Raw genomic sequence first — 44,385 nt, forward strand, 5'->3', positions numbered from 1 at the left:
GAGAATTCAAATTCATGAATTCTCTTCTTTCTTTTTATCCGATTGTATCAAATTTATTTTGATACAGCCCCTTTTTATTAAATTCCTAGTGGAATTCCAAATGTAAAGAATACTATTAATAAGATTGTCCAAGAAATTAAGAATGCCACTGAATATGGGAACATTAACTTAATCATATCTCCTAAAGTATATTCAGGCTTATACTTCTTCATGAATACAAGGATAATACCTGCATATGACATAAGTGGTGATATTACATTAGTTGATGAATCTGCAATTCTATATGCAGCTGATACCATATCAGGAGTTAGCGCTCCATTAACTTGGTATAACATTGGTATAAATATTGGTCCAAGTAACATCCATTTTGAAGTTAATCCACCAACGAATAAGTTGATTATAGCAGTAACTATAATGAATCCTATTAATAATAAGATTGGTGAATCAGATAATCCTAATGATTGTAATCCTGTTGCACCTAAGTAAGTTATATATGTACCTAAGTTTGAGTAGCTTAATAACGCTAAGAAGTTGTAACAGAAGAATGTTAATACTAATATAGATCCCATTCCACTCATTTGCTTTGACATAGCTTGAACTACATCCATAGCATTATTGAACTTCTTTAATTTCTTTCCATATAATAAACCTGGAACAAAGAATACAAATGTAATAATAAGAATTATGTTATCCATAAATGGCTTAACTGTTGCACCCTTATCATCTACATATGTAGCAAGTGGTCCAAAGTAAAGTACTGCTGCAATAGCTAAGGCAATTAATAATCCTAATCCTGCCCATTTTAAAGCTTTATTTTCTTCTTCTTTAACTGTAAAGTCAGCCATATTCATATCTTCAGGAACAATGTATGTTTCTTTTTCTAATCTTGGCTTAATGAACTTAGCAGTAACAAAGTAACCAACAACTGATAATAACACTGTTGAAGCAACTATAAATATGTAGTGCATTGTTGCAGGAGTAATAGCTTGTCCTGCTGCTGTAACAAAAGGTATTCCTTGACTTTCAGCAAACACCTTTGCGTTGTTACCAACGATAACATCTATAGGTGTACCTGGTATTAAGTTAGCACTAAATCCAGCTGATACCCCAGCAAAAGCTGCTGCCATACCTATAAGTGGATTTTTCTTTAATCCAACATATAACATACCAGCTAATGGTATTAATATTATATATCCTGCATCAGTAGCTATACTACTCATAATTCCTAAGAATACTAAAACTACTGGTAAAAACTTATCTGAAACTTTTAATCCTACTTTTTTAATTAAAACTGATAGTAGACCAGATTCTTCAGCTAGTCCAACTCCAAGCATAACGATTAATATTGTTCCAAGAACTCCTCCACCGTATGCTAACCAGTTATTTAATAATGCATTTCCAAAAATCCATCTAAAGTTTTCAGCTGCAAACATGTTCTTAATTTCATAAGATATTGTTCCCCCATCAGCTGCTAATGTTTCGAACTCCATTCCACCCATGAATATACTTGCTATCATAACGATTGCATATAATATCATAAATATAATTACTGGATCCGGTATTTTTTTACCTACTTTTTCTATAAAAGACATTTTTGTTTTATCTTTTTTGCTCATTGGTAGTCCCCCTTTTTCGTCATTTTTTTATTTTTTCGATTTAATACGTTAAATTAATTATAAGCATTTTTATAATAATTATCAACAAATATTAAAATTATTATCATTCTATCAGATATTTAAGTTATTTTTATTCATTTTATTACTTTTTATAATTTTATTCAACATTTAATTTATAAACTGTAAATTTGTTCCGTGTATATCCGTAGATAATTATTTTGATTGTTCCGTCGCAAGCTCCAAGTCACATCAAAATAACTATCTACTCCACTCCTACTTATTGATTGATAATTATTTTGATTGTTCCGTCTCAAGCTCCAAGTCACATTAAAACAAATATCCACTCCACTCCCACTTATTGAATGATAGTTATTAGGTTACAGCTTTCCTAAAGAATAAAAAAAGAAGCTACTTTTAATAGCTCCTTTAAATACTAATTATGTTTTTCTAATAAATTTTCAAATTCTTCTCTATCTATTGGTTTACTTATAAAGTATCCTTGAATTTTGTCACAGTTTAAACTCTTAAGCAGTTCTAACTGATCCTGCATCTCTACCCCCTCTGCTATTACATCTAACTCAAGGGTATGGGCAAGCTTTATTAATGTTTCAATTATAGCTACTGTTTTTCTATCATTTTCAATTTTTGATAATAAACTTCTATCTATTTTTATAGTATCAATCGGAAGAATTTTTATATAGCTAAAGGATGAATATCCCACTCCAAAATCGTCTAAAGCAATCAATACTCCTAAAGCCTTAATTTCCTTTAATAACTCTACAATTCGTTTTGCATCATCTAAAACTTCATCTTCTGTAATTTCAAGCTTTAAGCCATCTGGTTCTAGCCCTACTTCCTCTAATACATTTTTTAATTTATCAATAAATTTATGTTGTTTTAAGAATCTATAAGATGCATTTACTGATACCTGAAAATCCTTAAATCCTTCTTTTCTTTTTTCTTTGCAGAAAATACAAGCTTCCCTTAACACATAATTGTCTATTTCGTAAATATCTCCTGTTCTTTTGGCAATATGAATAAATTTATCAGGATATATTACTCTTCCATCCCTTACCCATCTTACTAAAGCTTCTGCTCCAATTATTTTTTTCTTATTTACGCTATAAATAGGTTGAAAGTTAACTACAAATTCTTTATTATCTATAGCCTTTTTTAACAACCCTTCTATTAATATGTCCTCTAACATCTCTTCATTAAATACTTCTATATTATTTCCACCTGAATTTTTGCTCTTATACATAGCAATATCTGCATATCTAATTAATGTTTCTATATCGGTTGTATGATTAGGGAAGGAACTTGCCCCAATACTTGCTTTTAACTCATAATTGAAGTTTTTATACTCAAAAGTCTTATTAAGTTTTCTTAAAATCTTATTACCTAAGTTCTCTGCATCTGTTTTAGAAAGTTCTCCTTTTTTAACTAACAGGAATTCATCTCCCCCTAGTCTTCCCACTTCAATATCTTGTCCTAAATTTTGCAAGGTAAATGCAGCTTGGCATAACACTTCATCTCCACTATTATGTCCTAAGGAATCATTTAAAGACTTAAAGTTATCTAAATCTATAAAGAATATGCTAAACACTTCCCCATCTTCCTTAAGTTGTGCCATATAATTGTATAAGCTATATCTATTTTGAAGACCAGTTAATACATCATAGTTTCCTAAATATCTCATTTCATCTTCATTTCTTCTATTTTCAGTTATATCTGTAAGCAACATAGCAAAATGATGATTTTCAATTGGATATACAGCTATTGATGCCCAGTTGTTATTTCCTAGCGCTATACAATTTTTGCTTAATGTCTCTCCATCTCTTTTACCTGATGATAATATATCTCTTATGAATTCTTCATCATTAATTTTATCAAAGAAAATTTCTTTAAATGTCATTCTATATAGATTCTTTTTAGGAATATTTAAAATTCTTGACATGGATGCATTCACATCAAGGAGATTTGCATCAACAACATTTCCTTCTTCATCCATAATCTCTCCAAAATAAGCATATCCATTATCTAAACCTTCTAAAAGCTTAATACTTTTTTCTTCATTCTCCATAAATAAATTATTTGACGTCTCTAAAGCATCAAACATTTCATTTATATCACTAGTTAATTTGCTAATTTCATCGCTACTATTATCTAATTCAAGCCTCTCTTTCAAATCTTTATGTTCTTTTATCCTGTTTATTCCCTCACTTATTCTCTCCACTCTTTTTACAACTATATTTTTCATTAAAACTATTAAAATCAAGTTAATAATAATATTAATAGATATGAAAATAACAGATATAATAAACATATTAAGTTTGTGACTCTCTTTTACTACTAATGGCTCTGAAACTTTAATATAATAATTTTCTCCATCTACGCACTCTATTTTATAGTAAGCATTTACATCGGTTTCATTTGTTACTAACTTAATGTTTTCTCCACTATTTAGTTTAGAATCCTCCACCTCACCAGTAGCATCTATTTCTTTTAATAATGCAACATTTTTATTCATATCTTTAGAAACATTTTCTATAAATCCATCATCAAAACTATCTATAATTACCACATAATCAGATGAATTGTACTTTTTATTGTATGAAAAAATATATAACCCTTCTTTTCCTGTTATATATCCCTTTTTAACATCCTTTTTTTCTTTTATTATTGTTTTTATCTTATTTAGTAAAATTGAGTATTCACTTTTACTTCTATCACTTAAATCCTTAGATTCAAACTTCTCTTTTTCATTAAAATTTGAGTCTAACACAACTTTAAAATCAATATTGTCATTTCTAAATTTATTTATAATCCCTAATGCCTCTAAAGCATTAGTTTCATTTAATTTCTCATTATATGTATCAGCTGACGATAACAAGCTCGTATAGTCATTTCCTTTTCCTATTACTTTTGATACTTCTCCATTTACCCTATTTATACATCCAGATGCTATTCCGCTTATTCTAGTCACTTCACCACTATATAAATACTTTGATACAAAGCCCATAGATATCATATATAAAGTTACTGTAACCAAAGATATAGTCATAAATAATATGACAATTTTTTTGATAACTTCATATCCTACTCTCCCCTATACGTTTTATAATTAATTTTTAACATTTGTGCCCTATGTACAATTATATCTTATTGTAAAAAAAAGATAAATATATATCATTTAGTAATATGAAGTATATTTCTCTGTAACTTAAAAAAAAGGGAGATATTACTGTCTCCTCTTTTTAGCTATTATTCTACTGGCATAGTAGTTATATTAGTAAATCCATTTACTATTATATATTTACTTTCACCTACATTTATATATTTTATTTCTACTTTATCTCCAACCTTAGTTAAAGCTATTTCTCTTGAAGTTTCTGTTGAGACTGAATAAATTTTATCACTATCTTTTAGCTTAATGTCATAGATGCTAGATCCATCCTTAACAACAAGTCCAATTCTCTCAACTTCGCCTTGAATAACCTCTTCTTTGTTAGAACCTTCAAGTGAAATATTTGTATTAGTTAATCCTTCTAAATATTTATTTAATGTAGATTGAAGGTTATCTCCAACCCCTACTGTATTGTAATTCTTAACATTAACCATTGCATACTGTTTAACTAAACCATTAGAATCTTTTAATGTTGTAAAGTAAGTTGGTTCCCCTTGAATATTAATTAAATATGGGAATGTAGCTTTATATCCATATTGTTGAACCTTACCTTCTGCAGATCTAATAGCAGCTTCTTCAGTGGCTCCAGCTGTCTTATACATTGTAGTTTTACCAGTTCTTGTATTTGTTAATGTAAATCCAACTAATCCCTCATCATTACCTACAGATGTTATTCCTGTATAATAGAAACACTCATCTTTATTGAATATTAAGTTCATTCCTGTAGTTGTTTTTAACTTATCCTTATCATTAAAGTTAAATACACCATGAACCAATTCTCCCCACTTATTAATGTAGTTATTAATAAATCTTGAAGGTTGAATTCTATCTATCCAATTAGGCATGTTATCTATATCATATACTTCAGATTCTCCTGTTTGAGCATCAATAACTAATGCTCCAATAGCCTTTGCCTCTGTAATTCCAATAGCATTGTCATATCTAGTAACAACCCAATATGGTCTTCCATTATCATCTAATTCAAAAGTAAAGTCTGTATGAGCTGACTTCATATCTCTTAAAAAGGCTGCTCTATGAAGGTCACTTAAAAGATATGATGATTCTAAATATTTAATTTTTAAAGGCTTTCCATCTAATTCTGTAACCAATTGAACATCATTTTGATTTGTTGCACTTACTTTTATATAACCACTTGTACCTTTCCTATTTGTAATCCACTTAATTAATGAGGAATGTTCAAGTGGAGCTACATAGTAAAGTTGTCCATCAATACTTTGTAAATGTAATTCTCCAATTGTCACCTGACTTCCAAGAGAAGGAATTTCTCCAAGCTTCTTATCTGCAAGCTTTGCAGCAAGTTCTGTATCTATTGTTGGTAACTGTTTTAAATCAATATGTTCAATTTCATTTGAAAATTCAATTTCATCAACAGTTCCTACTAAATCTCTATGGGCTTTATAATTTAGTATAGGACTACATAAAAATAAAACTACTGCATACAATATTGCCACAACTATACCAACTATAGGTAGCTTTTTCATAGAATGAGTTATCCCATATAATACTGATACCACCACAAAAGGGGCAACTATATAGAATATACTTAAAGATACATCAAGTATTAAATCAGATGCAAAAAACTTTGTTATAGCAATTGCAATATAAGCTAATGCTAGCCACTTTAAAAATCCTCCAAATGATCCCCTCTTTTTAGGACCTCCGCCATTATTAAACCCTTTAAATTTTTTCCCAAAATGAGAAAAAATTTGTCCAAAAATATCTCCGTTAAAATCTCCAAAATTACCTTGTTCCATCATTTCCTCCATAATTTACACTGTTACTATCTTTTGTTGTGATAATTATAACATAATAAGTTATGAAATACCATATATTTTATAATTTTTTTGCATTTTCATAAATTAAATTTCTATCTTCGTCATTTATAACCCTACTAATTATCTCTGCAACCAATATAATTCCTATCATCTCTACCACAAGTCTTACAATAGTAAACTTAGCTCCTAGTGAAGATACCTCTATAAGTAACATGGGTACCTTACAAGCAGCCCAAGTTCCAGTAAAGATCATTACATTTTTTATTGAGGCACCCTTTCTAAGCAACATTGCTCCTATAGGAAAGGCTGCATATAATGGTCCTGCTGCAAATGCTCCCATAATAAATGCCAATAAAATCCCTATAAAATTAGAACTTTCACCCATATACTTTATCATTTTTTCTTTAGGAACCCATACATCCATAAGACCTAATAAAACAAATACTGGAGGTACAAGCTTTACTAGCTCCCATATATTTTCTATAGTTCCCTCTATGGCTACTCTTCCAATCTCTCTATTTACTAAGTACATTATTATTAAAATAATTAAACATATTATTGAACTTCTATATCTTTTTAATATCTTCATAATATCACCCCTAATGCTACTGCAACCATAAATGAAACCACTATTCCTAATACATTTCTTAATATAGTAGTTTTCAGTCCCCAATATTTCTTCTCAAGAGGAATTGTCAAAAATCCCACTAACATTAATGCAGATATAAAGGCTCCAACCTGTGACACCCCAGCTCCCCTAGCTATTAAGGTGGCCCCTAAAGGAAAGGCTATAAAACCTGCCATCATAGTTATTGATCCGATAAGTATGGCTATTATTATTCCTAAAACTCCAGAACCTGGACCAATAACCTTAGCTATCACTTTTTCATCTATTACACTTAAAGAAATCCCCACCACTGCCATTACACAAAGAACTGTTGGTAGTATAGCTTCAAAAGAAGTCCATCCCTTCTTTAACGCTTCTTTTGTTTTATCCTTATCTTTATAAAAAGAAACTATTGTTAAAAGGATAGCTAGAATATAAAGTATTTTTTGCACCATTTTTTTCACCTCTAATAACTTTTATAGAATTATATTATGCTATAAAATTCATATGGTATAATTTTACTTGAGTAATTTTTTAGGGGGCTTTTAAATGATTGAAACAATACATACTGAAAAGGAAGAAAACAAACTATCTAGAGACGATGTAATATATGGAGTAAAAATGGCTATCCCTATATGTATTGGATACATACCTCTTGGAATAGCATCAGGGATTTTATCTCAAAAAGCAGGATTATCTCCAATTGAAATTGGGCTTCTTTCTTTATGCGTATTTGCAGGAAGTGGACAATTTATAACATCATCTATGCTTATAGCTCAGTCTTCAATGTTTTCTATAATATTTACAACTTTTATAGTTAATTTAAGACATATTTTAATGAGTTCAACTCTTTCACAGTACTTTAGTAAATGTAATAAAAAGTTTTTATTGTTTTTTTCTCATGAAATAACAGATGAAACTTTTGCTATTAATTTAATGAAGTTCAAAGAAGGTGTGTGGAATCCACGTAGGGCTATTATACTTAATTTAGTTTCTCATTCTACATGGATATTATCTAACATTTTAGGTGGGGTTACAGGTTCAATATTTAACTTTAATGACACTATAATTAATTTTGTTCTAACTTCTATGTTTATATGTCTTTTGTGTCTTCAACTTAAAGGAGGAATATACATTTTATGTGCTGTTATTTCTGGATTTACAGCTATTAATCTTTCTTTAATTATGGACAACAATTTATATGTAATTATAGCTACCTTGCTATCAGCAACCCTTTGTTTCTTTATAGAAAAATTCATTAAACTTAGAAAGGGTGTTGAAAATGGAAATTAATACAGTTAATGTACTTTTACTTATACTAGGAATATCTGTCTTTACCTATATTCCTCGTAGTTTACCTATGGTATATCTATCAGGAAAAGAGCTTCCAAAGTGGCTTACTGAATGGATGAAGTTTATCCCTGCAGGAATTTTTGCTGCATTAATATGCCCTGGAATTTTCACTGATAATGGTAGGCTAAACTTAAGTTTTTCTAACATAGAACTTATGGCATCTATTATTGTTTTATTAATATCACTTAAGAAAAAGTCTTTAGGACTTTCAATTGTAGTAGGAGTAGTTACAATCACTATTCTAATGACAATAATATAAAAGGAGCTCAAAAGAGCTCCTTTTTAATTAAAATCTTCTATTCTTATCATATTATTAATTTCTTTTACAGATTCCATATCTTTCACTTCATTAATTGCGCCCTGTAACTGTTCTTCCTTAGTATAATGAGTTACTAAAACTAATCCTACTTCTTCTTCATTTTTAATTCTTCCTCTTTGAATTACAGAACGTAAACTTACTCCATGTCTACCAAATATAGCTGTAATTTCACCAAGTACACCCGGTCTGTCTGTTACTGTTGTTCTAATGTAATACCTACTAGTTATATCATTAATTTCCCCAATTTCTTTATGCCACAAATTATTCTTTTCTACTGGAAGTCTATTTTCAGTATCTACATCACTTCTTAAAATTGATACTATATCTGCTACCACAGCACTTCCTGTAGGTAAGTCACCAGCACCTCTTCCATAGAACATTAAATCATCTACTGCATTCCCTTTAATAAACACTGCATTAAAGGAATCATGTACATTTGCTAAAGGATGAGTATCTGGTATCATTGTTGGATGTACCCTTAATTGAAGCTTTCCATCAATTTCTTTTGCTATAGCTAATAGCTTAATTACTAAACCAAAATCTTTAGCATATCTAATATCCTTTGAAGTTATTTTAGTGATTCCTTCCCTGTAAACATCATCTATCTTAACTTTAGTTCCAAAAGCTAAAGAAGATAAAATTGCAAGCTTATATTGAGCATCAAAGCCCTCAATATCAGATGTAGGATCTGCTTCTGCATACCCCTTTTCTTGTGCTTCTTTTAATACATCATCAAAGTCACTACCTTCAAGCTCCATCTTACTTAGAATGAAGTTTGTTGTACCATTAATTATTCCATATAGATTTTCAATTTTATTTGCTGTTAAGCTTTCATTAATAGCTTGAATTATAGGTATACCACCTGCTACACTTGCTTCATAGTTAAGCATAACCTCTTCTTCATCTGCTTTTTTAAATAACTCATCACCATATGTAGCTAAAAGCATTTTATTAGCTGTTACTATATGCTTCTTTTTACCTAATGACTTTAGAATAAACTCTTTAGCTGGCTCTATGCCACCCATTACTTCAACTATTATTTTAATAGAATCATCATTTAAAATTTCATCAAAGTCAGTTGTTATTAACTCTTCTGGGACCTTAACTGCTCTAGCTTTACTAGGATCTCTTACAAGGATTTTTGCAACTTCAACTTGGCACCCTGAACGCTTCATGATTTCTTCACCATTCATTTGTAGAATATTCCACACTCCACGTCCAACATTACCTAAACCAAGCAATGCTATTTTTACTTTTTTCAATTGATCTTCCCCCTTTTTAGTATATTTTTAATCCCCAATTTTACATGTTTAAATCCATTATATTATTATTCTGGTAAAAATTCCATACTTTATGTTGTTTTGTTAGGGGTTATTATATCATATAGGATAAATGCTCCTAAGAAATAGAACATTCCTACAAATCCTACTGGAGTTATAATTAAGAATAATGCAATTATTATTACTAATGGATTTAACCCTAGGAAGGTAGACATTAATTGTTGCTGTAAGAACTGTCTTATTACAACACATCCAATATACCCCAAAATAATAATTAGTGTCCCCTTATAGTTTTGCCCTAACAAAGCTGTTATTCCAACAATTCCATAAACTAAACCTGCACCAAATATAGGAAGTGCATCCAACACCCCTGTAATAATTGCTATTACTACTGCATACTTTACTCCTGCAAATTTGTATATTACAGATGTGTAAATTATTACTGCTATCATAATAAGTGCAAATGCCTTCAGATAACCACCAAATATTTCGTTTTTCTTTTTTCTTAACCTTCTAATTAGCTCAATTCCCTTTTCAGAAAAGGCCCCTTTTAACTTTACTTGTATTACATCTATATCTTTAGTAAAGAAGAAAGTTGCTATAATTGTTATTATTACCATTATAAATGCAGTTGGAATTGATACTAGTATATTTAATAAGTTTTGAACAAATGTAGCTGCAAGTGATGTTCCAATGGATATTAGTTTAGGTATCAACTCATTTACCTTTTCTAAAATCCCTGAATCTATGTCATTAACATTCTTTAGAAGGTTATTTATTTCTAAAGAAGTTGTATTCATGATATTATTTAATGTATTTTTATCTGTTATGTATGTATAAAAGTTATTTAATTGCTCAGCTATTTTAAACCCGATTATAAATAGTAAAAAAGCTGTTACTGCAACAATGGTTATTGTTAAAACCATAGAAACAAATCCATCAGTAAGCTTAAACCTTTTTAATCTTTTATTTATGCATAGGATTCTATTTTTTATTGGTCTTAAACTCATTGCAATAAGAAGTGCTATTACAAAAGGAATTGCATATTTTAATCCCATTGCAAGTAATATAAAAAGCACAGTATATATTAGTAGAAACTTAGCTATTCTTTTGCAACTATTTATTAACTCTGGTGAAAAGTACTGAGTAATGCTATCCAAAAAGTTCTTCATTCTACTTTCCTTTCTTATGTTTTTCTATATTTTATAAAGCATTATAGTTTAATTTTTCTAAATTTACAATAGCGTTATATAAAGTTGGAATTTTTATAGATATTTTAAATAAATTTAATAAGGTAGATGAGAAATTTTTAGGAGTTGTATTATGTTTGATAGCCAATCAATGATTTCATTATTATTATCATTACTAGCAGGATTGTCTACAGTTATAGGTGCATTTATAGTTTTCTTTTCAAAGTCTTCAAACAAGAAGCTAATCACCTTTGCTCTTGCTTTCTCTGCTGGCGTTATGATTACAATATCTTTTACAGATTTATATCCTTCTGCTCAGGAAACCTTAGTTAAGCAGGAAGGGCACTTAATAGGAGTACTGTTATCCTTATTATTTATGATTATAGGAGTGCTTATAGCCTTCCTAATAGACCACTTTATTCCTGAAGGAGATAAAAAAGGCGGTGACCTTTATAGAGTAGGCTTTGTCTCTATGATTGCAATTATGCTACATAATTTCCCTGAAGGTATTGCAACCTTTGTATCAGGTTATCAAAGCACTACTTTGGGTATTTACATTGCAATGGCAATAGCCCTTCATAATATTCCAGAGGGAATCTCTATAGCTATGCCAATATACTATTCTACAAACAGTAAAAGTAAAGCCTTTAAGTACACTTTTATATCAGGAATTGCTGAACCTGTAGGCGCTTTTTTAGCCTTCTTATTCTTAAAACCATTTATTAATGAAATAATTTTAGCTGTTATTTTTGCGCTAGTTGCTGGAATTATGCTTTATATAGCATTCCAAGAACTTATTCCAGAGGCTAGAGTCTATGGCTATAATAAACTATATATTTTTTCATTAATTTTAGGAATTTGTATTATACCAATAAGTCATATCTTCCTTACATGATGATACTTTAGGCTGTATAAAATATCCTCTAAATATTTTTAAGTTAATTGTTGTTACTTTTATACGGCCTTTAGATTTTTTATTTGATTTTCTTTTATATAAGAGTCATAGATATTCAATGAATATATAAGATCCAGAGATGATATTTCAAAAGTTATTACAAAAATATTTACTAAATATAAATAATGTACTAAATATTTTGTTGCCACTCCTCTAAAACCTTTCAAAAAGTCTCTGAAGGTTTTATTATAGTTTTTCAACACTTCTGATAGCTCTATATTTATCCTATTTTTATCACTTCCATTATGATTCCTAGCTATTGCACCTAAGTATCTATCTAGATAAGCATTTATATAGGCATCCTTATCAATTTTCTCATAAAATAATTTATTGAAATTATCAATATTCCATATACCAATAGATATTGGCCTGGATATTATATTTTCTCCTGAATCCATTGCTATAACATTCCAAACATTCTTTCTTTCCTTATTCCTTATTTGCCTCTCACCTTTAAAATTCTCTTTAATTAATATCTTAGATATGTGTATATTATTTTCTAATTTTTCAGCTTCTTTAACTTTTGATAATGAAAATAATATTTTATGTCTCCAATAAAATGCTGTTGGCAAACTTATCCCAAGCTCTTTAGAACATTCATTTAACGTTTTTCTTTGTAGCATAAGCTCAATATATTTCACCCAAGTTTCTGAATTTTTCTTAGAATAGTAAAACGATGTGTTTGTTTTATTAGAAAAAGTTTTTCCACATTCTTTACATCTATATCTCTGCACATTTTTATAGGAGCCAAACTTTATTATATTTTTACACTTACAATGTGGACATTCTGTAATCTTTATATTTTTATATAAATCTATATCAAAAAGTTTATTTAAGTGGACCTCTAAATTTTTCAAGTTTAAATCGTATTTTATCATTCTATATCACCCACTCTAATTCTTAACACCTTTTACACTTTATAAACTTAACAACATTTATCTTTAAAAGAAGTCCATGGTTATATTTTATGTATTAACTCCAAATACTTTAGAATAAATAAAACCTCTCAGGGAAAAATAATTACGTATCAATCAACATAAGGAGGATTTTTTAAATGACTCAAAAAGAATTACTTTATTTAGAGGATTTACTGGGTGCCGAAGACCAAGCTAATAAAATATGTTCTGATTTTGCCCAAAAAGCTCAAGATCAACAATTTAAAGATCACTTTACTGCATTAGCTGCATATCACAAACAAAATGTAGCAAAATTATATGCAATGCTAAAATAGGAGGTGTAATTAATGAATGTATTAACTGATAAAGAACTTATCACTGAAGTTCTTACAACAGAAAAAAACTTGGCTAATCTATACAATACAGCTGTAGAAGAATCCTCTACAGAGCCATTACACACAGATTTAAATGGCCAATTAAATCAAGCATTAACAAAGCAAAATGAAACTTTTAAATTAATGCAACAAAAAGGATTATATCAATTAGAACAAGTTCAACAACCTGCAATTGATAAGGTTAAGAATAAATTTGCTCAAGCTGCAGGACAATAATAGTATTAACCTTTAAATTATTACTTTTGCCAAAAAAGAGGTATGCATCATCCTCTCGCATACCTCTTTTTTCTTATATTCTAACTAATATTTCATTAATCTCTTCACTAACTTTAAGTCTTTCATCATAAATCCATTGAACATCAAACTCTAAGTTAAATCCCTTACAGAAAGAATAATACATATTTATTTTCTGATAATAAATCTCTAGTTCATCTAAGGTTCCACCTAAAATAGTTGGCCTTGATATAACATCATTTTCAGCTACAAATAATTCATCAACATAGAACAAGAATTGCTCCATTAACTCATCTGAAGTTACATCAAAAGGTACCTTTAAAAGACTCCACTCTATTGTTTCTCTAAGTCTATATTTCTTAAGTCTATCTAAAACAATAATATAATCACTAATATCCATCTTTCTATAATAAGGTAAAGCCTCTTTCCTTGTACTCCATAACGCTAACTTTTCAATTAAAGGTAGAGTCTTTATCCTTAAAATAGCATCTGAAGGACCTATTACTGCTTCAGTAATAATTTTGTCTTCTCTTACAAGCTTATCCTTAATAACTTCAACATTGTTACCAACTGAAGCCACATAACCAACGTCATAAATGCCTTGACGTCCTGCTCTACCTGCTATCTGCTTAACTTCTTGCGATGTTAAAAACCTAACCTCTTCTCCATCAAATTTTTTAACAGATAAAAATATTATTCTTCTAATTGGAAGATTAACTCCCATGCCTATAGCATCAGTTGTAATTAATATCTTTGTTTCTTTATTTACAAATTGCTCGTACTGCTTCCTTCTAACCTCAGGTGGTAAATCACCATATATTAAACTAGCCTTTATTCCCTTTGATGAATATTCTTCAGCTAATTCTAAAACTCTCTTTTTAGAAAATACTACAATGGCATCTCCCTCTTCTACTTCATTATAATTAAAGGCCTTATCTTGAACCTCAAGAGGTATTCTTCTTTTATACTCTATAATTTCATATGGATCTCCACAATCATTTATAATCTCTTCTAAAATTTCTCTAGAATTTGATGCTCCACAGACATGAATTTCCTTAGCTCTCACACCAAGAAGTGCCCTACTCCATGCTGCTCCTCTTTGAGAATCATCAATCATTTGGATTTCATCAATTACTGCCACGTCATATTGTCTTTTTAAATCAAGCTTTTCAATAGTACAAGATACATGAGTAGCCCCCTCTGTTATTAACTCTTCCTCTCCTGTTTGAAGGTCGCATAACACTCCCTCATTATTTAACCTTTCATAATTCTCAAGGGCAAGAATTCTAAGAGGTGATAAATACACACCTTTATCACATTCCTTAAGCCTTTGAATAGCATTATAAGTTTTACCTGTATTAGTGTCTCCAAGGTGAATTACAAACTTTCTTCTCATTCCACGTGCTTCCCTATATTCATCCTTAGGATTCTTAGGGAAGTTTTCTTCAAACTCTTCTGAAACCATCTTTGGAATATGCTGTTTAGTTAAAACAGTCATTATACCTGAGTTCAAAAGACTATTATAGTTTCCTCTCACAACTTGATAATAATCAAAATCACAATTGTTTTTCTTATTATAGTTTTCCAGTATTTTTTTAGCTATGTATTCTAATAATTCTTCATATCTTTCTAATAAATCCTTATACTCTTTAAATCCCTCATTCTTCATACCCATAAGAAGAAGTATTTTCTTTCTAACTGTAGATTCATGCTCCATTAATGCTCCACCCTTTGAATGGTGAGCTATTTCTTCTATTTGATTAATTTGACTTTTTAGCTTTTTAAATTCTCTTTGAGATGCATTCTTCTTCATGCCTTGCCTCCTACTTATTAACCTATTACATAATTATACAATACTTCCTCTATTATTTTAATTTATATCCTATATATTTATATTTTTAAAGCCTAATACCTGCCTTTTTATTTTTCTCCCTAATATGTTTACCAAAAAAATACCGCATATTCGTTGAATAATACGGTATTTTAATAGTTAATTTTATTTTTAATTTACTCTAATATTCTCTCTTCTTTTCCCATACTTTATAACTCCACCCAAAGCAACTAGTAATGAAAGTAAAGTATATAACAATGAACTTGAATCACCTGTTTTAGGTAAGTTATTATTAGAATTATTTCCAACACTATTATCTTGACTACCATTTGGTTTATTATTTTCTTGGCTACCACCTGGCTTATTACTCTCTTCATCATTAGAAGGCTTATCTTCTATTATCTTAAGATTATCTATTGCATTTTGTAATGTTTTTACAGTATCTAAAACTATATTGTAGTTTATATTTTTATCTATTAGTATAGCTTTAGCTTTATATACAGCTTCCTCTAAAGCATTGAAACTTTCATAAGTATATTTATCTTTATTTAAAGATTCTGCTTTTTCCACTAATGATTTTAATTCTTCTAAGCTTTTATTTATTAAGTCTGATTTCTCCATTCCAGCAAATCTTTCTGTAAAGTTAATATTAAGCTCACTATAATTTCCATCACCAGTTAAATAATTTACATCAAAGAAAGTTCTTTCATCTTCACTTAAAGTTGCTGCGTATGGTGAAAAAGTTGAAAGATAAATCTTATTTTCATTTTCATCAAACTCTGCAAATTTAAATAAAGCATTTCCACCATTATATGCAAATTGATAATCAGCTAATACATTAAATACTTCATTACCAAAGTCATTAATTAAAATTTCATCCCCTGACCCATGACTATGTCCACCAATCATCATAAATACCTGATTGTACTTCTTTACTACATTCCAAACTTCTTTTCCTTTTTCACTTAACTTAATATCACTAGGCGCAGTATCTGAACAGTTTTGTAAATCATGGCTTGTAACAATCGTAGGTATATTAGTATTTGATAAAACCTCTTCAACCCATGATAAATCAGTATCAAAACTATGATAATCAATGGCCAAAGTCATATATTTATAAGATCCACCATCATTCACCATATAACTACTACGTCCTGAAGGGGATGTTCTAACAACATAATCTTTAGTTAACTTACCATATTCACTGTCACCACCAAAATACTTATCAAAATATTCTGGCCAATCATGATTACCTGGTTGCATAAGTAAATTAATACCAGCTGATGGTAACTTATTAAATAATAGAGCATTATTCCATTGCTCTTCATTATTACCATTTTCAACTATATCACCCAAATTAGCTACAGATATAATATTAGCTTTATTTTTATTTTCAATTATCCAATCCATTGCAGTATCCATAACATTCTTTCTAAATTTAATAGTATTTTGAGTGTCTGGTAAAAATACCATATTATAATTACTTTCACCATTTAAAGAGAACTCATCATTATTTCCATACTCACCAACATACTCTTCTGGATTAGTAACTAACCACTGTGATTTATCTAAAGCCCCCTCAGATATTCTAATTTCTTGATAATTCCCCCTAGCAAACTTATCTAAAAGTTGATTTCCCTCTTTCCACCAACTAGATCCAACTCTAAAATGCCCGTCATTAGGATCTGCATATAAACCAACCATATCACCACTAACATAATCTCTAAATGCTTCTGCTCCATTTACAAAAGTACGAATAGTTTTATTATCATTAACTATGGCAATATGGTACCAAACTCCCCCCTTGTCCATAGATACAGACCATGATGCTGAATCCATTTTATGACTATCATCTTTATTAGCTGCTAAGAATTGAATTTCCTTACAGTTAGAAACTGCAACATTCATTGTTCCAAGTTCAGGCTCATCCATACTTTTAGAATCACCTTGTCTAGCTAAAAGAGACATCCAACTATCTGAAACTGTCCAATCACTAGGTAATTTATAAACGAGCTCTATTGTATACCCATTTTCAAACTCTTCTTTATTGATAGGTGCATTATCTACAGTAATAAAGTCTGCACCAATTTTATTAACACTATCTCCATTAATAACTACGCTTCCTTTAGCATCGTCATACATCTTATCATCAGAAAAACTTATGTATTTACTATAATCATCTACATCACCATAGGTGTTCATTCTTAAGTTGTTTCCATTTCCACTTACATCTTTTAAAACTAAATTATTATCGGCAATACTTCCACTTTCAATATTACTTGAATCAAATTTCCACTCTGCAATTACATTTACCTTTTCCTTTACATAAGCAGAAACAATGCTTGTGCCAGATACTACATTTGTTATTGTAACCCCAGCAAGAAGTAGAGTACTTAAAACTCTTTTTTTAACATTCTTCATCTCATTCTCCTCCTCACAATATATAGTGATTTTCTTTTGGAATCAATTAATATTCTACATTATTTTGTATGTATTGGTGTTAATGACCAGTTAGATTGTTGTTAAATAATAACTAAAAATATAACTACAAAATCTAATAGGAAAACTTAATGAAATCTTTATATTGAATAATATCAATTCAAAACAGGCTCTTGATTTACATATTTTAATTACTCTATAAATAGTTTATTTAAAAAAGGAAAATAAATTTCAACTACCAATAACCATATTACCAATAGTAACATAGATTAATCTTAGAATGATTATATGGGAGGTGTGGATTGTCCACTTTCAGAATTATCTCCTTTGATGGTGGTGGTATAAAGGGAGCTTTATCTACTAGAATACTGAAAAGACTTTACTTGGATAATCCTAATCTTTTGAAAAAAACAGATCTTTTTGCAGGAACATCTACTGGAGCCTTAATAGCTCTATCCTTAGCCTATGGACTTAATGGCAAGGAAATAGATGATATATATTGCTACAAGAATATAAAAAACATATTTTCTCCAAAAAGATTTAACTTGCTTCATTCAAGATATAAGGATAAAAGCTTGAAAAATTTCATAGAATCCACCATATCAAAAGAAGCTACTTTAAATGACCTCCAAAAATATGTATTTATTCCTGCCTTTCATTTAAAAGGAGTAAATCAAGATCACTGGCAGGGAGTATTCTTTAATAATTTAACAGAAAATATTACTTCACATGAAAGGTTAGTAGATGTAGCTCTAGCTAGTTCAGCTGCTCCAACTTACTTTCCTTCTCATAAAAATTATATAGATGGAGGTGTTTTAACTAATTCACCTGCTATTGCATCTTTAATAACTGTACTACACAACATGAAAGGAAAATATACCCTAGATGATTTTAAGGTATTATCAATTGGAACTGGAATAACTCCTAAAAAAATCAGTTCTAACACAAAAAATTGGGGAGTTCTTCAATGGGCAATAAAACCTTTTTCAAAGGTTAAACTACCTTTAATTTCAGTTCTACTAAATGATGATGCTGCATTGGAGGATTTATATTGTAGTGAATTGCTTGGAGATAACTATCTTAGAATAAACCCAATTTTGCTAGAAGATATAGAGATAGATGACTATACTAAAGTACCTTTATTAAAACTAACAGCTGATAATTATAACTATGAGAAGGCTAATAAATTTATAAGAGAACAATTTCTAGAATGAGGGGGAGAAATGTTTGGTTATATCACACCTTTAATGAGTGAACTTAAATTGAAAGATTACGAAAAGTTTAGAAGTTATTATTGTGGCATGTGCTATTCTATAAAAAATAAATTTGGAAACATACCCAGACTTGGGTTAAACTATGACGCTACATTTTTTGCTGTATTAATGGATGGACTAAATTCTGAAGATACAAAATCCTTCAAAACAAAATGTCTTAAACATCCATTAGAAAACAGAGAGTGTATTGAAGCAAATAGTGCTTTAGACTATGCCACAGATTTAAATATGGCTTTAATATACTACAAACTTCTAGATGACTATTTAGATAATAATAGTTTAAAAAGTTTAGCATTAGTAAAATCACTTACTCCTTATTACAAAAAAATATCTAACAATAATTTAGATAATATCATTAAAGATAATTTAAATAAGCTTCACTCCTTAGAGCGTAGTGGAAATTTTAGTTCTCTTGATGAAATTAGTCATCCCTTTAGTCATATAGTTGGGGAAGTTCTTAAGGAATGTCCTTTTAAGCTAAAAGACGCTGGAAAGGAGGCACGAAATAACTTATATCTATTTGGCTATTACTTTGGAAAATGGATATATTTAATTGATGCTTTTGACGATTTAAAAGAAGATATGGAAGGAGGTAAGTTTAATCCCATCTCCAAAGTTTATAATAAAAAGAATTATTCTTATGAAGAACTTTTAGATATAGTTAGGGAAAAGGTAGATTTAATATTAATGACACTAGCTTCTAGCTGTAGTGAAAAACTAAATGACTTACCTTTAGTTAAAAATAAAGAAATAATCGAAAACGTCATTAATTTAGGATTAATGGATAAATATAATCATATTTTATTAAAGCTATGAGTATATTTATATCAAAGCAATAGAATGCAAGGAGTATACAAATTTATGGATCCTTATAAAGTTCTTGGTGTATTACCTCACTCTTCTGAGGGTGAAGTAAATCAAGCTTATCAAAAAATAGTACAAACTTATAATACTGATGACCTTCAAGATGATTCCATTAAAACATTTTATACTGAAAAGCTTAACGAAGCAAATGAAGCTTATCGAATAATCTCTCATAACATTGCTTGTGAAGAAGTACGTGAAATGATAGAAGATGATGACTTCGTTGCTGCTGAAACAAGGCTTAATTTAGTTTCTGATATCTCATCTGCAGAATGGAATTACTTAAAAGGTGTTTTGTTACTTAAGAAAGGATGGGTTGAATCTGGTGTTAACCATATAAATAAGGCTGCAACCCTTAATCCTTATAATAACGAATATGTTTCTGCCATGAATACGCTTAATCAAAAAGTTGGTTCATATAAACAAAACTTTTCAAATGCTAAAACTGGTGGCAGTGGAGGCGGAGGTCTTTGTGGCGGTAACAACAACTCTAGTGGAGGAAAAGGCGGATTATGCTAAAAGGCGGAAGGTTTACCCTTCCACCTTTTATTTTTCTTCATTACAAAGATCCTCTACTAAATTATTTAAATTTAAATGATTTTGGATTTCCTCTTCTATAATTCTATCTAAAACATTATTCTTCTGTATTAAGTTTCTTAGTGAAGATGATACAATAACACCTTCCTCTATCTCTTCCTTTGCTTGAACTATTATTTCTTCCTTAGAGCCATCCTTTTTTTGCTCTTTTAAAGCTTCTTTAAAACTCTTATTTTTTTCTTCCCCTCTACCTCCATCATCCCTTATCTTTGACGGCCTTTTCCCCCCATATACCTTTTTTACCTCATACTTATTTACAATCTTATTAATATCAGTAGTTCTCCACATAATAGGCTTTCCCCCTTCCTATTCTTATTTATATTATCGTCCCACTTTGTTATATATTTACAATTTAAAAAAGAAGACTTTAAAAAGTCCTCTTAAATTAATGTATTTATTTTATTTAGATCTTCCTTTGTATCTATATCTAAAACTTCAAGCTCATTTTCAATTTCATATTCAAAAACATTATTTAAATTATTTAATATTATACTTTTTCCTCCCATATCCCCATTAAGTTCTAAAAGTTCTTTAAAATATTTCTTTGGAAAAATATTGGGATTTCTTAGTTTGCCACAATACTTAGAACTTATTATTCTATCAGGATTTTCTTTAAATATTTCTATTAAATCCTTCATAGTTTTATCTGAAATATATGGTTGATCACATACTAAAAACATTACCCCATCACAATTCCTACACTCTTTTAATCCAAGCTTTATTGAATAAGATATACCTTTGTTTGGCATACAATTTCTAATAATTTTAATATCTCTATCCTTTAACATTTCTTTAAGCTCACTATATTGGGTAACTAAAATTATATCCTTAAACCCCACCTCAAAACTCTTTTCTATGATATGCATTGCTAGGGGCTTTTCATTATAAATGGATAATAACTTATTTCCATTAAATCTACTACTATTTCCAGCAGCTAGAATAATGGCATTAATCTTTATACATGATTTTTTTAACATACTACCATTGGTCCTACCTTTGTATATATTAATTCCAATTCTCTGTTATATACCCTTTTCATGCATTCAACAAATTTTATTTCATAGCCTTCTTTTGTACAATCTATAGTTTCCACTACACTTTTATCACTTAATATTACAATTTTATCGCCATATCTTAAAGCCAAATTAATATCATGAACAGTCACAAGAGCTATTAAATTATTATCTTTAATAAATTTATTTATAAATGAGAAAAAATCATGTTGCCTTACATAATCTAAAAATGTATTAGGCTCATCTAAAAGAAGGATTTTACACTCTTGCATAAGTATTCTTCCTAGATAAACCATTCTTCTTTCTCCCCCACTTAACTCTCCAATACACTTATTTTTCAAATGATAAATATTTAATTTCTTTAGAATATCATCAACCATCTTATAATGTTCTTCTGAAGGCATATCAAAAATACCTAAGTAAGGTGTTATTCCCATTAAGATAATATCTTCTACCATATAGTTTTGATTTGTATGTATATATTGAGGTATATAAGATATTAATTTTCCTCTTTCCTTATTACTCCACTTTAAAAACTCATTATTATCATATTTAATTTTTCCATTTTTATATTTTACTAATCCAGAAATAGTTTTCAAAAGAGTTGTCTTTCCTGCTCCATTAAGACCTAATAGTATAGTTGTCTCTCCTGGCTTCAATTTGATGTTTACATTCTTTAAAATTTCTTTTTCATCATAATTAACGCTTAAATTTTCAATTATTAATTTTTTAGATGTATCTATACTAATCCCTTCTTTCTACATAGTAGATATACTAAAAATGGAGCACCCACTAATGATGTTAATATGCTTATAGGTATTTCTGTTGTTGATATTGTTCTTGCAATTGTATCTGCTATTATCATCAATATTCCACCTATTAGTAATGTTGTAGGCATTATCTTTGAAATATCATCTTTAGAATAAGACTTAACTATATGTGGTGCTAAAATTCCAATCCAACTTACAACACCTGCAACTGAAACAACAGCTGAAACTAATAATGTTGCTGCTAATATAGCAACTATTCTAATTCCATTTACATTAACGCCTAATAATTTTGCTTGAGTGTCTCCCATGGTTAAAACTTTAAGCTGCCATCTAACTAAAAATAGTACTAATGATGCTATTAATGTTAGTATGAATACTATAACTACCTTAGACCATGAACTATTATAAAAACCTCCCATAAGCCAAAAATCAATTGCTGGAAGCTCTTTATATGGATCTGCAAAATATTTAAATATCATTATAAAAGCTGAAGCTATAGCTCCTGTTACTATTCCCGAAATAACCAAGGCCAAAACCTTATTGCTTTTCATATTTTTAGAAAGGAGCATTGAAAAAATCACTGCTCCTATTCCAAAAATAAATGACATAACTTGTAATAATATTGTTGATGAAGAAAATAATACTATAGCTACAACTGCACCTAAAGAGCACCCTGAAGTAACTCCTAATACATCAGGTGAAATTAATGGATTTTGAAATATACTTTGAAATACCATTCCTGATAATGCTAAGGCTCCACCACTAATTACAACAAGTAATACTCTAGGAATCCTAATATTCATTAATAAATTAAAATCCTGAGAGTTTGTATCCATACTAAACAAGGTTTTAATAACTTCTTTAAACTCTATATTATATCTTCCTATACTTAATGATACTAATATTAAAATAAAAAGAACTATTCCATGTAATAATATAGATTTCTTTAATGTCATAGGCCAAGTTCCTCTTCGCTTACTTCTATATCATAAAACTCTTTATAAAATTCTTTTGCATCCTTTATATAATCTTCTTTAGAATATAAATCTGGATGTAGATTATTTTCAAGCCATAGAATTCCTAACATAGATGATGGAGTTGGATAATCCCATGCTTCTAAAGTTGATGGAAACACATAAACCTTATTATTATTTATAGCATTTACTCCTTTAAGTCTTTCATCTTTTAAAATGTCATCTTTAGAATAGCTTGCATATCCAACCATATAAATTACATCTGGATTCTTTTTAACTAATTCTTCAACAGAAATGGTTGTCCAATATCCATCTGTAAGTTCTTTTGTAACATTTTCTCCTCCACATACTTCGAACATATAGTTTTGATACATCTTAGATGTACATGTTTTTAAAACACTATCACTACCTGCTAAATATACATTTTGTTTTTCTGTAAGGTTCTTATTTAATTCTTTAACCTTAGAAATGGTATCATCATAGTAATTTACAAGCTTATTAGCCTTTTCTTCTTTTCCTACTGCCTTACCAATTAATTTAACTGTTTCTTTAAACTGATCCAATGTCTCAGGTTCTATAGCTATTACTGGAATCTTTAATTCTTCAAACTTAGGTATAAATTCTTTTAATCTAGTAGGTATAATTACTAAATCTGGATTTAAATTAGCACACTCTTCTACATTAATCTCCTTGGAAGTACCTACTGCTGGTAGATCTATTAATTCTTTCGCTACCTTCTTATACATTTCCCTGGTCTTTGCTTTAGCTTCTATTCCAACTAACTTATCCTGCACCCCCAAATTAATTAAAAGAGATGTTGAAATATAATAACTAGATACTATTTTTTCAGGTGTACCATCTAATTCAACTTCCCTACCTAACTGGTCTACAACTGTTACTTTATTATCTTTAGATTCCACATTATTTGAACCACAGCCAACAACAAATGTGCTCATCAATATTCCTATAATAAATAGGCTCATAATTTTCTTAAACTTCTTCATAATTTACCTCACCCTTTTAACAATAATTTTATAATGTCTAATATCATTTTATTGACTTCATTTATTTCATAATTTGTTAAGTTATCTATGTCAAAAACTACAGTATCTTCACGCTTAATTATATCTATTAGAAATTCATTCTCAGCTTTTTGTAATACTCCTAAAACAACTTTATTACTATCTAATGCCTCCACTATCCTCTTCTTAAATGTATATGCATTAAATTCTAACCTTCCTATTTCATCTAAAAGAATAAGCTTTGTATTTCTACACTCAATACTTTTTTCTAATATAGATGCACCTACAACCTCAAAACTTTCAAGGATTGGAATGCATTTTTCTTCTCCAATCTTAATGGAAATCGGGCTATTATTACCTACACAATCTACATATCCATTTAAGTAAAACCCTCTAGCTTCATTATTTATGTAATATGGTAAAGTCCTATATCCAGAATAATTTATATCTAATTCATTAAGAATATTATTTATCATGGTACTTTTACCACTTCTCTTTTTACCAGTTAAAAATATATTTTTAGTTTCCATATCTTTTATAAGTCAGCGAAGTAATCTTCGCTGACTATTCCTTTTCTACTTATTGATAACTGCAACCACTTCAATTTCTATTGGTGCATCCATTGGTAGCTTTGCAACTTGGAAACAGCTTCTAGCTGGTGGATTCTCTTTAAAGAATTCTCCATACACTTCATTTACTGAAGCAAAGTCATTTAAATCCTTTAAAAATACAGTAGTCTTAATAACATTTTCTAGAGCTGATCCACTCTCTTCTAGTATAGCTTTAACATTTTCTATACTTTGCTTTGTTGCTTCTTTAATATCTTCAGGTATTTCCTTAGTTTCAGGATTAATTGGTAATTGACCTGATGTAAATATTAAATCTCCAACCTTAACTCCTTGTGAATATGGTCCAATAGCTGCTGGCGCATTTACTGTATTAATTATTTCTTTATTCATTTTCATTTCCTCCAAATCAATAATTCTATTTTTTTGACTTTTTATAAAAAGTATTTTCTAATGGTAATTTAGTTCTAAATACTCCATCAAATTTATAATAAGCACCTTGAACTGCTGGTGCAGTAGGGATACATGTTATCTCTCCTACCCCTTTAGCACCATAAGATAAATCATTAGTATTTTTTTCTATAACCATAGCCTTTATCTCTGGTACTGCTGTTGCTCTTAATAACCCTAATGTTCCAAATTTTGCAGTAGGCACACTATTTTTTAAAGGATAATCTTCAGTAAGAGCATATCCTAATCCCATAACTACTCCACCCTCAATTTGCCCTTCAACATTCTTTGGATTTATAGCTTTACCAACATCATGAGCTGCTACAACCTTTTTTAATTTTCCATTTTCATCTAAAATAACAACTTGTGTTGCAAACCCATAAGCAACATGGCTTACTGGATTCTTTTTATCACTTCCCATTTTATCTGTTACTCCTGAGAACTCACCATAGAACTCTTGCCCATTAAGAGCATCTAAAGTTCTTCCATTTAAAGCTTCCTTAACTTTTAAAGCAGTTACTCTAACAGCTTCTCCTGTGAAAGTTGTTTGTCTTGATGCCGTTGTGGTACCTGAATCTGGTGTTCTTCTAGTATCAGGCGCTTCATATACTACCTTATCTGGAGTAATATCTAATGTCTGACATAGTATTTGAGTTAATATTGTTCCTAAACCTTGTCCAATACAAGCTGCTGAACTTCTTATATGAACCTTTCCATCTTTTATTTCTAAGATGCATCTTCCTATATCAGGAAGTCCTACTCCAATACCAGAGTTTTTAAATGCACAGGCAATACCAACATATTCATTGTTGTCATATACATCTTTTACAGCTAATAAAGTTTCTTTTAAAGCTGTACCAGGATCTGCAATTTGGCCATTTGGTAACTCTTGTCCTGCTTCAATTGCATTCCTCCATCTAAATTCCCAAGGTGATATTCCAACTAACTCTGCTAATTGATTTATATTACATTCAGTAGCAAAAGCTGATTGCGTAACACCAAAACCTCTAAATGCACCACCTGGAGGATTATTAGTATATACTGCAATTCCTTCCACCTCTGAATTCTGATAATTATATGGACCTGCTGCATGAGTACATGCTCTTTGTAATACTGGGCCACCAAGAGATGCATAAGCTCCAGTATCAGCAATTATCTTTGCTCTCATTGCTGTAAGCTTGCCATTTTCATCACATGCTGTTGTAAACTCCATCTCCATCGCATGTCTCTTTGGATGAACCTTAATACTTTCAGCCCTTGTCAAAGTCATTTTTACAGGCTTTCCAGTTAAGTATGCTAGTAATGCAGCATGATGTTGACAACTCATATCTTCTTTGCCACCAAATCCTCCACCTACATACTTAGATATTATCCTAACCTTATCCTCACCTAATCCTAATAAGTGAGTTATTTCATGTAAATCATCATAAACACTTTGACTACCTGTATAAACTATTAATTCTTTTTCTGTTGGAACTGCCATGGCAGATTCAGGTTCTAAAAATGCATGCTCTGTAAATGGAACTGAGTAATGGTTAGTAACAACATACTTAGAATTTTTAAGAGCTTCATCTACATTGCCTCTTTTTAAGACTTCCCTTACTAGAATGTTGCCATCCTTATGAATTTTAGGAGCGCCTTCCTTCATTGCTTCTTCAGGTAATGATAGCGGTTCTAACTCCTCATAATCCACTTTTATTAGGTCTGCTGCCTTCCTTGCAATGTCCATTGAAGTTGCAGCAACCAAAGCTATAGCATCACCTACATATCTAGTTTCCTCTCCTACTTCTATAAGAGCTGGCCAATCTTTCTTTAAGTGTCCTCCATATCTCTCTCCAGGTATATCTTTAGAAGTTACTACCTTAACTACTCCTTCTAACTTCTCTGCATGAGAATAATCAATATTTTTAACTAAGGCTCTTGGATATTTACTTCTTAATGCAAATCCATATATCATACCATCAATTTTCATATCATCTACATATTCGCCTTCAGCTAATATCTTATCCTCTGCATCAATTCTTCCCATCTCTTCCCCAACAATACCCTTACAGAATACTGTTGGAACATCTCTATTTTCCCTAAGGATTTCTGCTGCCATAAGTACTGCTTTTTCAATTTTTACATAGCCTGTACATCTACAGATATTTCCCATTAATGCCTTTTTCACTTCATCTAATGTAGGATTTAAAGTTTTAATAAGTAAAGCTTTTGCACTAATTACCATTCCAGGAATACAAAATCCACATTGTACTGCACCTGCTTCACTAAAGGCATAAGCAAATACCTTTTTGTCCCTATCACTTAATCCTTCAACAGTTTGTATTTCCTTTCCTTCTATCTTATCTGACTTTAAGATACATGCTTTTGTAGCCTTTCCATCAACTAAAACCATGCATGCACCGCAAGCACCTTCCCCGCAACCATTTTTTACTGAAGTAAGGTCACATTCCTCTCTTAAATAATTAATAAGAGTTCTCCCCTCTTCAATCTCTGCATCTCTGCCATTCAATTTAAAATTCACCATACTTTTGCACCTCATCTCTCAACCTTTTTCTACTTACAAACTGTCCAAAGGCCTTATCAGAAAGTAGCTTTCCATCTTTAACTACTTCTTTTCCTCTTAAGAATACCCTTTCTATTTTTCCTTTTACCTTATATCCCTCATATGGAGTATAATCAACATTTTGAGTTTGATTTTTCCATGTTATTACCTCTTCTTCACTTGGATTTAGAACTAATATATCCCCATCACTACCTTCTGCTATTACTCCCTTATTCGGGTATAATCCAAAAATCTTAGATGGATTTTCAGAGGTTATTTCTACTAGTTTATTAATAGAAATTCTCTCTTCTCTTACTCCAAATGAATAAAGTAATATCATGCGATGCTCTACTCCTGGTGCTCCGTTTGGTATTTTAGAAAAATCTTTTAATCCTATTTCTTTTTGATTCTTATAATTAAAAGAACAATGATCTGTAGCAAGAATTTGTATGTTACTATTAGCGATACCTTTCCATAAAGCATCATTATCTTCTTCTGATCTTAATGGAGGAGACATAACATATTTTGCTCCATTAAAACCGTCATCAACTTTTCCTTTATAAGCTTCTTTATTTAGCAAAAGATATTGAGGACATGTTTCTACAATTACCTTAACTCCTGATTTACGTCTTCTAATTATTTCATCTAAGGCCTTTTTAGTACTTAGATGTACTATATATACTGGATAATCAACCTTTTCAGATATATCTAAAATCCTTTTAACAGCAGCTAGCTCAACCTCATCTCCTCTAGAAATCTCATGATATTTTGGCTCTGTCTTGCCTTCTAAAAGAAGATTAGAAACATTTTTAACTATTTCATCACCATCTTCACAATGAAATGAAAGTACAATCCCTAATTCTTTAGCTTTTTTTAATGCTTCTTCTATTTCGTAATCCTCTACTTGAAGAGTATCCTTATATGCCATATACATCTTAAAAGAAGGTATCCCTCTTAAAACCATCTCTTCCATTTCTTCAGAAAAATCTTGATTCCATTCTGTTATACTTAGATGATAACTATAGTCACAATAACATCTTCCATCTGTTAAAGTACTATAATGCCTTAAATCATCTGAAAATCTTTGTCCTTTTATATGATTTGCATAATCAATAATTGTTGTAGTACCACCAACTAATGCAGCTTTAGTTCCTGTTTCAAAATTATCTGCAGTTCTTGTTACTCCAACGTCTAAATCAAAATGTGTATGAGCATCAATTCCTCCAGGGAGAATATATCTCCCTGAAACATTAATTACTTCATCTCCATCAACTTCTAGATTCTCTCCCATAGCTTTAATTATCCCATTTTCTATTCTTATATCAGCTATATATGAATCTTTCGAAGAAACTATTGTACCACCCTTTAAAACAATACCCATATATTGCACCTTCTTATTTATATTGAATAGTTAATGCTCCTTTTGGACATCTTGTAACACATAATCCACAACCAAAACACTTATCTTCATCAATCTTAAGAACATCTTCAATAGTAATTGCATCATATACACAACTAACTCTACATTGACCACATTTTATGCACTTATCATTATCTACTACAGGCGGAATAGCTTCTGTCCTGAATGTTCTTTCATCAGCCTTTTTATGTGATAGTCCAATAATTTCTTTTACATCTTTATATCCATGCTCATCTAAGAAAGCATTTAACTCTTTCGCTATTTTTCCATATATTCCAGGTCCCTTTAAAATTGCTTCTGTACAAACTTCAACTGCTGATGCTCCTGCCATTAACATTTCTGCTGCATCTCTTCCACAAGTTACTCCTCCAACTCCTATTATTGGAATATTAACAACCCTTGATGCATCATATATATTTCTTACTGCTAAAGGTCTAATTGGTGCTCCTGATAACCAGCCATATCCCTTTTGACTTCCCATTATTGGATATCCTGTTTCTAAATCTATTGACATACATGGACCAAAAGAATTAATCATTACTAATCCATCTGCACCTGCATCCTCTAAAGCCTTTGCAATAGTTTGAATATCAGTATGTGGACTCATTTTCATAAATACAGGACAATCTAATGCCTTTTTAGCAGCCTTCATTGCATCAACTATTGGCTTTACATCAGTTCCAACATAGTGAGTTGATAACTCTACTGCATCTGCATAAGGCTTAACTAATGGTGCTATCTTTTCTATATCTTCTGCTTTATAGCCCATACTTACTATCATTGGAACTCCAGCACTTTTAGCTCTCTTATATTCTTTTTCTATCCATTGTTCCTTTGGAAGCTCTGACCATAATTCAGTATTTAAAAAACCTGAATTAGTTTTTGCCATACAAGGTCTTGGTACTGGTGCTGGATCAACAGATATTGTTTTAGTCACAAGTCCACCTGCTCCTCCTTCCACAGCTTTTACACATAAATCTCCATCTTTAGCACCTGGTCCAGCTGCTGTAAAGATAGGGTTCTCAAATTTCATTCCTAATATATTAACATTTAAATTTGCCATATTTTTCACTCCTCTATTTAAACTTCTTTAGAATAATCTGTTTGTACTAAATATTCTTTCTTCTCTCCTAAGATATTGAATAGTAAATTAAGTAATATTGCACATAGGCTTCCTGTGGTAATTCCACTATGGAAAAGTGTATTTACCCACTCCGGAAAATTCTGATAAAAAGTTGGAACAACTGTTGGAATCATTGATAGACCAATACTTACTGCAACTATTAATGAGTTCTTATTTCCATCAAACTCTACAGATTTTAAAGTTTTAATTCCACCTGAAATAACCATTCCAAACATTACAAAGCCTGCTCCCCCCAGTACTGGATATGGTATACAAGTAAATAATGCTGCCATTTTAGGGAATAACCCTAATAGAATTAATATTCCTCCAGATATTGCTACTACAAACCTACTTTTCACACCTGTTAAAGCAACTAAACCTATGTTTTGTGCAAAGGCTGTATGTGGAAAAGTATTAAATATAGAAGCCAACATTGTTGCTAATCCATCTGTCCTTAAACCTCTTGCTAAGTTTTTGTCATCTAAATCTTTACCGACCATCTCATGAATTGCAATTATATTTCCTGTAGCTTCTGTCATTATTACTAATACAACTAAAATAAGAGATATAATTGCTGATGCTTCAAACTTTGGAATACCAAAGTGAAATGGTAAATTCAAACTAAACCATCCAGCTTCTTTAAACATTGTAAAATCAGTCATTCCAATTACGGAAGCGATTACAGTACCTAATACAAGACCTAATAGAATTGATAGGTTTCCTAACATTCCTTTTAAGAACTTATTCATTAAAATTATTAGTATTAATGTAACAAGTGCCATAATAATATTTTCTGCACTTGCAAAACTTGGAGATGTAGCATCATTTCCCGCTGCCCATCTTACAGCAACAGGGATAAGGGATAATCCTATAATTGATACCACTGTTCCTGTTACCACCTTTGGAAAGAATCTTAATAGCTTTCCAAAAACAGGTGCCATAAAAAATGTAAATATACCTGCTATTAATACTGCTCCAAATATTGTAGTCATAGCAGATAAAGAGTCACCTTTATAGGAATCTGCTATTGCAACCATAGCACTAACAGTTGCAAAGCTTGTACCTTCTACCATTGGTATCTTAGCTCCAATTTTAGAACCAAGTCCTAAGGTTTGAATTAAGGTAGCAACTCCTGCAATTAGTAAATCTGCATTTATTAAAAAAACAATCTCACTTTGTGAAAGCCCCGCTGCATTACCAACTATTATTGGTACTGCTACAGCACCTGCACACATGGCTAATACGTGTTGAAGTGCTAATGCTAAGCTTTTACCTACAGGTAACTTTTCATCAACAGGAGCCACATTCATACTCTCATTATTCATACCCAATTCCTCTTTTCGAATTTAGATTCTATCCCATAGTTTCTTTGATAATTCTCTTGATTTAGAGAATATTTTCTCCTCATCAATTTCCATTAATTCTCTATTCTTCATTAAAACCTTTCCATTTACAATTGTTGTTAATACAGATTTCCCGCACATACCAAATACTATATGGCTGTTATAATTATCTTTAGTCATTGGCGTTAATGGGTTATATTCAACAATAATTACATCACCATAAGCTCCTTCTTCAATTACTCCCAATGTATTGTTAAAGAATTTATTGGCAATCTTAGCATTGTTCTCAAAAATCATTTTTGGTGTTTCCACCCAAGCCACATTAGAATCACACAAGTTATGTTTTTGAATTATATTTTCAACCTTCATTGATTCAAACATGTCTGAAGTATATCCATCTGTACCTAGACCTACATTAATTCCCCTTTCAATCATATTTAATACAGGGGCACATCCTACAGCATTCCCCATATTAGATTCAGGATTATTAACAATATTTGTTTTAGTAGCTTTTATTAAATCCAACTCTCTAGGATTTAAATGTATACTATGAACTGCTAGAGTCTTGTTTCCTAATATGTCGAAATCCATTAATCTTTCAGCTACTCTTTTTCCGCTTCTTCTTAATGAATCATATACATCATCTATTCCTTCTGCGGTATGTATATGATATCCAGAGTCTATGCCTTCCATTGCTTCCGCACATTTATATAAGCTTTCATCACTTAATGTAAAGGATGCGTGCATTCCAAACATTCCTTTAATCATATCGTCATCTTGGTTGTTTGCATGTTTTATAAAATCTATATTTTCTTTTATACCTTTATTTAAAATTTCTTCACCATCTCTATCAGAAGTTTCATAACACAAACAAGCTCTTATACCTAACTCTTTTGCCACATCTCCTAATTCAAATACACTTCCCTCTAAGTGCATTGGACTTGCATGATGATCAAAAACTGTAGTAACTCCATACTTAATACAATCTATTAAAGTTGTATATCCGCTATATCTTGTATCTTCAATTGTTAGCTCCTTATCTAATCTCCACCATAAATTTTCTAATATATCTATAAATCCCTTTGCAGGGGGATTATTTAGATTCATCCCCCTAGCAAAAGCACTATATATATGATGATGGGGATTGATAATTCCTGGCATTATTACATTTCCTTTTGCATCGATAAACTCTTCATTTAAATATTTATCCTTTAAATCCTTTGTCTTTCCTACTTCTTTAATAATGTTTCCATCAATGTATATACATCCATCTTCTAAATAGGAATTCTCCTTATCATGGGTTATCAATCTACCATTACCTATTAACATCTCTCTCTACCTACCTTTATTTTGTTACCACCATACCAGCTTTAATTTTGTTGTATACACCTTCTTCTATTACAACTTCACCATTTATGATTACATAATCTATTCCTTCTGGATATTGAGTTGGGTCAACATAAGTTCCCTTATCACATACTTTATCTAAATCAAAGATTACTATATCTGCAAAGTTCCCCCTGGCTAATTCTCCTCTTTCTTTAATTCCAAATGCATCAGCTGCTTTCTTTGACATTTTATAGACAGCATCTTCTACAGATAAAATATTTTTCTCTCTTACATACCTTCCTAATATTCTTGGGAATGATCCATATGCTCTAGGATGTGGTTTCCCTGATAACAAACCATCTGTACATACATTTTGTTCTTTTCTACATAGGAATTTTATTACATGTTCTTCTAATCCATAGAAATCTACCATTCCTACAGCATTTTCTTCCTCGTATAATAAGTCAAAAGTTGCATTTAAAGGATCTTTACCTTTGATTTTTCCGATTTCCTCTAAGCTCTTACCTATAAGATCTTTATTTTTTTCAGTTTTTACACTTGTTACAAAAATTTGATCTATGCCTGCAAAATCTACAAAGTTATCCCAGCCTGGTATGCCATGTTCCATATCATAAATCATTTTATCCCTTAGTTCTTTTGATTGTAGTCTCTTCATAAGCTCATCAGTTCCTCCGTCATGAGCCCAAGGTGGTAAAATTACTCCAAGCATTGTACTACCAGCAGCATATGGATATTGATCAAATGATACCCTAATACCTTCTTTTTCAGCCTCTTCTAGTAATTTCTCCATTTCATCAATATACTTCCAGTTGTTCTTTCCACATACCTTGAAGTGTGAAAAATGCACCTTTACTCCAGACTTCTTACCAATTTCTATAACTTCCTTCATAGAATCTACAATTGTATCCGCCTCACTTCTTTGATGTACAACAAAGACACCATCATATTCAGCAACTACCTTGCACATTTCTATAAGTTCATTAGTTCTTCCATAGGCGCAAGGAATATATATTAAACCTGTAGACAGTCCAAAGGCTCCTGATTCCATCTCTCTTCTTGTTATTTCACACATCTTAGAGATTTCTTCATCTGTAGCAGGTCTATTGCCTAACCCCATAGCTTCCATTCTTACATTTCCATGAGGAACTAAATAACATTCATTAAGTCCAACTCCATTATCTTTCATCATCTTTAGATAATTTTCTGTTGTTTCATATTCCCAATCAATTTCGTCTGTATCTCCATCAAGACCAGCTATATTTTTTCTCCAAGGACTTATAAATTCAGTAGGTAATGGAGCCATTGATATACCATCTTGTCCTAAAACCTCAGTTGTAATCCCTTGTCTTATTTTTATTTCATTATAAGGATTTACTAAAATCATTAAATCTGAATGACTATGAGTATCTATAAAACCTGGAGATACTACTCTACCTTTTGCATCTATTATCTTGTCAGCATTTTCACTAACTTTCCCTATTTCTTTTATTCTACTGTCTTCAATTAACAAATCACCTTTAAATGGTTTCTTTCCTGTTCCATCAACGATAATTCCATTCTTAATTAGAACTTTCAACACCCATCACCCTCTTAAATTACTTTTTATAAACAGACTTTAAGATTTCATAATACCCTTCAGCTCCTGTATATAATTGTTCTAATTCTATATATTCATCAATAGTATGAGCTAAATTTTCTTTAGATGGTCCAAATCCTATTGTCTTTATACCTTTTTCTCCTGCATAGTGAGAACCATTAGTACAGAAAGAGTATTGAGTTATCTCAGGATTAATTCCAGCATTCTTTAATCCCTTATATGCTGCTTGTACGAATTCATCTTCCTCATCATATAACCATGCTGGGAAGAATCTTTCTCCTTCTATTACCTCACCTGTATAACAAGTTTCATTTCCTCTTGCATATGAAACCTTAACATTTAACTCTGCATCTTCTTTTCTTAACTCTTCTAAAATCTTTTCTATTGGAGCTAATACAGATTCCTTAGTTTCACCCACTAATAATCTTCTGTCAAAAGTTGCTTTACAGTAATCAGGTACAACAGAAGCTCCTGGATATGGGGATGACTTAATATCTGTTAATACTAAAATTCCCTTTCCAAGTACAGGATGTACAGGAGTTTCTACTCCTTGAATTTTTTCAATAACCTTTGACATCTTGTAAACTGCATTCACACCTTTTTCTGGATTAGCTGAGTGAGCTGGTTTTCCAAAAGTTTCTATAACAATTTCTGCTCTTCCTCTTTGTCCTATTTTTAAGTTCATTTCTGATGATTCACCAATTATTACATAATCAGGTTTTACAAATGAGCTAATGCTTCTTGATGCTACACCTTCAAATAATTCTTCATGAACAACACCCGCTACATAAATATCTCCTTCAAAGTCTTTCTTAACATCTTCTGCAAAATAAGCTGCAGCAGAAATCATAGCTGAAGTTTGTCCCTTCATATCAGAAGTTCCTCTACCATAAATCTTTCCATCAACTACTTCTGCTCCAAAAGGTGAATATGTCCATTTAGAATCATCAGGAACTGGAACTGTATCAATATGCCCATCAAATAAAAGTTTCTTACCTGGCTTACTTCCTTTAATATGGCCAATTACATTACCATATGCATCAACATAAACATCATCATATCCTAAGTTTTTTAAAGCTTTCTTAATAACTCCTACTACTTGTCCTTCTTCTCCTGATATTGATTGATTTTGAACCATTTCTCTACATAAATTTACTAACTCTTCTTTTCTTTTTTCATTTAACATACCCTTATCTCCTTATATATTAATAATTTCCTTCCCAAACAATTTCTCTATATTTCTCAGGATCTGTATCCCCTTCTGTACTGAAAAGTAATACCTTTGAATCCTCATTTAATTCTAATTTTTCCCTTAATTCTTTATAATCGTCATTTTTCATAATTTCATATATTAAGCCTGTTGTAACAGCACCTGATTCTCCTGATACTACTCTCTTATCTTCTTTTAAAGGATTACCTAGTATTCTCATCCCCTTAGCTGCTACCCAGTCAGGACAAGAAACAAATACCTTTGAACAACTTTTTAATACTTCCCATCCAATTATGTTAGGCTCACCACATGCTAGTCCAGCCATAATAGTTTGCATATCTCCACCAACAACTCTTGGTTCACCATCATTTGCAACCGCTGATTTGTATAAACAATCTGCCTTATTTGCTTCTACTATTACAGTCTTAGGACAATCTTCTCCAAAAACAGAAGCAAAGAATCCTTGGATTCCACCAGCTAAAGAACCAACACCTGCCTGAATAAATATATGAGTAGGTCTTTCTACCTTATATTCTTTAAGCTGATTATAAGCTTCAAGTCCCATTGTTCCATAACCTTGCATTATCCATGCTGGAATATCTTCATATCCTTCCCATGCAGTATCTTGAATTACTACTCCATTATGCTCCTTAGCATATTTATCTGCTAATCTAACAGCATCATCATAATTCATGTCTGTTATACTTGCTTCTGCTCCCTCTTTTCTAATATTCTCTAATCTTATTAAAGAAGATCCTTTAGGCATGTACACTACAGACTTTTGTTTTAATTGATTAGCTGTCCATGCAACTCCTCTTCCATGATTTCCATCAGTAGCTGTTACAAAAGTAATTTCTCCTAGAGCTTCTCTCACTTCTTTAGAAATCATTTTTTCATAAGGTAATTCACTAATATCCTTTCCTAACTTTTCTGCTAGATATTTAGCCATGGCAAAGGATCCACCTAATACCTTAAATGCATTTAATCCAAATCTGTAGGATTCATCTTTAATAAATATTCCACCTAGTCCTAAAGAGTCTGCTAAATTATCCAAACTTACTAAAGGTGTCTCTGAGTATTGAGGAAAACTACTATGAAAGTTTTTTGCTTTAGATACTTCCTCAATACTTAAAAAATCTAATAAATCATCCTTATTTACCTTAGGTAATGTATTTTCTTTCCATTTAATATTCTCAATCATTTTCATCCCTCCTATGCTTATTCTTAAAGCAAATTTCATGCCAGTTTTTTCTTTATTTTTTCACTGGAAAAATACACTTTAATCTCATTTTGCCCTTTATAAAAGCTATTTCTTTATTAAATTTATATATAAAAAACAAGCGATTATCATTTTGAGAATTAATTCTCAAAATGATAATCGCTTAAAACATTCTATATTTCTAATTTGATAATATTATCTATACTTTTTCTCAAAATGATAATCATTTCATATCATCTAGCTTTCTATAAAGTGTAGCTAGTCCAATACCTAATTGTTTTGCTGCTTTTTTCTTTCCTTCTGTATCGTAACCATATTCCTCTAAAACCTTAGTTATATACTCCTTTTCAATATCCTTTAATGTTCTTATTTCATTATTCTCTAAAAAACTAAATTTATTTTTATCCTTTTCTTCTTGATATGCATCAACAAAAGATTTAGGTAGCATACTTCTCTTTACTATTCCACTTTCATCAGAAAGACTTACCATAAATTCAACAACATTTTCTAATTCACGTATATTTCCTGGCCAACTATATTTATGCATAATATTTCTTACGTCATTATCAATTGAATGAACATACTTATTATAAATTTGATTATATTTATTTAATAATCCCTTTGTAATAATATCTATATCATCTTCCCTATCTCTAAGTGGAGGTACCTCTATAGGAATTACATTAAGCCTATAATATAAATCCTCTCTGAACTTTCCTTCCTTTACAAGTTCTTTTAGATTTTTATTAGTTGCAGCTATAACTCTTATATCCAAGTGTTGTAATTGATTTGACCCAATTCTAACAACTACTCTTTCTTGCAATACCCTCAATAATTTTACTTGCAGATATAAAGGCATGTCTCCTATTTCATCTAAAAATATTACACCTTTATTTGCTAACTCAAACTTACCTATTCTTCCACTAGAACTTGCCCCTGAAAAAGCACCTTTAACATATCCAAACAATTCACTTTCAAGAAGAGTTTCAGGAATTGCTCCACAGTTAATTGCTATAAATGGTTTATTTTTTCTATCGCTTTCTGAATGTATAGCTCTTGCTACTAATTCTTTCCCTGTTCCACTTTCTCCAGTTATTAATACAGTAGATTTTGAATCTGCTATTCTTTTAACTTTATTTTTTAATGATTTTATTGCTTTTGATTCTCCTAAAATTGACTTCGTATTTGTTTTATTATCCCCTAAAGAAATATTTAAGGCATCCTCTTGTAACTTATGTAACTTATTAAATATCAATATCTTATCACATTCATCTATGCCAACTACATTGGGAATAAGCTTGCCAACAACATTAAATTCTTTTTCTTCAATTGTTATTTTAAAAGTTCTATTTCCATGATAATACTCCTCTACCTCGGTAATTTCTATATTTTTACCTATTACACTTGGACTCAGTTTTAATTCTTTTAATCCACAGTAATTAATATTTTGTATTGTGCCATCTCTCTTTATGGGTATTACACCATTATCAACAGAATCCAATATTTGTTTTAAAAAATTTAGATTCAAACGATTTAATTCAACTTCATTCTCTTCAATTATTTTTGCTGCAATTAATTCCCCAATTTGCTCTAAGAACGATACCATATTAGTTAAATTACCTTCTAGTCTCTTCTTTTGATCATAGCTACTACAAATTAATCCAATAATTCCAAAGGTCTCATCTTTATATTTTATGGGAACACATATCTCCATCTCTTCTATACAATTTCCGCATTGCTCACAGTTTTTACATAATTCATTTTCTCCAGGATTATTAATTATTTGAATTTCTCCTGTAGCTAATGCATGCTTATAAACATATCCAACCCTATCTATACTCTCATTAAGTTTATTACTATATAATCCAGTTCCAGCTATTCTAATTAAATTCTCATCAACTATCTCAACATCGATATTTACAATACTTGAAATAACTTTTGCATATCTATTAACAACTTTACTTATATCTTTAAGACGTAACTTAATCATTGTTTCCTCCCATATGTACTTCTCTTCACCTTTATACTAAATACCATAATTTATTATTAAGTTCTTAAGTTCTTATATTTATATATTTTTAAAAATAAAAGATCAGAAGTTTTGCTCCTGATTTTTATTATACTTTATCTTGCATTAATCTTCCATAAAAGACTATTCTTTGTTATTCAAGTTTCCTAAACGTGAAAAAAGATTTTGCTTTTTGCAAAACCTTTTTTTCTTTTAATATTCTATAAACTATTCTTTTATCCTTCTGTATCTCTTCCATCACTTGTATTAACTGGAATTGAATCTCCTAAAAATTTAGGTTCAGGCTTCAATACATTTACAAACAAAAAATCTTTTAACTGTGCAATCTTCTCCCTCTTCTTATAAGCATCCATATAGTAGTATTCTCTCTTATCTGAGGTATATCCATAAGCATCTATGCCAAGCTTCTCTGCTAAGTATAAAGCTCTAGGTAGATGATATTCATTAGTTATAATTATGGCACTTTCAACCTTAAAAATATCTTTAGCCCTATAAATACTATCATAGGTTGAAAAACCTGCATGGTCTAAAAAAATATCCTTCTCCTTTATATCTGAATTCTTTAAAATGTAATCCTTCATAGTTCCAACTTCATTATATCCTTCTTTTCCATGATCCCCTGAAAGAAGTAGTTTTCCCTCTACTCCCATATTTAAAATATCTAATGATGTTGATAACCTATCAGTTAAAATATCTGAAGGGGTACCATCTTCTCTAACACCTGCCCCAAGGACTATAATGGCATCAACTTTTTCTGGAAGAGTATCCTTTGTAACTATTCTCTTCTCACCTTTTGCTTGTACATTATTTATTATTACTAAGGCTCCACAAAGAATAATTACCAATATACACATAAATGTAACCATCATTTTTTTCAGAACCTTTATATATTTTTTCCCCTCCATATAATTTACCCCCCGAACTACTCTTTTGTTACATTATATCCTATAATTTTCTATTAACAATTACGAATTAGTTAAGATATTTTTGAAACAATAATACTATAAATACAATAATAGGAGGATTATTATATGGATAACAAAGAAATACTAGAAGCATTAAATTTTAGACACGCTTGTAAGGAATTTGACCCTTCAAAGAAAATAGGCGAAGATGAGCTTAATGTTATATTAGAAAGTGCACGTCTTTCTCCTAGCTCTATGGGAATTGAACCATGGAAATTTTTAATTATAGAAAATGAAGAGCTAAAAAAAGAACTTGGTTCTGTCTCCTGGGGTGGACAAAAGCAAATCCAATCCTGTAGCCATTTAGTTATTGCTCTAAGTAGAACTCCTAACCAAATTAGATATAATTCAGATTTCATAAACTATATTTTAAAGGATGTTCATCACATGCCAGATGAAGTTTCTGAAAAATATAAAGAAATAATGAAGAGTTTTGAGGAGAGCAAACTAAAAACAGAAGAACAGCTTCTTGACTATTCAACAAAGCAAACATATATAGCTTGTGCAAATATGATGACAATTGCTGCTTTTGAAAAAATAGATTCATGTCCTATTGGAGGATTTGATTTAGATGCTGTAAATAAAATTTTAGTAGAGAGAAACTTACTTGATACAGATAAGTTTTATGTAACTTTAATGATTGCTTTAGGCTACAGAAAAAATCCTCAACCTATAAAAACACGTCAATCATTTAAAGATATTTTTGTACTTGTAAAATAAAAAAGGTAGGGTAGATATTTATTTTGCTCGTTCCGTCGCAAGCTCCAAGTCACAGAAAAATAAATATATATTCCCTTCGTACTTAAGGTATTAAAAAAGGAGCTATCGCATTCAGAAGAGAATAGCGATAGCTCCTTTTATATATTTTACTAAAAGTTATTGTATATCTAAAAACAAATTATTTCTAATTAGAATTCATTCCAGCACAATCCACTTAACACCTGATTTTTACTATAACTTCTTAAGTTCTTAAGTTCTTAAAAACATACGAAGTTAACAACTTATCTTTTTATATTTTTAATTAATTCCTTCTTCCTTAAGTTGCTTCTTTTCAAATATCTTAAAGAATGGATAGTATATTATCATTGATATTGGTATTAATAAGAATACGAAAACTACATTTCTCCAATCTAATGAGCTTAAATAAGCTTGTGCAAAGAAAGGAGTAAATGATGGGTCAACTATGTATCCTGGTGTAATTAACCCTATACTTTGAACAAAATATGTAAGTGATACTGACACTATAGGTGTAATTAAAAATGGAATTGCAAGTATTGGATTAAACACGATTGGTCCACCAAATATTACTGGTTCATTTATTCCACACATTCCAGGTACTATTGATAATCTTCCTAATGTCTTTAAATGAGTTGATCTACTCTTCATCATAAGAATAATTAATCCTATTGTATTACCTGCTCCACCCATGATAGCTATTCTAAACATTTGTAAGTTCATAAGGTTTGTTGGCGCTTGTCCTGCTGATACTAATTCTGCATTTAATCCACTGTTAGCTATACCTAATGAAAATACTATAGGGAATATAATTGAAGTTCCGTTAACTCCAAATAGCCATAACAAGTTAGAAAAAGTTATTAAGAATATGAATCCCCATAAATTATCTACTACAGATAAAGCTGGTGTTAAAATTCCCATTATAGCATCTGGTAAATTCTTATCTAAGCTTGAAACTAATATAATATTTAATCCATAAAGAATTACTATATTAGCTACTACAGGTAATATTGAATTAATAAATGATGTTACAGCTGATGGTACTGAATCTGGTAACTTAAACTCAAGACCCTTAACTTTTAGGAATCTTGATATTTCAACAGATAGTACAGATATAATAATTGCTACAAATAATCCATCTGCTCCTAAATATTGAGTAGAAATTCCACCTTCTACAGCTGGTGCACAAATCATTAAAAATACTGATAATGAGATTAATCCTGAAATAGAAGCTTTCATTTTATATTCATTAGCTAATGAGTATGCAATTGAGAATGCACTCATAAGTCCAAACATACCCATTGTCATATTAAATGGTGCTGTTAACATAGCATAATTTTCAACAGCGAATTCTTTCCAAGATAATAATCCCTTAACAAAGAAATTTGCAGTATCTGCATTAACTAAATCTGGATTTATAGGTGGGTTTGCAATAACTAAGAATAATGCTCCCACAACAATTAATGCTAAAGGCATCATCATACCAGCAGATATTGCCTTTAAATGTCTTTGATTTCCTAACTTACTTCCTATTGGTGATAAAACCCTATCTAATTTATCTAAAAACTTATTTCCTTCCATAGCCCACTTCCTCCTACCATGCTATTTTAGTATTGCCATCCATTGAATTTAAATGCTGATTCAACTGCCTCTTCTGGCTTATATGTTTCTAAGATTTTTCCATAACGTTCTTTATAGTCATTGTCTACTTCCATTTGAGGTATAACCTTACTTGCTTCATTTAAGAAATGGAATGAGTCTCTTCCCATTTCAGCTCCTCTTACTGTATGCTTATCTAATGCATAGTCAGGTATTTCTGGAACCTCACCCATAGCAAATCCTTTTATTACAATGTTCTTAAGAAGATCGCTTGATCTATCCTTTTCACATGCACAAAGATATCTTATAGCATGAATAAAGTATATTGGTCTATCTCCATCTGCATAATCAAATTGTAATCTCATTTGGTTAAGATTATTTACTAATATAGCTGCATTAGGATCTCCCATACCAATATCTTCAACAGTTATTGTTAATAGTCTTCTCCATAGCTTGTCTTCCATTTGAGGTGATGTAATATACATTTCATATGCAAACTTACATGCCTCCTCAACTAGTCCTCTTCTAATAGACTTTTGTAGAGCTGATATAACTTCATCTCCATTTAGTCCATTACGAGTTTTTGTTCTTGCCCATGGGTCTTGAGTGAATTTGTTGCTCATAGTACATTCTCCTTTGTTAATTTTATATTTTAATTATTAATTAGCTTATTGTATAATACCTTAGAGGTGATTTAATGAATATTGAACTTTTATCTCATAAACACAATCTAGATACATTAGAAAGAAAGTTACTTCAGTATCTTTATGATAATATTGATGAAATAAAATCTATAGGTATAAGAAAACTTGCATCAGATAACTATACCTCAACATCTATGGTATATAAATTAGTAAAAAAACTAGGTTTTGAAGGTTATTCTGATATGATTCATTACATATCCTACACTTATAATAAAAGTGAAAATAATAATGAAAATGCATATTCAAAACTTTATAATACTGTAAAACCTTATAAGAAAGAATTTAATTCAATTCTTTCTGAATATAAGAATAAACAAATTGTTATAACTGGCATGGGTTTTTCAGATATAATATCTAATTTTATTAGTGAAGCTTTATTTCTAAAAGGATACAGCTGTGCACATACACTACATCTTCAACTACTTTCCCCAGAAAATAAGGATAACCTATTAATAATAGCTATATCACGTTCTGGAAAAACCTCTAGACTAGTAGAACTAGTTGAAGAAGCTAATAATCATGGATTTAAAATTATTTCCTTTACAGCTAATAAAAATTCTAAATTAGCTAAAGCCTCTACCTTATCTGTTCCAATTGGAAGTTATGATAGCTTTAAAAGTATTTCAGAAGAATTCAACACATTTTTCGGTGAATTACTTCTTATCTTCGAATATCTTACAAATTAGCTATACAATTAACTTAATTTGTCTACACTATTTAAAATTATTATAATAACTTTTTTCTATATATTCATTAATTTATATACTTTAAAAACATGTTTCGAAATTAATAACATTTTATCTTGAGAATGTACGTGTTTTACATATTTTCCTAGACGTAAAAAAAGGGGCTGTATCAAAATAAATTTGATACAATCGGATAAAAAGAAAGAAGAGAATTCATGAATTTGAATTCTCT

The 44,385-nt window shown here is 30.4% G+C and carries 39 protein-coding genes; 10 read left to right on the forward strand and 29 right to left on the reverse strand.

Features of this window, described 5'->3' with window-relative positions:
- Positions 1-77 precede the first annotated feature (77 nt).
- The 5 genes from I4V16_RS16045 to I4V16_RS16065 form a co-directional block, all read right to left on the reverse strand.
- Positions 78-1,616: an AbgT family transporter gene (locus tag I4V16_RS16045; protein WP_049180168.1), complete on the reverse strand. Its 1,539-nt coding sequence runs from the start codon at positions 1,614-1,616 to the stop codon at positions 78-80.
- Between the two features lie 433 nt (positions 1,617-2,049).
- On the reverse strand, positions 2,050-4,680 hold the full coding sequence (locus I4V16_RS16050; protein WP_195617171.1) for an EAL domain-containing protein: 2,631 nt from the start codon (positions 4,678-4,680) through the stop codon (positions 2,050-2,052).
- Positions 4,681-4,880: 200 nt separating this feature from the next.
- The gene (locus I4V16_RS16055) at positions 4,881-6,578 is read right to left on the reverse strand and encodes a cell shape-determining protein (protein WP_242979701.1); all 1,698 of its coding nucleotides are present in this window, start codon (positions 6,576-6,578) and stop codon (positions 4,881-4,883) included.
- A gap of 79 nt (positions 6,579-6,657) precedes the next feature.
- Positions 6,658-7,188, reverse strand: a complete 531-nt coding sequence (locus I4V16_RS16060) for a permease (RefSeq protein ID WP_049180164.1) — start codon at positions 7,186-7,188, stop codon at positions 6,658-6,660.
- The gene (locus I4V16_RS16065) at positions 7,185-7,661 is read right to left on the reverse strand and encodes a hypothetical protein (protein WP_049180162.1); all 477 of its coding nucleotides are present in this window, start codon (positions 7,659-7,661) and stop codon (positions 7,185-7,187) included. Before I4V16_RS16065 ends, I4V16_RS16060 begins: the two co-directional genes overlap by 4 nt.
- 94 nt (positions 7,662-7,755) lie before the next feature.
- On the opposite strand from I4V16_RS16065, the gene I4V16_RS16070 reads away from it, so the two are divergent.
- Both I4V16_RS16070 and I4V16_RS16075 read left to right on the forward strand, forming a co-directional pair.
- Positions 7,756-8,499, forward strand: a complete 744-nt coding sequence (locus I4V16_RS16070) for an AzlC family ABC transporter permease (RefSeq protein WP_049180161.1) — start codon at positions 7,756-7,758, stop codon at positions 8,497-8,499.
- Positions 8,489-8,818, forward strand: a complete 330-nt coding sequence (locus I4V16_RS16075) for an AzlD domain-containing protein (RefSeq protein WP_049180159.1) — start codon at positions 8,489-8,491, stop codon at positions 8,816-8,818. The genes I4V16_RS16070 and I4V16_RS16075 overlap by 11 nt, the downstream gene beginning before the upstream one ends.
- A gap of 23 nt (positions 8,819-8,841) precedes the next feature.
- On the opposite strand, the gene I4V16_RS16080 is transcribed toward I4V16_RS16075, so the two are convergent.
- Both I4V16_RS16080 and I4V16_RS16085 read right to left on the reverse strand, forming a co-directional pair.
- The gene (locus I4V16_RS16080) at positions 8,842-10,140 is read right to left on the reverse strand and encodes a homoserine dehydrogenase (protein ID WP_049180157.1); all 1,299 of its coding nucleotides are present in this window, start codon (positions 10,138-10,140) and stop codon (positions 8,842-8,844) included.
- A gap of 89 nt (positions 10,141-10,229) precedes the next feature.
- Positions 10,230-11,330, reverse strand: coding sequence for an AI-2E family transporter (locus I4V16_RS16085; RefSeq protein ID WP_049180155.1), 1,101 nt, complete (start codon positions 11,328-11,330; stop codon positions 10,230-10,232).
- 151 nt (positions 11,331-11,481) lie between these two features.
- On the opposite strand from I4V16_RS16085, the gene zupT reads away from it, so the two are divergent.
- Positions 11,482-12,243, forward strand: coding sequence for a zinc transporter ZupT (gene zupT / locus I4V16_RS16090; RefSeq protein ID WP_049180153.1), 762 nt, complete (start codon positions 11,482-11,484; stop codon positions 12,241-12,243).
- Between the two features lie 59 nt (positions 12,244-12,302).
- Here zupT and I4V16_RS16095 read toward each other — a convergent pair whose 3' ends face one another.
- Complete coding sequence (locus I4V16_RS16095; RefSeq protein WP_195963204.1) at positions 12,303-13,181, reverse strand: IS1 family transposase; 879 nt, start codon at positions 13,179-13,181, stop codon at positions 12,303-12,305.
- A 176-nt stretch (positions 13,182-13,357) separates the two neighbouring features.
- On the opposite strand from I4V16_RS16095, the gene I4V16_RS16100 reads away from it, so the two are divergent.
- Together I4V16_RS16100 and I4V16_RS16105 are read left to right on the forward strand one after the other, a co-directional pair.
- Positions 13,358-13,534 (forward strand): hypothetical protein, encoded by a 177-nt coding sequence (locus tag I4V16_RS16100; RefSeq protein ID WP_153246661.1) that lies wholly within the window; start codon positions 13,358-13,360, stop codon positions 13,532-13,534.
- Between the two features lie 12 nt (positions 13,535-13,546).
- Positions 13,547-13,810: a spore coat protein gene (locus I4V16_RS16105; protein WP_049180149.1), complete on the forward strand. Its 264-nt coding sequence runs from the start codon at positions 13,547-13,549 to the stop codon at positions 13,808-13,810.
- 73 nt (positions 13,811-13,883) lie between these two features.
- Here the strand turns inward: I4V16_RS16105 and I4V16_RS16110 are convergent, their stop codons facing one another.
- Both I4V16_RS16110 and I4V16_RS16115 read right to left on the reverse strand, forming a co-directional pair.
- Entirely contained in the window at positions 13,884-15,641 is a 1,758-nt protein-coding gene (locus I4V16_RS16110; protein WP_195966932.1) for a DEAD/DEAH box helicase, read from the reverse strand.
- 189 nt (positions 15,642-15,830) lie between these two features.
- Positions 15,831-18,080 carry a LamG-like jellyroll fold domain-containing protein gene (locus tag I4V16_RS16115; RefSeq protein ID WP_099329629.1) on the reverse strand — a complete coding sequence of 750 codons (2,250 nt, stop codon included), beginning with the start codon at positions 18,078-18,080 and terminating at the stop codon, positions 15,831-15,833.
- Between the two features lie 320 nt (positions 18,081-18,400).
- On the opposite strand from I4V16_RS16115, the gene I4V16_RS16120 reads away from it, so the two are divergent.
- The 3 genes from I4V16_RS16120 to I4V16_RS16130 are packed head-to-tail and all read left to right on the forward strand — an operon-like array spanning position 18,401 to position 20,755.
- Complete coding sequence (locus tag I4V16_RS16120; protein ID WP_195572211.1) at positions 18,401-19,312, forward strand: patatin-like phospholipase family protein; 912 nt, start codon at positions 18,401-18,403, stop codon at positions 19,310-19,312.
- 9 nt (positions 19,313-19,321) lie between these two features.
- Positions 19,322-20,188 carry a DUF5685 family protein gene (locus I4V16_RS16125; protein ID WP_099329627.1) on the forward strand — a complete coding sequence of 289 codons (867 nt, stop codon included), beginning with the start codon at positions 19,322-19,324 and terminating at the stop codon, positions 20,186-20,188.
- 45 nt (positions 20,189-20,233) lie between these two features.
- Complete coding sequence (locus tag I4V16_RS16130) at positions 20,234-20,755, forward strand: J domain-containing protein (protein ID WP_049180140.1); 522 nt, start codon at positions 20,234-20,236, stop codon at positions 20,753-20,755.
- A gap of 27 nt (positions 20,756-20,782) precedes the next feature.
- Here I4V16_RS16130 and I4V16_RS16135 read toward each other — a convergent pair whose 3' ends face one another.
- From I4V16_RS16135 to I4V16_RS16215, 17 genes are all read right to left on the reverse strand, one after another.
- On the reverse strand, positions 20,783-21,121 hold the full coding sequence (locus tag I4V16_RS16135; protein WP_049180139.1) for a hypothetical protein: 339 nt from the start codon (positions 21,119-21,121) through the stop codon (positions 20,783-20,785).
- Between the two features lie 92 nt (positions 21,122-21,213).
- Positions 21,214-21,810: a nucleotidyltransferase family protein gene (locus I4V16_RS16140; RefSeq protein ID WP_049180138.1), complete on the reverse strand. Its 597-nt coding sequence runs from the start codon at positions 21,808-21,810 to the stop codon at positions 21,214-21,216.
- Positions 21,804-22,595 carry an ABC transporter ATP-binding protein gene (locus I4V16_RS16145; RefSeq protein WP_316137059.1) on the reverse strand — a complete coding sequence of 264 codons (792 nt, stop codon included), beginning with the start codon at positions 22,593-22,595 and terminating at the stop codon, positions 21,804-21,806. Before I4V16_RS16145 ends, I4V16_RS16140 begins: the two co-directional genes overlap by 7 nt.
- Entirely contained in the window at positions 22,586-23,572 is a 987-nt protein-coding gene (locus tag I4V16_RS16150; protein WP_049180136.1) for an iron ABC transporter permease, read from the reverse strand. The genes I4V16_RS16145 and I4V16_RS16150 overlap by 10 nt, the downstream gene beginning before the upstream one ends.
- The gene (locus I4V16_RS16155; protein ID WP_049180135.1) at positions 23,569-24,594 is read right to left on the reverse strand and encodes an ABC transporter substrate-binding protein; all 1,026 of its coding nucleotides are present in this window, start codon (positions 24,592-24,594) and stop codon (positions 23,569-23,571) included. Before I4V16_RS16155 ends, I4V16_RS16150 begins: the two co-directional genes overlap by 4 nt.
- A gap of 8 nt (positions 24,595-24,602) precedes the next feature.
- Positions 24,603-25,142 carry a nucleoside-triphosphatase gene (locus I4V16_RS16160; protein WP_065423219.1) on the reverse strand — a complete coding sequence of 180 codons (540 nt, stop codon included), beginning with the start codon at positions 25,140-25,142 and terminating at the stop codon, positions 24,603-24,605.
- A 45-nt stretch (positions 25,143-25,187) separates the two neighbouring features.
- Positions 25,188-25,571, reverse strand: coding sequence for a RidA family protein (locus I4V16_RS16165; protein WP_049180133.1), 384 nt, complete (start codon positions 25,569-25,571; stop codon positions 25,188-25,190).
- A 25-nt stretch (positions 25,572-25,596) separates the two neighbouring features.
- A complete protein-coding gene (gene xdh, locus I4V16_RS16170; RefSeq protein ID WP_099329626.1) occupies positions 25,597-28,155 on the reverse strand; it encodes a selenium-dependent xanthine dehydrogenase in 2,559 nt (852 codons plus the stop codon).
- Positions 28,142-29,554 (reverse strand): dihydropyrimidinase, encoded by a 1,413-nt coding sequence (gene hydA, locus I4V16_RS16175; protein WP_099329625.1) that lies wholly within the window; start codon positions 29,552-29,554, stop codon positions 28,142-28,144. Before hydA ends, xdh begins: the two co-directional genes overlap by 14 nt.
- A gap of 13 nt (positions 29,555-29,567) precedes the next feature.
- Positions 29,568-30,656, reverse strand: a complete 1,089-nt coding sequence (locus I4V16_RS16180) for a 4Fe-4S binding protein (protein ID WP_049180130.1) — start codon at positions 30,654-30,656, stop codon at positions 29,568-29,570.
- A gap of 17 nt (positions 30,657-30,673) precedes the next feature.
- Entirely contained in the window at positions 30,674-32,041 is a 1,368-nt protein-coding gene (locus tag I4V16_RS16185; protein ID WP_099329624.1) for a nucleobase:cation symporter-2 family protein, read from the reverse strand.
- A 21-nt stretch (positions 32,042-32,062) separates the two neighbouring features.
- Positions 32,063-33,388, reverse strand: a complete 1,326-nt coding sequence (gene ssnA / locus I4V16_RS16190; protein WP_111937127.1) for a putative aminohydrolase SsnA — start codon at positions 33,386-33,388, stop codon at positions 32,063-32,065.
- Positions 33,389-33,404: 16 nt separating this feature from the next.
- A complete protein-coding gene (locus I4V16_RS16195; RefSeq protein WP_334212293.1) occupies positions 33,405-34,988 on the reverse strand; it encodes a D-aminoacylase in 1,584 nt (527 codons plus the stop codon).
- A 16-nt stretch (positions 34,989-35,004) separates the two neighbouring features.
- Positions 35,005-36,192 (reverse strand): YgeY family selenium metabolism-linked hydrolase, encoded by a 1,188-nt coding sequence (locus tag I4V16_RS16200; protein ID WP_049180127.1) that lies wholly within the window; start codon positions 36,190-36,192, stop codon positions 35,005-35,007.
- 19 nt (positions 36,193-36,211) lie between these two features.
- Positions 36,212-37,417, reverse strand: coding sequence for a diaminopropionate ammonia-lyase (gene dpaL, locus I4V16_RS16205; RefSeq protein WP_180269527.1), 1,206 nt, complete (start codon positions 37,415-37,417; stop codon positions 36,212-36,214).
- A 241-nt stretch (positions 37,418-37,658) separates the two neighbouring features.
- On the reverse strand, positions 37,659-39,425 hold the full coding sequence (locus I4V16_RS16210; RefSeq protein WP_049180125.1) for a sigma 54-interacting transcriptional regulator: 1,767 nt from the start codon (positions 39,423-39,425) through the stop codon (positions 37,659-37,661).
- Between the two features lie 254 nt (positions 39,426-39,679).
- On the reverse strand, positions 39,680-40,369 hold the full coding sequence (locus I4V16_RS16215) for an ElyC/SanA/YdcF family protein (RefSeq protein WP_195966933.1): 690 nt from the start codon (positions 40,367-40,369) through the stop codon (positions 39,680-39,682).
- Positions 40,370-40,495: 126 nt separating this feature from the next.
- Here I4V16_RS16215 and I4V16_RS16220 point away from each other — a divergent pair, with 126 nt between their 5' ends.
- Complete coding sequence (locus I4V16_RS16220) at positions 40,496-41,149, forward strand: NAD(P)H-dependent oxidoreductase (RefSeq protein WP_049180123.1); 654 nt, start codon at positions 40,496-40,498, stop codon at positions 41,147-41,149.
- Between the two features lie 297 nt (positions 41,150-41,446).
- On the opposite strand, the gene I4V16_RS16225 is transcribed toward I4V16_RS16220, so the two are convergent.
- Positions 41,447-42,745 carry a PTS transporter subunit EIIC gene (locus tag I4V16_RS16225; RefSeq protein ID WP_049180122.1) on the reverse strand — a complete coding sequence of 433 codons (1,299 nt, stop codon included), beginning with the start codon at positions 42,743-42,745 and terminating at the stop codon, positions 41,447-41,449.
- A gap of 26 nt (positions 42,746-42,771) precedes the next feature.
- The gene (locus I4V16_RS16230; protein ID WP_027099650.1) at positions 42,772-43,386 is read right to left on the reverse strand and encodes a hypothetical protein; all 615 of its coding nucleotides are present in this window, start codon (positions 43,384-43,386) and stop codon (positions 42,772-42,774) included.
- Between the two features lie 74 nt (positions 43,387-43,460).
- On the opposite strand from I4V16_RS16230, the gene I4V16_RS16235 reads away from it, so the two are divergent.
- Positions 43,461-44,153, forward strand: a complete 693-nt coding sequence (locus I4V16_RS16235) for a MurR/RpiR family transcriptional regulator (protein WP_195617139.1) — start codon at positions 43,461-43,463, stop codon at positions 44,151-44,153.
- Positions 44,154-44,385 lie beyond the last annotated feature (232 nt).

The organism is Clostridium sp. 1001283B150210_160208_E6, assembly GCF_015669365.1.
In the GTDB taxonomy this organism is placed as follows: Bacteria; Bacillota; Clostridia; order Clostridiales; family Clostridiaceae; genus Clostridium; species Clostridium paraputrificum.

Bases quoted from the DNA above. Each gene is read 5' to 3' on its own strand.
- I4V16_RS16140 (WP_049180138.1), bottom strand. From the start codon at position 21,810: ATGTTAAAAAAATCATGTATAAAGATTAATGCCATTATTCTAGCTGCT.
- zupT (WP_049180153.1), top strand. From the start codon at position 11,482: ATGTTTGATAGCCAATCAATGATTTCATTATTATTATCATTACTAGCA.
- I4V16_RS16180 (WP_049180130.1), bottom strand. From the start codon at position 30,656: ATGGCAAATTTAAATGTTAATATATTAGGAATGAAATTTGAGAACCCT.
- I4V16_RS16155 (WP_049180135.1), bottom strand. From the start codon at position 24,594: ATGAAGAAGTTTAAGAAAATTATGAGCCTATTTATTATAGGAATATTG.
- I4V16_RS16125 (WP_099329627.1), top strand. From the start codon at position 19,322: ATGTTTGGTTATATCACACCTTTAATGAGTGAACTTAAATTGAAAGAT.
- I4V16_RS16065 (WP_049180162.1), bottom strand. From the start codon at position 7,661: ATGGTGCAAAAAATACTTTATATTCTAGCTATCCTTTTAACAATAGTT.
- I4V16_RS16110 (WP_195966932.1), bottom strand. From the start codon at position 15,641: ATGAAGAAGAATGCATCTCAAAGAGAATTTAAAAAGCTAAAAAGTCAA.
- I4V16_RS16115 (WP_099329629.1), bottom strand. From the start codon at position 18,080: ATGAAGAATGTTAAAAAAAGAGTTTTAAGTACTCTACTTCTTGCTGGG.
- I4V16_RS16060 (WP_049180164.1), bottom strand. From the start codon at position 7,188: ATGAAGATATTAAAAAGATATAGAAGTTCAATAATATGTTTAATTATT.
- I4V16_RS16095 (WP_195963204.1), bottom strand. From the start codon at position 13,181: ATGATAAAATACGATTTAAACTTGAAAAATTTAGAGGTCCACTTAAAT.
- I4V16_RS16045 (WP_049180168.1), bottom strand. From the start codon at position 1,616: ATGAGCAAAAAAGATAAAACAAAAATGTCTTTTATAGAAAAAGTAGGT.
- xdh (WP_099329626.1), bottom strand. From the start codon at position 28,155: ATGGTGAATTTTAAATTGAATGGCAGAGATGCAGAGATTGAAGAGGGG.
- I4V16_RS16050 (WP_195617171.1), bottom strand. From the start codon at position 4,680: ATGACTATATCTTTGGTTACAGTAACTTTATATATGATATCTATGGGC.
- dpaL (WP_180269527.1), bottom strand. From the start codon at position 37,417: ATGATTGAGAATATTAAATGGAAAGAAAATACATTACCTAAGGTAAAT.
- I4V16_RS16105 (WP_049180149.1), top strand. From the start codon at position 13,547: ATGAATGTATTAACTGATAAAGAACTTATCACTGAAGTTCTTACAACA.
- I4V16_RS16150 (WP_049180136.1), bottom strand. From the start codon at position 23,572: ATGACATTAAAGAAATCTATATTATTACATGGAATAGTTCTTTTTATT.
- I4V16_RS16230 (WP_027099650.1), bottom strand. From the start codon at position 43,386: ATGAGCAACAAATTCACTCAAGACCCATGGGCAAGAACAAAAACTCGT.
- I4V16_RS16215 (WP_195966933.1), bottom strand. From the start codon at position 40,369: ATGGAGGGGAAAAAATATATAAAGGTTCTGAAAAAAATGATGGTTACA.
- I4V16_RS16055 (WP_242979701.1), bottom strand. From the start codon at position 6,578: ATGGAACAAGGTAATTTTGGAGATTTTAACGGAGATATTTTTGGACAA.
- ssnA (WP_111937127.1), bottom strand. From the start codon at position 33,388: ATGTTAATAGGTAATGGTAGATTGATAACCCATGATAAGGAGAATTCC.
- I4V16_RS16160 (WP_065423219.1), bottom strand. From the start codon at position 25,142: ATGGAAACTAAAAATATATTTTTAACTGGTAAAAAGAGAAGTGGTAAA.
- I4V16_RS16165 (WP_049180133.1), bottom strand. From the start codon at position 25,571: ATGAATAAAGAAATAATTAATACAGTAAATGCGCCAGCAGCTATTGGA.
- I4V16_RS16200 (WP_049180127.1), bottom strand. From the start codon at position 36,192: ATGTTAAATGAAAAAAGAAAAGAAGAGTTAGTAAATTTATGTAGAGAA.
- I4V16_RS16100 (WP_153246661.1), top strand. From the start codon at position 13,358: ATGACTCAAAAAGAATTACTTTATTTAGAGGATTTACTGGGTGCCGAA.
- I4V16_RS16210 (WP_049180125.1), bottom strand. From the start codon at position 39,425: ATGATTAAGTTACGTCTTAAAGATATAAGTAAAGTTGTTAATAGATAT.
- hydA (WP_099329625.1), bottom strand. From the start codon at position 29,554: ATGGGTATTGTTTTAAAGGGTGGTACAATAGTTTCTTCGAAAGATTCA.
- I4V16_RS16225 (WP_049180122.1), bottom strand. From the start codon at position 42,745: ATGGAAGGAAATAAGTTTTTAGATAAATTAGATAGGGTTTTATCACCA.
- I4V16_RS16235 (WP_195617139.1), top strand. From the start codon at position 43,461: ATGAATATTGAACTTTTATCTCATAAACACAATCTAGATACATTAGAA.
- I4V16_RS16185 (WP_099329624.1), bottom strand. From the start codon at position 32,041: ATGAATAATGAGAGTATGAATGTGGCTCCTGTTGATGAAAAGTTACCT.
- I4V16_RS16075 (WP_049180159.1), top strand. From the start codon at position 8,489: ATGGAAATTAATACAGTTAATGTACTTTTACTTATACTAGGAATATCT.
- I4V16_RS16085 (WP_049180155.1), bottom strand. From the start codon at position 11,330: ATGAAGAACTTTTTGGATAGCATTACTCAGTACTTTTCACCAGAGTTA.
- I4V16_RS16070 (WP_049180161.1), top strand. From the start codon at position 7,756: ATGATTGAAACAATACATACTGAAAAGGAAGAAAACAAACTATCTAGA.
- I4V16_RS16130 (WP_049180140.1), top strand. From the start codon at position 20,234: ATGGATCCTTATAAAGTTCTTGGTGTATTACCTCACTCTTCTGAGGGT.
- I4V16_RS16220 (WP_049180123.1), top strand. From the start codon at position 40,496: ATGGATAACAAAGAAATACTAGAAGCATTAAATTTTAGACACGCTTGT.
- I4V16_RS16135 (WP_049180139.1), bottom strand. From the start codon at position 21,121: ATGTGGAGAACTACTGATATTAATAAGATTGTAAATAAGTATGAGGTA.